This window comes from Flavobacterium sp. FG68, assembly GCF_057808895.1.
In genome coordinates, this window is record NZ_JBMDIY010000047.1 from 1 (window position 1) to 47,541 (window position 47,541).

Annotated in this window: 34 protein-coding genes; 28 read left to right on the forward strand and 6 right to left on the reverse strand. The window is 34.7% G+C overall.

All coding sequences use genetic code 11. The annotated features are described in order from the left end of the window. The first annotated feature begins 53 nt into the window (after positions 1-53). The 3 genes from ACODSB_RS22160 (at position 54) to ACODSB_RS22170 (ending at position 2,699) form a co-directional block, all read left to right on the forward strand. The gene (locus tag ACODSB_RS22160; RefSeq protein WP_488938622.1) at positions 54-794 is read left to right on the forward strand and encodes a rhamnogalacturonan acetylesterase; all 741 of its coding nucleotides are present in this window, start codon (positions 54-56) and stop codon (positions 792-794) included. Between the two features lie 40 nt (positions 795-834). Next, positions 835-2,130 carry a DUF4861 domain-containing protein gene (locus ACODSB_RS22165; RefSeq protein ID WP_488938623.1) on the forward strand — a complete coding sequence of 432 codons (1,296 nt, stop codon included), beginning with the start codon at positions 835-837 and terminating at the stop codon, positions 2,128-2,130. 392 nt (positions 2,131-2,522) lie between these two features. Continuing rightward, entirely contained in the window at positions 2,523-2,699 is a 177-nt protein-coding gene (locus ACODSB_RS22170) for a histone H1 (RefSeq protein ID WP_026729959.1), read from the forward strand. A 105-nt stretch (positions 2,700-2,804) separates the two neighbouring features. On the opposite strand, the gene ACODSB_RS22175 is transcribed toward ACODSB_RS22170, so the two are convergent. The 3 genes from ACODSB_RS22175 to ACODSB_RS22185 form a co-directional block, all read right to left on the reverse strand. Then, positions 2,805-4,118, reverse strand: a complete 1,314-nt coding sequence (locus ACODSB_RS22175) for a hypothetical protein (RefSeq protein ID WP_488938624.1) — start codon at positions 4,116-4,118, stop codon at positions 2,805-2,807. 68 nt (positions 4,119-4,186) lie between these two features. Then, positions 4,187-5,089 (reverse strand): hypothetical protein, encoded by a 903-nt coding sequence (locus ACODSB_RS22180; protein ID WP_488938625.1) that lies wholly within the window; start codon positions 5,087-5,089, stop codon positions 4,187-4,189. 105 nt (positions 5,090-5,194) lie between these two features. Beyond that, positions 5,195-6,100 carry a helix-turn-helix domain-containing protein gene (locus ACODSB_RS22185; protein ID WP_488938626.1) on the reverse strand — a complete coding sequence of 302 codons (906 nt, stop codon included), beginning with the start codon at positions 6,098-6,100 and terminating at the stop codon, positions 5,195-5,197. A 254-nt stretch (positions 6,101-6,354) separates the two neighbouring features. Between ACODSB_RS22185 and ACODSB_RS22190 the strand changes: the two genes are divergently transcribed. Then, on the forward strand, positions 6,355-7,413 hold the full coding sequence (locus ACODSB_RS22190; protein ID WP_488938627.1) for an NAD(P)-dependent alcohol dehydrogenase: 1,059 nt from the start codon (positions 6,355-6,357) through the stop codon (positions 7,411-7,413). A 149-nt stretch (positions 7,414-7,562) separates the two neighbouring features. On the opposite strand, the gene ACODSB_RS22195 is transcribed toward ACODSB_RS22190, so the two are convergent. Beyond that, positions 7,563-8,603, reverse strand: coding sequence for a GntR family transcriptional regulator (locus tag ACODSB_RS22195; protein WP_053471981.1), 1,041 nt, complete (start codon positions 8,601-8,603; stop codon positions 7,563-7,565). A gap of 383 nt (positions 8,604-8,986) precedes the next feature. Between ACODSB_RS22195 and rhaT the strand changes: the two genes are divergently transcribed. The 21 genes from rhaT to ACODSB_RS22300 all read left to right on the forward strand — a co-directional run bounded on the left by rhaT (position 8,987) and on the right by ACODSB_RS22300 (position 42,930). Further along, positions 8,987-10,036, forward strand: a complete 1,050-nt coding sequence (rhaT, locus tag ACODSB_RS22200) for an L-rhamnose/proton symporter RhaT (protein ID WP_180856702.1) — start codon at positions 8,987-8,989, stop codon at positions 10,034-10,036. 25 nt (positions 10,037-10,061) lie between these two features. Next, positions 10,062-12,203, forward strand: a complete 2,142-nt coding sequence (locus ACODSB_RS22205) for a bifunctional aldolase/short-chain dehydrogenase (protein WP_488938628.1) — start codon at positions 10,062-10,064, stop codon at positions 12,201-12,203. 376 nt (positions 12,204-12,579) lie between these two features. Further along, positions 12,580-13,854, forward strand: a complete 1,275-nt coding sequence (locus ACODSB_RS22210) for a sugar isomerase (protein ID WP_488938629.1) — start codon at positions 12,580-12,582, stop codon at positions 13,852-13,854. Between the two features lie 70 nt (positions 13,855-13,924). After that, positions 13,925-15,286: an FGGY-family carbohydrate kinase gene (locus ACODSB_RS22215; RefSeq protein WP_488938630.1), complete on the forward strand. Its 1,362-nt coding sequence runs from the start codon at positions 13,925-13,927 to the stop codon at positions 15,284-15,286. 148 nt (positions 15,287-15,434) lie between these two features. Next, positions 15,435-16,190, forward strand: coding sequence for a (Fe-S)-binding protein (locus tag ACODSB_RS22220; protein WP_488938631.1), 756 nt, complete (start codon positions 15,435-15,437; stop codon positions 16,188-16,190). A 178-nt stretch (positions 16,191-16,368) separates the two neighbouring features. Further along, positions 16,369-17,772: a lactate utilization protein B gene (locus tag ACODSB_RS22225; RefSeq protein WP_488938632.1), complete on the forward strand. Its 1,404-nt coding sequence runs from the start codon at positions 16,369-16,371 to the stop codon at positions 17,770-17,772. Further along, complete coding sequence (locus ACODSB_RS22230) at positions 17,762-18,349, forward strand: LutC/YkgG family protein (RefSeq protein WP_488938633.1); 588 nt, start codon at positions 17,762-17,764, stop codon at positions 18,347-18,349. The genes ACODSB_RS22225 and ACODSB_RS22230 overlap by 11 nt, the downstream gene beginning before the upstream one ends. Positions 18,350-18,491: 142 nt before the next feature. Further along, positions 18,492-18,953 carry a hypothetical protein gene (locus ACODSB_RS22235; RefSeq protein WP_488938634.1) on the forward strand — a complete coding sequence of 154 codons (462 nt, stop codon included), beginning with the start codon at positions 18,492-18,494 and terminating at the stop codon, positions 18,951-18,953. A 479-nt stretch (positions 18,954-19,432) separates the two neighbouring features. Then, positions 19,433-19,972, forward strand: a complete 540-nt coding sequence (locus tag ACODSB_RS22240) for a hypothetical protein (protein WP_488938635.1) — start codon at positions 19,433-19,435, stop codon at positions 19,970-19,972. A gap of 112 nt (positions 19,973-20,084) precedes the next feature. Next, the gene (locus ACODSB_RS22245; protein ID WP_488938636.1) at positions 20,085-20,984 is read left to right on the forward strand and encodes a carbohydrate kinase family protein; all 900 of its coding nucleotides are present in this window, start codon (positions 20,085-20,087) and stop codon (positions 20,982-20,984) included. Positions 20,985-21,298: 314 nt separating this feature from the next. Next, positions 21,299-25,339, forward strand: coding sequence for a two-component regulator propeller domain-containing protein (locus ACODSB_RS22250; protein ID WP_488938637.1), 4,041 nt, complete (start codon positions 21,299-21,301; stop codon positions 25,337-25,339). A gap of 694 nt (positions 25,340-26,033) precedes the next feature. Next, positions 26,034-27,431: a hypothetical protein gene (locus tag ACODSB_RS22255; RefSeq protein ID WP_053471970.1), complete on the forward strand. Its 1,398-nt coding sequence runs from the start codon at positions 26,034-26,036 to the stop codon at positions 27,429-27,431. Between the two features lie 45 nt (positions 27,432-27,476). Continuing rightward, positions 27,477-30,509 (forward strand): SusC/RagA family TonB-linked outer membrane protein, encoded by a 3,033-nt coding sequence (locus tag ACODSB_RS22260; RefSeq protein ID WP_488938638.1) that lies wholly within the window; start codon positions 27,477-27,479, stop codon positions 30,507-30,509. Positions 30,510-30,521: 12 nt separating this feature from the next. Next, positions 30,522-32,123: a RagB/SusD family nutrient uptake outer membrane protein gene (locus ACODSB_RS22265; RefSeq protein WP_488938639.1), complete on the forward strand. Its 1,602-nt coding sequence runs from the start codon at positions 30,522-30,524 to the stop codon at positions 32,121-32,123. Between the two features lies 1 nt (position 32,124). After that, on the forward strand, positions 32,125-33,762 hold the full coding sequence (locus tag ACODSB_RS22270) for a glycoside hydrolase (protein ID WP_488938640.1): 1,638 nt from the start codon (positions 32,125-32,127) through the stop codon (positions 33,760-33,762). 207 nt (positions 33,763-33,969) lie between these two features. Beyond that, complete coding sequence (locus tag ACODSB_RS22275; protein ID WP_488938641.1) at positions 33,970-35,556, forward strand: glycoside hydrolase; 1,587 nt, start codon at positions 33,970-33,972, stop codon at positions 35,554-35,556. A gap of 124 nt (positions 35,557-35,680) precedes the next feature. Next, positions 35,681-38,101 (forward strand): glycoside hydrolase family 2 TIM barrel-domain containing protein, encoded by a 2,421-nt coding sequence (locus ACODSB_RS22280; RefSeq protein ID WP_488938642.1) that lies wholly within the window; start codon positions 35,681-35,683, stop codon positions 38,099-38,101. 190 nt (positions 38,102-38,291) lie between these two features. After that, positions 38,292-39,659: a glycoside hydrolase family 27 protein gene (locus tag ACODSB_RS22285; RefSeq protein WP_488938643.1), complete on the forward strand. Its 1,368-nt coding sequence runs from the start codon at positions 38,292-38,294 to the stop codon at positions 39,657-39,659. After that, positions 39,659-41,590: a glycoside hydrolase family 43 protein gene (locus ACODSB_RS22290; protein WP_488938644.1), complete on the forward strand. Its 1,932-nt coding sequence runs from the start codon at positions 39,659-39,661 to the stop codon at positions 41,588-41,590. Before ACODSB_RS22285 ends, ACODSB_RS22290 begins: the two co-directional genes overlap by 1 nt. Before the next feature lie 315 nt (positions 41,591-41,905). Next, on the forward strand, positions 41,906-42,310 hold the full coding sequence (locus tag ACODSB_RS22295) for a hypothetical protein (RefSeq protein ID WP_053471963.1): 405 nt from the start codon (positions 41,906-41,908) through the stop codon (positions 42,308-42,310). A gap of 230 nt (positions 42,311-42,540) precedes the next feature. Further along, the gene (locus ACODSB_RS22300) at positions 42,541-42,930 is read left to right on the forward strand and encodes a helix-turn-helix transcriptional regulator (RefSeq protein WP_053471962.1); all 390 of its coding nucleotides are present in this window, start codon (positions 42,541-42,543) and stop codon (positions 42,928-42,930) included. A gap of 49 nt (positions 42,931-42,979) precedes the next feature. Here the strand turns inward: ACODSB_RS22300 and ACODSB_RS22305 are convergent, their stop codons facing one another. Next, positions 42,980-43,312 (reverse strand): YegP family protein, encoded by a 333-nt coding sequence (locus ACODSB_RS22305; RefSeq protein WP_056199036.1) that lies wholly within the window; start codon positions 43,310-43,312, stop codon positions 42,980-42,982. A gap of 169 nt (positions 43,313-43,481) precedes the next feature. On the opposite strand from ACODSB_RS22305, the gene ACODSB_RS22310 reads away from it, so the two are divergent. The 3 genes from ACODSB_RS22310 to ACODSB_RS22320 all read left to right on the forward strand — a co-directional run bounded on the left by ACODSB_RS22310 (position 43,482) and on the right by ACODSB_RS22320 (position 45,816). Further along, positions 43,482-43,967: a copper resistance protein NlpE gene (locus ACODSB_RS22310; RefSeq protein ID WP_488938645.1), complete on the forward strand. Its 486-nt coding sequence runs from the start codon at positions 43,482-43,484 to the stop codon at positions 43,965-43,967. 129 nt (positions 43,968-44,096) lie between these two features. Beyond that, entirely contained in the window at positions 44,097-45,233 is a 1,137-nt protein-coding gene (locus ACODSB_RS22315) for an XdhC family protein (protein ID WP_488938646.1), read from the forward strand. After that, the gene (locus ACODSB_RS22320) at positions 45,196-45,816 is read left to right on the forward strand and encodes a nucleotidyltransferase family protein (protein ID WP_488938647.1); all 621 of its coding nucleotides are present in this window, start codon (positions 45,196-45,198) and stop codon (positions 45,814-45,816) included. The genes ACODSB_RS22315 and ACODSB_RS22320 overlap by 38 nt, the downstream gene beginning before the upstream one ends. A gap of 152 nt (positions 45,817-45,968) precedes the next feature. Here ACODSB_RS22320 and ACODSB_RS22325 read toward each other — a convergent pair whose 3' ends face one another. After that, positions 45,969-47,120 (reverse strand): cysteine desulfurase family protein, encoded by a 1,152-nt coding sequence (locus ACODSB_RS22325; RefSeq protein WP_488938648.1) that lies wholly within the window; start codon positions 47,118-47,120, stop codon positions 45,969-45,971. Positions 47,121-47,541 lie beyond the last annotated feature (421 nt).

Here is a 47,541-nt window from a genome sequence, read left to right on the forward strand (position 1 = left end):
TAAAATCTAAAATCTAAAATCTAAAATCTAAAATCTAAAATCTAAAATCTAAAATGAAATACATCTTAATCTTATTACTAATCACATCAGCTTGTTTCGCACAAAAAACAGCAGTGTATTGTATTGGCGATTCGACAATGGCAAACAAAAAAGATCCGGAGCGTAATCCAGAGCATGGCTGGGCACAAGTTTTACAGCCTTTTTTTAAAGACGATATCGTTGTGGTTAACAAAGCTGTAAATGGCCGAAGCACAAAAAGTTTTATTAACGAAAAACGCTGGGATTCCATTTATAAAAAACTAAAGAAAGGCGATTATGTCTTTATACAATTTGGACATAACGATGAAAAAATAGAAGATTCTGCCCGTTACACTAACCCGCATACTGCGTATAGATATAACTTAATTCGTTTTGTAAAAGAAAGCAGGGAAAAAGGAGCAATCCCTATTTTGTTAACTTCAATTGCGAGACGTAACTTTAATGAAAAAAGAGTATTAGTTCCTACACACGGAGATTATCCTTTAGAAACCCGTTTAACGGCGCAGGAATATAAAGTCCCTTTTATTGATTTAGAATATTATACCGAAGTTTTAGAACAATCTTACGGGCCAGAAAAATCAAAAGAACTGCATTTGCATTTCAAAGCAGGTGAAAATGCCTATTATGATAAAGATAAAGCAGATGATACGCATCTTTCTTTATTAGGTGCCAAAACGATTGCACAAATAGTAGTAAATCAAATTAAAGTTTTAGATGATAAAACTTTAGAAAACCTTAAAAAAGGAATCAGATAAATTAATTTCAAATGCCTGAATGGGTTTAAAATAAAAAAAAATGAAAAGTACAATCAATCTTTGCACTTCGATTGCATTCTCTACACTAATTTTTGCGTCTTGTCAGGCGCAGCAAAAACTTTCTAAAGAAAATAGAATTGTTTTAAAAAACAATTCTGATATCGAATTATTTCAAAAAGCGATTGCTGTAAAAAGAAATCAGCTTACACTAAATAAAGATTTAGGAAGTTATCCGGTATTGCTTTTTAAGAATGATACAATTCCCGCACAGGTTAATGACTTAAACGGTGATGGAAAATGGGATGAACTTTTTTTTGTAACCGATTTTTCTCCAAATGAAGAAAAAACAATAGTGCTGAATTGGTCGCAGAAAGATCCTAAATATCCAATAAAAACAAGCGTTCGATTTGGAAAAAGAGAAGGAAAGAACCTTCCTGTTCATCCAGATACGCAGGAAGTTTTAATGGCAGACCAGGTTCATAAAAAATTAGGTTATCAAAAATACCAAACAGATGGACCAACCTGGGAGAATGATAAAGTAGGGTTCAGACATTATCTGGATGGAAGAAACTCAAAAGATGTCTTTGGGAAAAAATTGCCCGGAATAACGCCGGAAGATGTTGGAATTAACAGCAAAGGTGCTGTTGAAGACAATTATCATGTAATGTATGACTGGGGAAGAGATATTTTTCCTGTTGGAAATTCGGCTGGTTTAGGAGGATTTGCTTTATTGACTAATGATAATAAAATCAACAGACTGGGAATACTTGCAGCGGACACTTTAAATAATATTGAAAAAACAACTTTTAAAATCGTTAGTGAAGGTCCGGTAAATTCGGTTTTAAGTTATACGTATCAAAATTGGGAAGCTTCGGGAAATAAATATCAGGCACAGGAAACCACTTCAATCTGGCCGGGAATGTATGGTTATAAAAATACAGTTTCGCTGAATGGTTTAAAAGGAAACGAAATGCTGCTCGTAACGCTTTCTAATCTTAACAACCAAAACCCGCTGCAGGTAATTGAAGCTGGAGATTTTGTGTGTTTTATACAACATGATAAATTGACCTATGAACGTCAATGGATTTTAGGAACTGCTGTTATTATTCCCAAAAATGTTTACAAAGGATATATGGAAGCACCAAAAACAGGACAGCAGACAGATTCTTATTTAATAAAACTGAAAACAAAAAACAACGAGGAAATTAGTTATTATCCAATAGCGGGATGGGAATTAAGTGCAGATGGAAACTTTAAGGATTCTGTTTACTTCACCAATTATGTAACCAATTTAGCAAAGCAGCTTTCGGCTAAAATTAAGATAAGTATAAAATAAGTTTGATATTAACGTCATTTAAGATATATAATAACAAAATCATAATATTTGACTTGTATTTTGAAGTTCTGCCTTTAAATAGACAATCAATTGGGGAAAAATTCCACACATTCTCAGTGGCGAAATAAAAATTTAAGCGAAAATCTTATACTTTAAAACCATTTTATTTTTTTATAAACCTATTTTAAAACATGTCTAAATAAGTTCTTAAATTTTGTTTTGATAATAATTGTCTGATTAATAGTTTGTTGCGGAAAGATGATTTAGCAAAATGTGATTCGTAAATTTTAGGTTAATTTAAAGTACAAAAAACAATGATAATTTTAACAGCAAATATGTTGTAACTATCAATCAAACTTCTATTTTTGCGCCTTAATTTAATAATTATAAGCATGAAAGATCTATTAGTAAAAATCAACGCCGAAATTGACACATTCAAAGCAGAAGCTGAATCTTTAACTGAAAAAGGTATCAAAGCTGCAGGACCAAGAGCACGTAAAGCTACTTTAGAAATCGAAAAACTTTTAAAAGAGTTCAGAAAAGTTTCTATCGAAGAATCAAAAAAATAATACAACTAAAACCTCGTCAACCGACGAGGTTTTTTTTGCTTTAATATAGGTTTTAAAAACCTTGGTATCTCAGAATTTTAGCACCTTATTACCTCTAAAAAAAACTTACCATTGCCTTGGCCCAACAGCAATTAATTCTTTGGTTTTTAAATCATATATTTTAGTTTTATTACTGCATTGAAACTTAATTTGCAGTCGATTTTGTTCCATTAAATCAAACTGATACGTCCAACGATCTTTTTTGTCTTCTTTTAATTTTATGATTTCCTGACCTTCTTGATTGTACAAAGCATATACATCATGGGTATCTTCGTTTTTAACCGTAAAATAGTAAAAGTTTAATAATTTATTTTCCTTGAAAAAATTTCGTAGCTCCTCACTTGGCTGATAATAATAATGTATTGTCTGCATGGCTATTAGATTAAATTCGGCAGGCAGGATAATCTTTCCGCTTTGATCTATAATACCTATTATATCTCCTTTTTTTTGAGGTGAAAAGGCAAAAAGTTTGTCTACAATGTAATCATGAGCTGGGTGAATATTGGCATAATGTGCTACTCTATGTTTTACAGGCTCAAGAAAAGGATAAGCAAATGGCGAAACTGTTCCATCAAAATCAACAATTTGAATCCCTTTTTCAGTTTGCGAAAAATAATATTTGTCATAAGCCATTAGCACATTTTTGGCAGTATTAGGTTTTACGTTTAATGTACTGTCAATAACGGTATCATAATATGGATTGGGTTTTCCGGTTTCTGAATTGCTTTTCTGAGCCCAAATTTCATTTTTCTTTTTTACATATAAATAGCTTTGAAAATCTTTGTACAATTTTAATAGAATCTTTTTATCTGTATTGAGATCGAAATATCCAAATTGATTGTCGCTATTAAGATAAATCATATTTTTATCAAGATGTGTTATTACAGGATAACTACAAATTTCACTCGCTTTATTATCATCTAAACGAAGTAATTTGTCATCAAATTTTATAAGATTGGTCTGCTCGGGAATTGTTGGTTCACCTAAAAATTGTTTTTTAGTTATAAGGTAAAGCTGTTTATTATAGTGAAAAAGTGATTTTATACTTTCACCTTCATTAAAGGTATATATCAACTTGCCATTTACATTAAATAGAAAACTTTTGGAAGTCCATGTAATGGTATCTAGCGGAGAATATCCAATATAAAAAATCTGCTTTGATGTTGGCGGGTAAGTTTCACCAACCAAATACCGATCTATTGCCTCATAGTTTGGCGGAATAAGAACTTGTTTGGTAGAAGTAACCATTACACCGCTTTTAGTACTTTTCATAAATATAGAATAAGGCGTATCTGAAAAAGCGTAATATTTTAATTTTGCTTTGCAGGAATTAAAAAGGATACAAGACAGAATCAGCAATACATAAAGTATATTTTTCATAGACTTACTTTTATTATAATGATATAATAAATTGTAAAAAGGTTGGGATTGGTATGCTTTTTATTCGGTTATACTTCGTAAAAAACAGTAAGTTGTTTTAATCGGTTTTTTACCAGGTCATTTTTTAGAGGTTCGAAGTGAAATATTTCGGCATTATTTTTTTTAACTGTGATATAAAACGGCTGATTCATTTTTTGCGTTAGATGATAAATTGTTTCCAGTTCGGCAATATCTTCAAACCAGCTTGCCATTGCGTATAAAGAAGGGAAGGGCGTTTTTTGCAGCTTTGCGTATACTTCGGGAGCCATTTCTACAGGTAACGGACTTCCGCCTCTAAAACGAGTTTTTTCAAGTAAAGGATCGATAAACTTTTCCACAGGAATATTCATTTTGTACCAAATAGATTCCGTAAAAACCGTTGGTTCCATTAGAGTATCTTTCTCAAGAGGATGCGGCGTTAGTTTAAGGACAGCGTCAACAACATGCGTAGCTTCGTGAAGCAGGACATAAAGAAATGCATCCATTTCGCCGGCTTCGATACGGACTTCATAATCGGGATTTGTTGAACGATCATAGCAAATAAGCTCTTTTGCAGTAGCCCATTGAGAAATTGTTTCGTTGAGTATACCAGCCCGAAAAGTAATATTGAACATTTTTACACCATCTTGATTTTCAAGAGTGGATGTAAGAGCAGTATTAGGCATATTATCCATAAAACTGATACTATGCAAATTTGTTTTTAAGATTTTCTGATGCAGAGGCGGTAAAAAAGAGAATGCTTTTTCAACCTTTGCTCTTTCATTTTCAGTCAATTCGTGATTTACAGGATTCATTCCGGCATCGCGAAATTTTTTATAGACACTTTCAGGAGCATTTAAAACCCGTTTACTGGCATCTTGATTTGTGGTCTGACCAAATGTTTTAAGCGATAAAAATAAGCAGAGAATAGCCGTAAGGTAGTTTTGTATCATTGATGATGAAATAGAAGTTTTTGTTTTGGATGCAAAATAAGATCTGGAAATCTGATTTTCATACCTCAAAACTATTAAAAAGAAATGTGGTTTAAGCTGAAAAAATCAAATATTGCTTTCCCTGCGATAGGTTTTTGGAGTTAATTGCTGACTTCTTTTGAAAAAATTAATAAAATGAGGAAGATCATCAAAACCCAGACACCACGCAATCTCAGAGATATTCCAATCCGTATGCTGTAGGAGGCTTCTCGCTTCCTGCATAATCCTTTCGGCTATAAGTTGTGTTGTTGTTTTTCCTGTTACCTGCTTTAAAGCGTGATTGAGGTGATTGACATGTATGGATAATTGATGTGCAAATTCAGTTGGGTAACGAAATTCCATTCGCTGCATATGTGATTCGATAGGAAATTGTCTTTCCAGGAGTTCCATAAAAATAGAACTTATTCTTTGGGAACCATTTGAGTCATTATATCGCTGGTAGGCGGCCGGTTCCAATTTTAGTGCCGTAAGAATAAGCTGAAGCAGCATGGCTCGAAGTGAATCATATTTATAGCTGAATTCCAAAGTAATTTCGTGCAGCATCTGTTTGAAGATATTTTCAAACTGAACATATTGCTCTTCATTTAAATGAAAAAGCGGAACATTGCCAGGCTTGTAAACCGGATAATCTTTGATATTTACAAACTGATCAAAAAACTCATCGGTAAAAATGCAAAAATAAGAAGACTGCTCAGAATCGATATGTTCCCAGGAATAAGGAATATTAGGATTAGTGAATAATAAAGCACAATCAGACTCCATTGTTTTATCGGCATAATACAGCTTTGTTCTGCCTTTTAATAAACTTATTTTATAGAGAGATTTTCTGTTGAAAGGCTTGCAATTGAATTTATCATCTGTATTGTGTTTTATGTAAAGCACATTAAAATTTTTGATGTCTTTATCAAACAATCCGGGCATAAAAACCCTGCTGTCATTTTTGAGATCCTTATGTAAATCAATTTCCTTCATTTAATTCCAAAATTATTCTAATTGCTTTTTTAACAGCTACTTATAGCCTTAAAATTGCTTTATGTAAATATAGTACAAAGGTATAAAATCGAATACAAGTAAATTGGTAATATCAAATAGAAAGCTGTAAAAATCAAAGAAACGTTTGCTGTTTGATATATTTGATTTTTTCAGCTTTCTATTTGATAAACACATCTTTGATGATAGGTGCTGCCAATAACTTTGCAACGATTATAACACTAAACCTATAAACAATGATTGCAGTAAAAGGATATGCGGCACAAAGTGCAAATGAAACGCTGGCTCCATGGAATTTCGAGAGAAGGGAAGTTGGAGCGCATGACGTACAAATCGAAATTTTATATTGTGGAGTCTGCCACTCAGATCTTGCACAAATTAACAATGAATGGTTTCCGGGAATTTTCCCAATGGTTCCTGGCCACGAAATAGTAGGACGTATCACAAAAGTGGGAGATCACGTTAAAGGATTCAAAATAGGCGATCTTGCCGGAATTGGTACAATGGTTAATTCATGCGGAGAATGCGGCCATTGTAAAGACGGATTGGAACAATATTGCAGTGAAGGTGTTGTTCCTACTTATAACGGTCTTGACAAATTTGGAGACGGCAAACCAACATATGGAGGCTATTCTAACTCTATTGTAACCCATGAAAACTTTACGGTTCACATCCCGGAAACACTAGACTTAGCAGCAACAGCGCCTTTATTATGCGCAGGAATCACAACTTATTCGCCATTAAAACACTGGAAAATAGGTAAAGGACACAAAGTTGCTGTTCTTGGTTTGGGAGGTCTTGGACACATGGCTGTAAAATTTGCAGTTGCTCTGGGAGCTGAAGTTACTATTTTGAGTACTTCTCCACAAAAAGAAGTTGATGCAAAAAGATTGGGTGCACATCATTTTGTGGTAACGAAAGATGCGGCGCAAGTTGAAAAAGTAAAGAGTTCTTTCGACTTTATTGTAGATACAGTAGCAGCAGACCACGATTTTAATTTTTACCTGTCTTTACTTAATATTGATGGAGTTCATATTTGCGTAGGCGTTCCGGTAGAAGGAATTCATCTGGATGGAGCTTTAGGCGCTTTTTCATTATTAGGCGGACGTAAAAGTATTGTAGGATCTGCCTGCGGAGGAATAGCAGAAACTCAGGAAATGCTAAACTTTTGCGCCGAACATGATATTGTTGCAGACATCGAATTAATCGACATCAAAGACATTACGACAGCTTATGAAAGAATGCTGAAAAACGATGTAAAATACAGATTCGTAATCGACATGGCAACTTTATAAAAGCATCAAATAAACTATCTAATCATCTGCAATGAGAAATAAAAACCTTATTGCAGATTTTTTTGTTTTAATCCTCGGCAAAAAAAAACTTAGAATCTCAGAATCTAAAGAAAAAACTTAGAATCTTAGCATCTCAGAATCTCAGCATCTTAAATAGAATTTCTATCAATAAAATTAAAAGGAACTTTAAACTGCCCTTTTTCTTTATTCAAAATCATTCTGGCAGCAGTTTCTCCCATAATATTAAAATCGGTAGACATTACGGTTATGCCCAGTAATTCTTTTAAAGGCGTATCATTATAAGAGATTACGCCGATATCTTTCCCTAAAACATATTCCTCATCACGAATTTGTTTCATTAAATTCACCAGATCAGATTCTTCAATAGTAATAAATAAATCCCCTTTTTTAAGAATCATATCATCATATACTTCACTAAGAATCTCAAAGTTAATTTCGTGTTCCACACAAAATTTTCTAAAACCATGCAGAATTCTTCTCGGATACGGATAAACAGCTTTATCAGGATAAACTAAAATTAATCTTTTGTATTTGGTGATTTTTGTTAAACCTTCTTTCAGTGCATTGTAAATGTCATTTTCAAAATCCTGATAAATTTTAATGATTTCACCTTCATGGGAAAGTTTGATATTATCCATTAAAACCAATTTCTCTTCCGGAATTCTCTGAATCGCTTTGGCAACTTCATCCGTAAAACTCAAATGTTTTAATTCATCTGTTTTAAAATGCGTTGTAATAACATAATAATCATAAGCCCCTTCAAACTTATCCAGTAAATTTAAAAACAGCGTTTCGTCGCAATGGTAAATATGAAGATCAGTATGCGCATTCGCACCAAGAGTATCAATAAACGAGCTGTAGGTTTTCATTTTATAAGCGCTCAGTTTATTAAACAAGAACAAAATATTTACTTTCGATTCCAGTTTTGTTCGGGTAATATAATATCCTTTTCCTCTAATCGAAGAAATGATTTTTCTTTCCTTTAAAATATTGTATGCTTTTTCAACCGTATCGCGCGACATGTAAAACTCTTCACTGAAACTGTTTATAGAAGGAATTTTTTGGTTGATTTTTAAATTTCCGTTAGCAATATTCTGCAAAATCGAGTCAACAATTTGTTTGTATTTTGGAACCCTCGAATCTTCATCTATTTTAATTAATTTAATCATGCTGCTATTTTGCAATCTGTTTCAGGTTTTGGGGCATGAAACAATTTTTTTTAATTATAATTTTATAAAAAACAATCCTAAAAACTGCTTCATATATTGATTTTACTACTTTCCTTACAAACAATAACGATAAAATAAAAGTACTCTTTATTTTCAGGGTGTTATATCGACTAGAGAAAATAATAATTACGAAATCGATTGCTAAAGTAGCGTTTTTAAATTTATTTTTCCAATACAATTGCATTGATCTTTGCAATTAATGCGCACTTTTAACAAAAAATACACGAATCATAAAGGATAGTACAGGACAGTTTTCTTTTTTACATTATATTATTTTACAAAACGAAATTAACTATCGCAATTAACCACAAACAAATTATTAAATGGAATCATTATTAGGAATCATTTTTCATTCTATCGGAGGATTTTCTTCAGGTAGTTTTTATATGCCTTTTAAAAAAGTTAAAGATTGGGCTTGGGAAAGCTACTGGCTTGTAGGCGGATTTTTTTCCTGGTTAATTGTACCGCCAATTGCTGCCTATTTAACGATTCCAAATTTTACTGAAATTATTGTAACAGCGTCACCAGCCATCAAAACCTTTACTTTTTCAATGGGATTGATTTGGGGAATTGGCGGATTAACATACGGTCTTGGCGTTCGTTATTTAGGAATGTCACTTGGAAATTCGATCATTTTAGGGTTCTGTTCTGCATTTGGAGCTTTGGTTCCTTCTATATATTATGATTTATATCCAACAGAAGGTAAAATTTCGTTTAGCGAAATGCTGGCAAGTTCTGGCGGACGATTGGTTTTACTAGGCGTTGCAGTCTGTCTTTTAGGAATTGCAATTTCTGGAAAAGCCGGAATCCTAAAAGAAAAAGATTTTGCTGTTGGTCACGAAGATAAAGACAAAGATTTCAGTCTTGTAAAAGGTTTAATAATTGCGGTAATTTCTGGAATTTTAAGTTCTTTTTTTAACTACGGAATCGAAGCCGGAAAACCAATGGCAGAACAGGCAGTAATAAATGGCTGTAACCCATTGTTTCAAAATAATGTAACCTATATTGTTTTGCTTTGGGGAGGTTTAACCACCAATTTTATCTGGTGTATCTATTTAAATTTTAAAAATAAAACGATTGGAGATTATACCAATAAAGCAACTCCAATTACAAAAAATGTGCTTTTTTCAGCACTTGCCGGTACAATGTGGTTTTTGCAGTTTTTCTTTTACGGAATGGGCGAAAGCAAATTAGGAAACGGAGCAAGCTCATGGATTCTGCATATGGCAACCATTATTTTAACAGCAAATTTTTGGGGATTCTATTTGAAAGAGTGGCAGGGTGTTTCGCAAAAAACATTCAGGACTTTTATCTGGGGAATCGGATTGATAATGCTTTCGATCATTTTAGTCGGAATTGGGAATTCTTTGTAAATACTTGAAAAAATATATGATAACAATGTCAAATACAAATACAAAAAATATGAATTTTAAGCATGTGAGCTATCTTTGGGATGAAGCTAAAGCAGCAGCATTAGCAGGAGATGAAGTAGCGCTTTTCATTTATCGTTCGAACCTTTTAGGAGCCGATTTAAGATTGACTAACTATGGAGGAGGAAATACTTCTGTAAAAATTACAGACAATGATCCGTTAACAGGAGCAAGTTCAGAAGTTATGTGGATTAAAGGTTCTGGAGGAGATATTGGTACATTGACAAAATCTGGCTGTGCAGCATTGTATTTAGACAGATTACGTAATCTGGAAAATGTTTACAAAGGAATCGAGTTTGAAGATGAAATGGTAGAATTATTCAATCATTGTATTTTCGATCTGGCTTCAAAAGCACCATCTATCGATACGCCTTTACATGGTTTTTTACCATTCAAACATATTGATCACTTGCATCCTGATGCGGCAATTGCAATCGCTGCTGCAAAAGACGGAGCAAAAATCACCGAAGAATTATTTGACGGAGAAATTGGCTGGGTAGGCTGGCAGCGTCCGGGTTTTGACTTAGGGCTTCAATTAAGAAGCTGTTTAGAAGAAGCTGCTAAAAAAGGAAAAAAACTACGCGGGATCATGTTAGGTTCTCACGGTCTTTTTACCTGGGGAGATACTGCATACGAAAGTTATATCAATACGCTGGAAGTAATCGAGAAATGTGCCGAATATTTAGAAAATAACTACGGTAAAAAACGTCCGGTTTTTGGAGGTCAAAAAATCGAAAGCCTTCCAGAAGCAGACCGCAAATTAAAAGCAGCAAAAGTAGCCCCGATTTTAAGAGGTTTCTGTTCATCAGAGCGTCAAATGATTGGACATTATACAGATGATGCAAGAGTATTGGAATTCATTAACTCTAATGATTTATCAAAATTAGCTCCATTAGGAACATCTTGTCCGGATCACTTTTTAAGAACAAAAATTAGTCCGCTGGTTTTAACATTAGATCCAAACGAAGATTTATCAGATGTTGATGCGGTAAAAGCAAAATTAGCTCCTGCTTTTGAGGCTTACCGTGCGATGTACAAAGACTATTATAATGCCTGCAAGAAATCAAATTCTCCTGCAATGCGTGACCCAAATCCGGTGGTAATTTTATATCCTGGAGTAGGAATGTTCACTTTTGCAAAAGATAAAACGATGGCACGTTTGGCATCAGAATATTATATCAATGCAGTAAATGTAATGAAAGGCGCAGAAGCAGTTTCAGAATATACTTCATTACCGCATCAGGAAGCATTCGATATCGAATATTGGTTGTTAGAAGAAGCTAAATTACAGCGTATGCCAAAACCAAAAGCATTGTCTGGAAGAGTAGCTGTAATTACAGGTTCTGCGGGCGGAATTGGAAAAGCTATCGCTAAGAAATTTGCTCAGGAAGGTGCTTGTGTAGTAATCAACGATATCAACGAAGAACGTTTAGAAGGCGCAACAGCTGAATTTATTAAAGCTTTTGGTAAAGATGCAGTTTCAAGCACTTTATTAAATGTTACGGATGAAAAAAGCACAGAATTAGCTTTAGACCAAGCTTCTTTAGCTTTTGGAGGTGCTGATATTATTGTGAACAATGCAGGAATCAGTATTTCAAAATCTATTGCAGAACATACTCTTGAAGAGTGGGACAGATTATATGATATTTTGGTAAAAGGACAATTTATTGTTTCTAAAGCCGGAATCGAAGTAATGCGCAAACAAGGTTTTGGAGGGGATATTGTAAACATTGTTTCTAAAAATGCAGTAGTAGCCGGTCCAAATAATCCGGGTTACGGTTCTGCAAAAGCCGCTCAGGCGCATTTAACACGTTTAATGGCTGCCGAATTAGGAGCAGATAAAATTCGTGTAAACACAGTAAATCCTGATGCTGTAATCTCAGATTCAAACATTTGGTCTGGAGGATGGGCAGAAGGTCGTGCAAAAGCATACGGAATCACGGTAGAAGAATTACCGGCTTACTATGCAAAACGTACGTTATTGAATGAAATCATATTGCCGGATGATATCGCAAATGCTTGTTTTGCGTTTGTTGGAGGTTTCCTGAACAAATCGACAGGAAACGCTTTAAACGTAGACGGCGGCGTTGCAATGGGCTTTTATAGATAAAAAATATTTAAGTTTTTTTATAAGTTTGTTTAAGCAAAAGTGGTTTTTTGTGGTCTAGCGTTCGAATTCTTTCGAACGTTAGATTTTTTTAGACATCCCATTTTTATAAGCAGACCAATTACCATAAAATAGTAAAGTTAAACCAGAGTTTAGATTATATAAATTAATCAGCAGAAGTTTTTTAAACACATAGAAACATAGATTTTTTTTCTTGAGTAAAGATTAAAAAGATGACAAGTCATCACACAGAGCTATGTTTATTAATGCAAGTGAAACGCCTTTGAACGTAAAGAAAAACTATGTTTCTATGTGTTAGAAAAATAAACCCAAACGGATAAAATTCATATATTGTAACTCTATTAAAATATCAATAACTATGTTAATCGGATCAAACCACATCGAATCTCATAACGAGGGATTATTAAAAAAACACCAAAACAAACTTGTTTTTACAGCATCAGAAATTGATAATACAGAGTCGATTATTAAAAAACTAATCGATTTTCAAATCGCAATTCCATCTTGGTCTTTAGGAACAGGAGGAACAAGATTCGGACGTTTTGCAGGAGGCGGAGAACCACGTTCAATCGAAGAAAAAATTGAAGATGTTGGGTTGCTTCATAAATTAAACAATGCTTCAGGAGCCATTTCGCTTCATATTCCGTGGGATATTCCACAAGATTATAAAGCAATCAAAACATTAGCGTCACAGCACAATTTAAAGTTTGATGCCATGAACTCGAATACATTTCAGGATCAGGCAGATGCAGAACATACATACAAATACGGATCATTACAAAACGTAAATAAAGCCGTTCGTAAACAAGCTATTGCACACAATATTGAAGTTATTAAACACGGAATCGAATTAGGATCAGAATCATTAACCGTTTGGCTTGCTGATGGTTCTAACTTTCCGGGACAGTTAAACTTCCGTAAAGCATATCAAAACACTTTAGAAAGTTTAGAAGAAATCTACGATGCATTACCTTCAAACTGGAAATTATTTTTAGAATACAAATGTGCCGAACCTAACTTTTATTCTACAACAGTTGCAGATTGGGGACAATCCTATTCTTACGTAAAAAAATTAGGAGACAAAGCACAAACCTTAGTTGATTTAGGACATCATTTACCAAACGCTAATATCGAACAGATCGTTTCCTTATTATTAATGGAAAACAAACTGGGCGGATTCCACTTTAATGATTCAAAATACGGTGACGACGATTTAACTGCCGGAGCCTTAAAACCATATCAATTATTCTTGATCTTCAATGAATTAGTTGAAGGAATGGACGCAAGAGGAATGAACCACGCCAAAGATTTAGGCTGGATGATCGACGCATCGCACAACATCAAAGATCCGTTAGAAGATTTATTACAATCTGTTGAAGCCATTATGATTGCTTACGCACAAGCACTTTCCGTTGACAGAAAAGCATTAGAACAAGCACAGCAGGAAAATGATGTAGTAAAAGCACAGGAAATTCTTCAAAACGCTTTCCGTACAGACGTTCGCGCTCTTGTTGCTGAAGCCCGTTTACGTTCAGGAGCAGCTTTAAATCCAGTAGAATTATACAGAAGCCTTTCTGTTAGAAAAAATCTTATTGGAGAAAGAGGATTAAAAACATTGGCAACGGGATTATAATTATGAGTTTTGAATTATAAGTTAATATCTGTAATTCACAATTCACAACTCACAATTTACAATTAAAAAAATGAATGTAGTTGCAATTTTTGATATTGGTAAAACAAACAAAAAGGTATTTTTATTTGATGAAAATTATAGAATTGTTTGGGAGAAATCAGTCAATTTTGACGAAACTGTCGACGAAGATGGTTTTCCCTGCGAAGATATAGAAGTGCTTAAAAACTGGATTTTTGAGCGTTTATCAGAAATTAAAGCTTTAACCAATTATATTTTAAAAGCCATCAATTTTAGTACTTACGGTGCTAGTTTTGTCTACATTGATAAAGAAGGAAAAGTTTTAACTCCTCTGTATAACTATTTAAAAGATTATCCGGAGGATTTAAAAAACGACTTTTATAAAAAATACAAAGGAAAAGAAGCGTTTGCCGTAAAAACAGCTTCTCCCGTTTTGGGAAGCTTAAATTCAGGAATGCAGATTTACCGTTTAAAAGAAGAAAAACCGGACTTGTTTAAAAAGGTGCAATATTGTTTACACCTGCCGCAATTTCTGAGTTTTCTTTTAACCAATGAAGCTTACGCCGATATTACAAGCGTTGGGTGTCATACCAATCTTTGGAATTTCAAAAAAATGAAATACCATAAATGGTTAAAAAGTGAAGGTATTTCGGGTAAAATTCCGCCGTTTTATTACGGAAAAGATGTTGTCAAAACAAAAGACGGTTTAGCACTAGGCGCTGGACTTCACGATAGTTCATCGGCGATAATTCCGTATACCATAAACTTTACCGAACCTTTCGTTTTATTATCGACAGGAACCTGGAGTATTTCCTTGAATCCGTTCAATAATAAACCGTTGACTTTTGAAGAGTTACAGCACGATTGTTTGTGTTATTTACAATACACAGAAAAGCCTGTAAAAGCCGCAAGACTTTTTGCAGGAAACGAACATGAAGTACAAACCAAACGTTTAGCAGAACATTTTAACGTTCCGGTTGATACGTACAAAGACGTTTATTTTGATAAAAATGTTGTTTCAAATTTACGCGCATTAAACTTTCAAATCATTTATCCTAAAAAATATAATTTTGATATTCTGAAAGAATGTCCATTTCAAAAAAGAGATCTTTCAACATTCAAAAATTACGAAACGGCCTATCATCAATTAATGTTAGATTTGGTAGAACAGCAGGTTTTTTCAACTAACTTAGTCATTCATAACAGCCCTGTGAAAAAGATATTTGTAGACGGAGGTTTCAGTAAAAATTCCATTTATATGAATTTATTAGCCGAAGCTTTTCCGGATGTAGAAGTTTACGCTGCATCGATGGCGCAGGCGAGTGCTTTAGGAGCAGCATTGGCAATTCATCAAAACTGGAATCCTAAACCAATTCAAAATGATTTGATTGATTTGAAGTTTTATAAGCATTGAAATAATTAAAAATTGAGAATTAAAAATTAAAAAATAGATTTTTGTTTCTCGCAGATTTGGCAGATTATGCAGATAAAAAATGTGTAATATTTAAATAAAAATCTGTTTAATCTGCCAAATCTGCGGGCTAAAAATAAAATAATAAAAAATGAAAATCGGACTATTTATACCGTGTTATGTCGATCAGTTTTACCCAAAAGTAGGTATCGCGACATACGAACTTTTACAGAAATTAGGCTGTGAAGTTCATTTTCCGATGGGACAAACCTGCTGCGGACAGCCAATGGCAAACAGCGGTTATGCACATTTAACAAAGGGCTGTGACACTAATTTTATAGCCAATTTTACCGGATTCGATTATATTGTATGTCCTTCAGGAAGTTGTGTGCTGCATGTAAAAGACCATTTGCATGACGAAAAAAATGAAGAAGCTGCGACAAAAATTAGAAACACTGTTTTTGAATTAACAGAATTTATAACTGATATTTTAAAAATTGACCATATCGACGGAAGTTTTCCTTTTAAAGTCGGAATGCACGTAAGCTGCCACGGACAACGTGGATTACATCTTTCTCAAATGTCGGAATTGAATGCAACATTTTTCTCAAAACCAGAACAATTACTGCATAATATTAAAGGATTAGATTTAGTTGCTTTAACGAGAAAAGACGAATGCTGTGGTTTTGGCGGAACATTTTGTGTGACCGAAGAAGCCATTTCTGTAAAAATGGGACAAGACCGAATTAAAGATCACGAAAGCCATAATGTAGATTATATTACAGGCGGCGATATGTCATGTTTAATGCATTTAGACGGAATTTTGAAAAGACAGAAAAGCCGAATAAAAACCATTCATATTGCTGAAATATTAAATTCACTCGAAAACGAAGTAAATTTAAGATAAACATAAATTTCTTTTTCTACCATTAAGATATTAAGTTCATAAAGCTTGACTTAATGCTAAAACAGAGAAACTATTTAAAATTGAAGCTTAATTTTCTTTTATCCTTAAGCATTTAAGTTCATAAAGTTTGGCTTAATTAACTTAATACCTTAATGGTAAAACATTTAACTGACAAAAGATGTCTTCAGAAAAAATAATACAGCACAGCGAAGCCGCAGCAAAGTTCAACAAAGATGTAGAGCGTGTCAATTGGCATGACGAAACACTTTGGTTTGTTCGTGCAAAGCGTGATAAATCGGCATATCAAATTAAGGATTGGGAATTATTACGTGAAACGGCATCCCAAATAAAAGCCAATGTGCTTTCTAATATTCATGATTATTTAGTTGAATTTGAAGCCAATGCCCAAAGAAACGGAATCATTGTACACTGGGCAGCCGATGCAAAAGAACACAATGAAATCGTGCATTCGATCATGGCAAAACATGATGTAAAGCAAATGGTGAAATCAAAATCGATGCTTACTGAGGAATGCCATTTAAATGATTATTTAGCCGAAAAAGGAATAGAAGTTATCGATTCAGATTTAGGAGAATATATTGTACAACTTCGTAAAGAACCGCCAAGTCATATTGTTTTACCAGCCATTCATCTTAAAAAAGAAGACGTAAGTGAAACTTTCCATGAACATTTAGGAACAGAAAAAGGAAATTTTGATCCGCAATACTTAACTGAATCAGCGCGTCATAGTTTACGAAACACCTTCTTAACCCGAAAAGTAGCTTTAACCGGAGTTAATTTTGCCATTGCTGAAACTGGAGAATTTGTAGTCTGCACCAATGAAGGAAATGCCGATATGGGCGCGCATCTAGCCGATGTTCATATCGCGTGTATGGGATTTGAAAAACTGATCCCACAGCGTAAACATTTAGGTGTTTTCCTGAGATTATTGGCAAGAAGCGCAACAGGACAGCCTATAACCACTTTTTCAAGCCATTTCAAAAAACCAAGAGACGGAAAAGAACTTCACATAGTTATTGTCGATAACGGCAGAAGCAAACAATTAGGACGAGAAGATTTTAGAAATTCCCTAAAATGTATTCGCTGCGGTGCCTGTATGAATACTTGTCCCGTTTACAGACGAAGCGGCGGACATAGTTATCACAATGCGGTTGCGGGACCAATTGGTTCTATTTTGGCACCCAATTTAGACATGAGCAAAAATGCCGACCTGCCTTTTGCCAGTACACTTTGTGGTTCCTGTACCAACGTTTGCCCGGTAAAAATTGATATTCACGATCAATTGTACAAATGGCGTCAGGTTTTGGTAAAAGACGGTTATACACCAAAAGGTAAAACAATTGCAATGAAAACGATGGCAACGGTTTTAGCCAATCCAACAATTTTTAATATCGCAGGAAAATCAGGAAGATTTGTAATGAAAAATGTTCCGGCAATGGTCAATAATAAGTTGAATAAATGGTACGATCAGCGCGAAATGCCAGATGTTCCCGAGGAATCTTTTAGAGAATGGTACAAGAAAAATTCGAGAGAATCTAAAGCAAAAGACAATGAGCAGTAAAGCCGAAATTTTAAATAGAATAAAACTAAACCAACCCGATTTAGTGACAGATCTGCCGGATTTAAGTGTTTTAGGTTCAGAAGATTTTGATATACTGGAAACCTATAAAACAGTTTTAAAAGGTATTGGCGGAGATCCTGTTGAGGTTTCTAATTACAGTGAAATTATCAATTATATAAAATCACATTACAATCTGCAAAAGAGATTAATTACAACACTTCCAGAGCTTTCAGAAATCGCTTCATTAGACTGGAACAATGTTGATCCGCATTCGCTTCAGGATGTTGAATTAACGGTTGTAAAAGCACATTTTGGAGTTGCTGAAAACAGTGCACTTTGGGTAACCGATGATATTTTAGGACAGCGAATTGCTCCTTTTATTGCACAATATTTAGCAATAATTGTTCATAAAAATGATATTGTCCGCACGATGCAGCAAGCCTATGAAAGAATAGGGAATCAGGAATATGGTTTTGGAACTTTTATTGCCGGACCTTCAAAAACTGCTGATATTGAACAGTCGCTGGTTTTAGGTGCGCATGGTGCGCGTGGATTGATTGTGTTTTTATTGGATTAATATTTACAGCTTCATCATAAACTGTGTAAGTGTCTTTTGACTTTGCACAGTTTTTTTATTTAATAAATTAAAATTTTTATAAAAGCGTGGTAGAGTTTTACGTTATATTTGTTTAGTATCGTATTAGGTAAAAAGAATAATTATGAAGGCAATAGGACTTAAAATAATTGGTATAATTTCAGCAGTTGTTATCATCTTAGGCTTTTTATTTTTTTTATTTCTACTTTTTGAAGGATATCTTATAAGAAAAGATATTAAGTTAAATGGCAAAGTTACAGTCGGGAAATGTATGTCACACCGCAAATATAAAGGAGCTAAAATTGATTATTTGATTTACAATATTGAAGGAATACGATATAAAGGCGAAGGCGGTTCTTCAATAGGTTCTTCTGAGAGTGTTGGCAGATTCTACAAGATTCGTTATTCTGAAAAATTTAAAGGATCTATAGAAGCTGATTTTGATCAGGAAGTAACAGATACTACAGAAATCTTGAAAGCCGGCTTTACCAAAAGTGATATGTATGCTTTCGCTAATGATTCCATAGCTGCTCGCGAAGCATCACTTAAACAAGAAATTTTTGCAATACTCAATATCAAAGAATAAATATGTTTTTATTGTATTGAATGTGTAGTCCCTACGGGACAATTTTTCGTGTGTGATCGTGGAATGCTACCAATATTTAATCTCTCCGAGATATTTCATTGAAATAAATAACGTTACAGATTACTCCGTTAGGAGTTTTATATGGGTAGAAAAAATAATAACATTACCCGTTAAGCATACCCCGTTAGGGGTTTCATATCGGTAGAAAACAATAGCATTACGAGTTAAGCATAGCCCGTTAGGGGTTCAATATCGGTAAAGAATAAAACGACAGTAGAAATACTCCACTAGGAGTATATGGTCGGTAGAAAAAAATAAAATTTCAATACATAACAGATACTCCGTTAGGAGTATTTGATTCATTACAAAAAAATAATAATTATATAAAAAGAGGATTTTTAAATCCTCTTTTTTTTAATAGTAGATTTGCTAAAATAAAGTTTTAACCTAGAAAAAATCTTAATTAGTAATTTATAAATATGAAGAAAATTTTATTGATCGTTTTAATTGTTTCCTCTTTCATTAGCTGTAAAAACAACGATGCTGAAAAGATAGTTGAGAAAAAAACTACGATCATTTCAAATAAACCTCAAGAAAATATTCAAGATGATAAAAACAATTACAAGGAAAATAATGAAGATAAACTTCTGGATTCTATAAAGACAAAATTTTCAAAAGTTTACGAGTTTAAGGAATTAAATGATGATGAAATAACAACTCAATGGCTAGGAATTACATATTTAGAAAATAATTGTATTGATTTTTATCTTTATAGCGATACTTCTCCTTGTACAACAGAATATTATGGGAAAGCTTGTGCCATTAAAAATGATACAATAAATACTGTAGAGAAAAACAATGTTGATAAACTCATATTTATTAAGGAAGAAAAAGAATATAAGTTGTCTATAATTTTGGACAACAAAAAGAATCAGGCAATAATAGATTATATACGGAAAGATTCCCTTGAAACAGATTGTCTTCCAGTTGATGATACCGTTATGAAATTAATGAAGTAATAAAAAAGAGGATTTTTAAATCCTCTTTTTTATTATACAATAACTAATTCCTAGGTCAGTTTTAATTAAAAGTATAACTTTATATTTCAGGATTAACAAAAACAAATTAGGAATGAGTAACGAAAAAAAGCTTAAAGCGATTGCGTACGGAGAAGTGCTGTGGGATATTTTTACCAACGAAAAAAAGATAGGCGGCGCACCGTTGAATGTAGCTTTGAGAATGAAATCATTAGGCTGTGATGTTGCCATGATTAGCTGTGTAGGAAATGACGAAGACGGAAAAGCCATCATAGAAACCGTAAAAAAATTAGGACTCGAAACCGCTTCCATAATTACCTCAGAAGATTTCCCAACCGGATTAGTAAATGTAACTTTAGACAAAACCGGATCTGCAACTTACGAAATAAAATATCCATCGGCTTGGGATAAAATTATATTAAATAACGAAGCAAGAAAACTTACTAATGATGCTGATGTTTTAATTTACGGAAGTTTGGTCTGCAGAGATGAGGTTTCCAGAAAATCATTAGAAGAACTTTTACAAACAAATACTTATAAAGTTTTCGATGTCAATTTAAGAAAGCCACATTATACCTATGAAATCCTCGAGCAATTAATGAAATCAGCCAATTTTGTTAAGTTCAACGACGAGGAAATTTTAGAAATATCCTCAGCTTTAAATTTCCCACATACCGATTTAAAAGAGAATATGAATTTCATTTCTTCTTTGGCAGACGTAAAAGGAATATGCGTTACAAGAGGTAAACACGGAGCTTTACTATTATGGGAAGGCACTTTTTATGAAAATAATGGTTATCCAATTGTGGTTGCTGATACTGTTGGCGCCGGAGATTCTTTCTTAGCCACTTTAGTAACCTCTTTACTTACGGATAAAAAACCGCAGGAAGCTTTAGATTTGGCTTGCGCAATGGGCGCTTTGGTTGCTGGTTCGCCGGGTGCAAATCCGAAAATTTCTTTATCTGATATTGAGAATATAATGAAGGAGAAATAGAGTAATTTCACTTTTCTATTGTTTATCTTCAAAGTTTGTCATTCCGAGGAACGAGGAATCTTCGTTGCAAGATCGACAAAGATAGGATCGGAGCTACTCGTGAAGATTCCTCGTTCCTCGGAATGACAAAATTGCGAAAAGATGATGGTTTTATGTGAAAACATTTTATAGGTATAACTTTATTAAAAACAATCAACCGCTATAAAAATCCTATAAACAAAGGGCAAAATATAATTTTTATATTGTAATTTTTGTAAAATACTGTCAAATTAGCTTATAATTGTACTTTTTACAAGTATTTAAAAAATTACACTTTGAAGCATTTTGTTCTATATCTTCTACTAATAAGCTTTTCATTTTCAGGATATTCGCAAGATTATCCCGTTAAGTTTTTGGATATATCTGACGGATTATCAAATAATTCCGTAACTACGATATTTCAGGACAGCGAAGGTTTTATGTGGTTTGGAACTTACGATGGCTTAAACCGATACGACGGCTACAATTTCAAAGTTTTTAGAAACCGAATCAACGATCCAAAATCATTATTGTTCAATGCGATTTACAATATCGAAGGCGATTCTAAAAACAATATTTGGGTAGGAGGAAACAACGGAGTCTGTATTTACAATAAAACTTCTGCTACATTTCATTCTGTCGAATATACTTCTTCAAACAAAAAGAAAAAATCTTTAAAAGATATTGTACATCAGATGCGTTCCGTTTCTGATAAACTTTTTTTAATTGCTTCTCAAAATTTAGGATTAGTTGCTTTTGAAAATGGTTCGTTTGTGGGAAAACCAATTCCGCTTACCGTTTTAGGAAACCAAATCAACGTCAATAATTACGACGCCATAGCCATTCAGGAAAATAAGAACAAATCCGGAAGCTGGGTTTATATTCGAAATGTTGGACTTTGCAATTACACTTATAAATCACAAAAATTACAAGTTGTTTTTCCGCTTTCGATTGGCGTAAAAGCAATGAAATTATCTTTAGATGGAAATCTTTGGTTCGGAACAGACGAAGGACTTTTTCTGTTTAATACTAAAACCGGAACACTTTCAGATAATTATTTTTCAGGCAAATGCAGCGTAACCGATATTCTCTTAGATAAAAAAGGAGAAATCTGGGTTACAACAGACGGCTGTGGCATTTTTCAGGTTATTGGAAACAATAAAAAAGCCGTGCCTTATAATTCTATTAAAAACAATCAACTGGCAAAAAGCAATTCGGTTTGGAGTTTATACGAAGATAAATCAGGAAACAAATGGTTTGGTTCCCTTCGCGGCGGAATCAGTATGCTGAGCGATACTCCAAAATATTTTAAAAGCATTAGATACAATGGAAAAGATCCTGCCGAAAATTTTATTCTGTCTTTTTGCGAAGATGAAAAAAAGAATTTATGGGTTGGAACAGACGGTGCAGGTTTAAAATATTGGGACCGAAAAAACAATACTTATATAAACTACAACAAGGCGCTTTCAAGCAGTTTTATTACAGGAATAGTTCGCGATAACAATAATGATATCTGGCTTTCGACCTGGGCTGGCGGCGTAAACCGAATCAATAAACAAAATAATACCGTAACCAAATTCTCTTGTTACAATCCGCACACTAAACAAGTGGAGAAAAACATTTGGTTTGTTTACAAGGATTCTAAAGCAAATATTTGGGCAAGTGCGACTAATGAAGGCGCTTTGTATCTTTTTGACCGAACACAAAACAATTTTGTTCTTTTTGATAAAAATGTGACCAACCTGCAATCTATTATAGAAACAAGCGATGGAAAGCTTTGGGGAGGAAATTATACGTCTTTATTTTCCATAGAAAAAAACACCAAAAAGATTACCAAAACCACAATAGGAAATCCTGTTCGATGCATTCATGAAGATAAAGACAAAAATCTTTGGTTAGGAACGCAGGAAGGCGGTTTGCTTTTGTTTGATAGAAAAACAAATAAATTCAAAAGATTTACATCTGATGACGGACTTCCATCCAACACCATTTTAAGATTATTTGAAGATAAAGAAGGGAATCTCTGGATGAGTACCTATAATGGTATTTGCCGATTTGACAAAAAGAGAAAAACCTTCCGCAATTTCTCTGTAAACGACGGACTTCAAAGCAATCAGTTTAGTTTTAATGCCGGTCTTCAGTTATCGACAGGAGAATTTCTTTTTGGCGGTATAAACGGTTTCAATATCTTTTTTCCCGAAGCCATAAAAGGATTCAATCAAAAGAATAATGTTTTACTGACTGATTTTTATGTAAACAATCAGCCAATAGAAGAAAGCAAAGCAGAAATTACAACCGATTCCGAAAAAATAAAAGAAGTCGAACTGGCTTACGATCAAACCACTTTATCTTTAGAATTTGTTGCTTTAGATTATAATAATGCCGACAAAATAAATTATGCTTATTTTTTAGAAAACTGGGACGAACAATGGAATTATGTGGGTCAGGCCCGAAAAGCAAATTACTCCAGACTTCCCGAAGGAAAATATACTTTTAAAGTAAAAACAACCAATTTTAAAGGAGGCTGGAACAAAGAAGTCAGCCTTGTTTCTATACAAGTTCTGCCGCCTTGGTACAGAACCTGGTGGGCTTATTTATTGTATATTTTGAGTATTGCAGGACTTCTTTTCGTTTATCTGGATTATCATAAAAACAAAGAAAAGCTAAAATATAAAGTCAAAATTGCCGAACTGGAAAGCAAGAAAGAAAAGGAAATTGCCGAAAAGCAATCTTCGATGTTTACTTATATTTCGCATGAATTTAGAACGCCGCTTTCGCTGATTATAAATCCGTTGAAAAAAGCAGTTCAGAAAGAAGATGTTCAAAATGGTTCTTCGGGAAGTGATTTGGCAATTGCACACCGAAATGCCAGAAGACTTTTAAGTTTGGTAGATCAGCTTTTACTTTTTAGAAAAGCAGAAAATGATGCCGATTCATTACGTTTATCTCCAATAAATGTAAATAACCTTTGTAATGAAGTGTATCAATGTTTTGTAAATCAGGCAAAAGATAAAAACATCGATTATAATTTTACGATTCCGGATCATGAAATTGTGATTATTGGTGATTATGAAAAAATTGAGATTTCGTTATTCAACTTAATGTCTAATGCTTTTAAGTACACACCAATTGGCGGAGAAATAAATCTTATAGTAACAGAAAGTGAGGATGAGGTTTTTCTTGAAATTGCTGATAACGGCGACGGAATCGAGAAAAAAGATATTGAAGTTATTTTCGAAAAATTCAAACAAATCAATTCAAAAGTTTCAATTGGAACAGGCTTTGGAATCGGACTTTTTATTGTCAAATATTTTGTTGACAAACACAAAGGCAAAGTAAGCTGCGAAAGTGAAATTGGAAAAGGAAGTACTTTTAAACTGACTTTTCTGAAAGGAAACAGCCATTTTGAAAATGTCGAAATTACAAATGATGCTCCGCAAAGAAGCCAGTTATTTGATGAATTAATAATTGATGATGCCGAAGAAAACAATGCAGCCTCAAATACTATAGTTTCAGAAAGTGATTTCCAAAAAATCATGCTTACTGAAAAACGCACCGTTTTAATTATTGATGATAATGCCGAAATCAGAGCCTATCTGATAAAATTATTCTCAGAAAACTATGTCGTTTACAGTGCCGAAAATGGAGAAGAAGGTTTAAAACTGACCAAAAAACACATGCCGGATCTTGTAATCAGTGATATTACAATGGAAGAAATGGATGGTTTAGAATTATGCCGAAAAATAAAAGAAAGCAACGACTTGTCTCATATTCCGGTAATTCTGCTTACCGCTTCCAAAAATCCTGAAACTCATTTGCAGGGAATAAATGATGGTGCCGATGATTATATCACAAAACCATTTGATGATGATATACTTAAAGCGCGTGTGGAATCTTTACTGCGAAATAGAAGTAACCTGCGAACTTATTTCTTAGACAGCATTACACTTAAGGAAAACACCCAAAAAGTTCCGGTAGAATATCAGGAAATGCTAAAAAAATGTATTGACATTGTAGAAGCCAATATTCATAAAAGAGATTTTACCATCAAAAACTTCGCACTCGAAATGGGAATGAGCCACAGAACGCTTTATACCAAAATCAAAATCATTTCGGGACAGACTTTAAATGCTTTTATACGTTCAGTCCGTATTCGAAGAGCGGCGATGTTAATGCTCACCGAAGATATGAATATTACGCAGGCAAGTGCCGAAGTTGGGTTTGAAGATCCAAAATATTTCAGACAGCAGTTTGTAAAACTCTTTGGAATGACACCATCAGAATACATTAAAAAATACAAGAGTTCTTTCAACTCAGATCTCAATATTATCAAATAATAAGGTTTTTTGTCATTTCGACCGAAAGGAGAAATCGCACTCGTAACTCGACAAAGCATCTCTCCAATCTTTGTCGACAACCTTGTGTGATTGCTTCGTTCCTCGCAATGACAAACGGAATTCTTTAAAAAAACATGAAATTTAATAATTACATATTATGTAAAAATATGCTGATATTTTTTCGTAGTCCTTAAAATTTAACTCAAAATAATGGTTAATTGCAAATTTGACCTCCTTTTTTTTCCATTTTACCCCTGCTGGAAAGTTTGAATTAAACATTTCTTTGCAGTAATAGTAATGAAGTTAGTCATATTACTATATTATAATCATAAGTGTTTGTTTCGATAAGTTTTTATCAGTTTAAAAAATTGAGCCTTTTTTAAACATTAAGTAAGAGTTGGTTTTACAGTATAACTTATCATACCCGCAGCTCTTAAAAACTGCGGGTAAAATAACAAACAGCAAGATTCAATAAAGAAGAAAGAAAATAGAACAAAGAGGAAAGATCAAAAAGAAAAAAATATACTAACAATTAACCAAACTCACCAATATGAAAATAACCAGATAACCAATTGCAGTCTGTTTAGCCTCAGGAACAGACAAGACCAAACTTAAAAAATGACCTACAAGTTTAAACCAACTTACGTTTTTAGAAAACGACAAACTAACTAAACCTAACTTTAAAAATTAAGAAATGAAAAAAAATGTATTTTTATTTTTTCTTACCCTTTTTGCCATCTTTTTTACCGGATGTCAAAATAACGAATCAGGATTTCCAAGTTCTGATAATCCTACGGTAGTGGTATCAACAAAAGAAATTTATGGTGCACCAAGCAGAAAATTTGAAATCAAAGCCGCTCTGGCTGATGATTTAGGATTAAAAAGCGTAGAGATTCAAATTCCGGAATTATCGCTTGATAAAGTAATCTCATTTGCAACAGATCCTCTTTTAAAATCATACGATTTGAGTTACTTTTTTGAAGTTCCGGCAAACAGAGGAACTTCTGAAGCATTCAAAATAAAATTAATTATTACAGACGTTTCGGGAAATGTGGTAAATGAAGAAGCAAACCTGCGTTTAGACGGTGAATTTGCTGCTCCATCCATAACAATGGTTACGCCAAAAGAAGGTGCCGTTATCTTGTTATCTACAAGTAACCAAATGCCGGTAAATTTTGTAGTAAACGACGATTCTGGAATTGATTATGTTCAGGTGAAATGTGAAGCGCTTGGTATTGACGAAACTGTTACGTTAACAGGTTCGCCTCAATCGTATACTTTCAATAAAACGTATACACTGCCTGTAACTGCTGCAGATTATGTGTTGACCATTACAGCAAAAGACAAATTTGCGATTCCGAATACTGGAACTTTAAGCGTAAATATTGTAGCGACAAACGAATATCCAGCCCTTTATTTATGCGACCAGCCAAAAGGTACAAACCTAACAACAGATGCAGTTGGAGTTCCGATGTATTTCCACGAAAAAAGCGGACAGGATTTCGAATTCAAATACTACGCAGATAAAGACAATAAAGAAATTTATTTCTTAGGTCAGGAATCCGATTTTGCACCACATTGTTTTGGATTGAATACTTCTGGAGAATTAGTAGACGATGTTGCTTCAACGGCAATTATTCTTCCAACAAAAGGATATTATAGTATCAAAGTAAATCCAAATACTTTAAAATATACAGCCACAAAATATACACCTTCAAGCAAAGTCTGGGCAGATATCGCGAACGGATTATGGCATGATGATGAAGCTTTAAGAAGACCATTCGTGAGTGTTTGCGGCGGCGGAATTCAGGGTGCAGATTGGGATACATGGACGGCTTGGGTTCAAACAGGACTGCATTTAGCAAATAATCCAAACAACCCTTATCAATTAGTGGGAGAATATACTTTGACAGGACAAATGGAAGCAACTTTTACAGGTCAATGGTGGAGCCCTTCATGGAGATTAATTAAAAATGGTATTTGTACCATGTCGCCAGGAGAAAACGGAAATGCGAAATACCCAGCAGCGGCCGGAGTTTACAAAGTAGTTCTTGATACAGAGTTAGAGAGAGTTTTTATAACAAAGAAATAATTTGTTATCAGGCTTTTATAACATTAATAAATAAAACATCTAAATATGAAATTTAAATATATATGGTTTTTTATTGCCCTTTTGTGTACTGCTGTATCATTTGGACAAATAAAAATAAAAGGAACTGTTAAGGACAAAGCAAATGTACCAATTCCGGGAGTAAACGTAATTGTAAAAGGAACTTCAACATCTGCTGCGACTGATTTCGACGGAAATTATACAATCAATATTCCAAACAAAAATGCACAGATCGAGTTTTCATTTGTTGGATTTACTTCTCAAGTTGTATCAGCAGGTGATAAATCAGAAATCAATATTGTACTTCAGGAATCAAGCCAAGCCTTAGATGAAATTGTGGTTGTAGGTTATGCCGCTGTAAAAAAGAGCGATGTAACGAGTTCAATTTCTTCTATAAAAGGAAAAGAATTACAAACCATGACAGTAGGTAACGTAACCGAATCATTACAGGGAAAAGTTTCCGGAGTTCAGGTTACAGGTCAAGGCGGGCCGGGCGCACAGCCAAGAGTTTTAATTCGTGGAATTTCTACCGTAAACTTAAGTACAGATCCGCTTTATGTGGTGGACGGAATTCCAATGGGAACGAGCATCAACTTCTTAAGTAATAACGAAATTGAATCTATGGAAGTTTTAAAAGATGCTTCGGCAAGTGCTATTTATGGTTCTCGTGCATCAAACGGAGTTATCCTGATTACAACCAAAAAAGGAAAAGTTGGAAAAACAAGATTCAATTTTGATTTGAGTTCAGGTATGCAGATCATGAATAATCCCTATAATATGGCTGACGCCGAAGGTTATGCAACGATAATGAATAAGGCTTACAACAATTCAGGCTATTCCGATTATCTGCCAAATCCTTCTCAATACAAAGGAAAAACAACAGACTGGTGGAGAGCCGGAATTAAAACCGGAACTCCTGTAACGAATGCTTCTTTTGGAGTAAGCGGCGGTTCAGACAAACATACGTATGCTATAAGTTTGAATTACTATAACTCAGAGTCTATGTACGGAATAGGCGGATGGGAAAGAGTGACGATGAGAATTGCAAATGATTTTAAATTCTCTGATAAATTCTCAGCCGGAATCACTTTAAACCCTCGTTACGAAACTTGGGGCGCTCCGGGAAACTGGGCAGATTTTGATAAAATTGACCCAATTACGCCAATTTACAAACCTGCAGATCAGTTAACAGGATTAGAAAATGAATACAGTATTTATGCCCGTTCGCCATCATATATATGGAACCCGGTTGCAGCCGTAAACCGTTACGATGATTACACAGATCAGTACAATTTAAATACAAACGGATATTTACAATACGAACCAATAAAAGGGTTGGTAATTCGTACACAGGCTTCTGTTGAGGTTGGAGATAAAATTTGGAGCAAATTTACTCCAGATTTCGTAATCGATGCCGCACACGAAAAAGCAGAAATCAACACTATCGAAAGAAGAGCTACAAACAACGTAGACTGGACGTGGCAGAATACTGCAACATATACTAGAACATTTGCAGGAAAACACAATGCTTCTTTAATGATTGGTAACACAATGGAAGAATACAACGGAAACGATGTTTGGGGTTACGGAGAAGGCGTGCCAAATAACTCAGATTCTATGAGAGAGTTAAATGCCGCAACTAAAAACCGTAACAGCGGCGGAAACAGCTGGTCAAGTTCTATAATGTCTTATCTCTCACGTTTTTCTTATAACTACGATGGTAAATATTATTTCACAGGAACTTTTAGACGAGATGGTTCTTCAAAATTCATGGCCAATAACAAGTGGGCAAATTTCCCTTCGGCTTCTGTTTCATGGAGAATTTTAAACGAAGGATTTATGGAACCTACAAAAGACGTTTTAAGCGATTTAAGATTTAGAGCTGGATGGGGTAAAGTAGGAAATCAAAATTTACCAAGCGCTGTTTATCAGTCAAACATTGGTCAGGGATTTTATATAATCGACGGGCAGGTTGTCGATACTTCATTTCCTTCATCAATGGCAAATAAAGATATTAAATGGGAAACGGTAGAAGATGTGAGTTTTGGAATTGATTTCGGATTATGGAAAAATAAACTTTCAGGATCATTAGAATATTATCAAAAGAAAACACACGATATGTTATTCCTGAAACAGTTTCCAACCTACAGCGGATTCCCGGGATTTTCTACCATGTGGACAAATGTTGGTTCCATGCAGTCAAGCGGTATCGACTTATTGATTTCTTATAAAGATAAAAAAGGCGATTTCTCATACGGAGTAGACTTAACTTTTACAACCGTAAATGTCGAAATGCTGTCATTATCTTCTGAAGGAGAAAAATTATACGGAGCAAGCAACAGAACTTTAACTGTAAAAGGCGAAGAACCGGGATATTTCTACGGATATGTTGCAGATGGTTTATTCCAAAATCAAACCGAATTAAATTCTCATACAGACGAACACGGAACAAAATTACAACCGTATGCACAATTGGGAGATATTCGTTTTAAAGATGTAAACGGCGACGGAAAACTGGATGATAAAGACAGAACGAAAATTGGTTCTCCGTGGGCAGATTACAATGTAGGTTTGAATTTAAATTTTGGATACAAAAACTTTGATTTAGTAGCTAACTTTTATTCAAGTATTGGAAATGATATCGTAAACCAAAACATTTCAGATTTATACAACGGAGCAAGTTTAACAAACAAAGTAAACGGTTTAGATCAAATGGCCTGGCACGGTGAAGGAACTTCAAATTACATTCCGCGTTTATCAAAAGACGACAATAATGAGAACTACACAAAATTCTCCTCTCTGTATGTTGAAGACGGTTCTTTTGTACGTATGAAAAACCTTCAGTTAGGGTATTCATTCTACAACAAATTTGGTTTAGATAAATTGAGAATTTCGTTATCTGGACAAAATTTATGGACATGGACAAACTACTCTGGAGTTGATCCTGAAGTAGCCGGCGGAGATCCTAATACAGGAGACAGAGTAAAAGGATCAGGTTTTGGCGGATGGAATTATCCTGTACAGCCAACAATCCTGATGGGTCTTAATGTTGCATTTTAATAAAAAACGATCATGAAAAAAATACTAGTATCCATAATAGCTTTAGCTGCATTTACAGTTTCTTGTGACGATTTTATCGAAAAAGAAGAAAGAGGAACGCAGACTTTAGAAAACTATTTTCAAACTGCGCAGGAATGCGAAAACTATGCTAATGAATTAACACAGCGTTTGTTATTAGCAAAAGACTGGTGGACATTAACGGCCCCGAGAGTTACCAACGAAATGTCTACAGATGATGCCTGGATGGGTAACACAGGACAGGACAGCGGTGCGCACAGACCTTGTTCTCAATACATCATTACGCCGGATAATATGGGAGATATGAACAGTATTTATACCGCTCATTTTTACACCATTCAGTCAGCAAATATTGGTTTAGAGAAAATGGCAAACTCACCAATTTCTGATGCGCAGAGAAATCAATATATGGGCGAATCATTATTCGTTCGTGCTTATTGCTATTACGAATTGGTAAACCTTTTTGGCGGAGTTCCGTTATACACAAAATCTTTAGGAACAGGCGATTTAAATTTACAACGCAGTTCTGCTGCAGATGTTTATGCTCAAATTGAAGCCGATCTTAAAGAAGCTGCATCAAGATTAGAAAGTGCTTCCGTAAAAAGAGACGGAAGAATAAACAAATGGGCAGCATATGCATTATTAGCGCGTGTAACTTTATTTCAGGAAAAATGGGCCGATGCCAAATTATATTCCAACAAAGTAATTACAGAAGGGCCATTTCAATTAGAAGCTGATTTCTTAAATATCTGGAATGTAAACAATCATAACGGAGTTGAATCAATTTTGGAAGCGCAGTCATCATCTGTACAAGACAAAAGTTTAGGAGCCGCTTTACCAACTTTAGCCGGAGCAAGGGGCGAAGACAAGAAAAATTTCCCAAGCAATGATGCTCAGGATGTTTTGGACGGCTGGGGATGGTGTATGCCAACCAGCGATTTAGAAAACGCTTATTTATCTGAAAATGATGAAATTCGCCGTAAAAGCACCATTACAAAATGGGGAGAACCTGCTTATGGAGATGAGACTTTAAACCCAACACATAAATTCAGTTTAAACGATAATAAATCAGGACGTATCTGTCGTAAATATTATATTCCAATTGCCACACGTCGTGCATTAGATAAAAAAGATGGACACTTACCATTAAACATTCCGTTGATTCGTCTGGCAGAAATGTATTTGACAAGAGCAGAAGCCAATTACCATACAGGCGGCGACGCTTTGGCAGATATCAATATCATCAGAGCGCGTGTTCAGTTAACACCAAAAACAGGAATTTCTGGTCCAACGCTTTTAAAACAAATCTACAAAGAGCGTCGTTTAGAGTTAGCTTTTGAAGGATTACGTTTATTTGATATTCGTCGTGAAAAAGATCCAACAACAGGAAGACCGGTAATTGAATCTTTAATGGGGCCAAACGGAACTTTTGTTCAGTACAACCTGAATTCTACAGATCCGTATGAAACTACAAATACAAGAGAATCACAAGACAAAGGAATCAATTTTAATCCGGCTAAAAACTTATTGTGGCCAATACCACAACTAGAAATTGACTTAAGCGGCGGACTAATCACTCAAAATCCTGGTTATTAAGATGAAGTTTTTAAATAACAATAAAGTAAGTCTGCTGTGTGCAGGCTTGCTTTTCGCCAGCACTTTATTAGTAAGCTGTGATTCTGAAAACAACGGAGATTCAAATTCAGAATCTGGTACGAAAGAATTAAAGGTAAATCTGGATATGCCTTTGCAGACAATGGAAAGTTTTGGAGCTTCTGATGCTTGGCAGTGCAACTTTATCGGTAAAAACTGGCCTTCAGACAAAAGAAACAAAATTGCCGATTTATTGTTCAGCAAAGATTTTGATGCCGATGGAAACCCAAAAGGAATCGGATTATCATTATGGCGTTTCAATCTTGGAGCAGGAAGTTCAGAACAAGGCGATGCCAGCGATATTACAGACGAATGGAGACGTACAGAATGTTTTACAACAGATGGTGTAAGCTACAATATGAACAAACAAGCCGGACAGGTTTGGTTTATGAAAGCAGCCAGAGAACGTGGTGTCGAAAAATTATTGGCTTTCACCAATAGTGCTCCGGTTTACTTAACCCAAAACGGAAAAGCACACGCCACCATCAAAGAATTTTACAATTTAAAAGATGGAAAAATGCCAGATTTGGCTGATTTCTGGGCAAACGCTTTAGATAAATTAAAAACAGAACAAGGTTTAACAATCGATTATGTAAGTCCGTTCAACGAACCGCAATACGAGTGGGACGGAACAAATCAGGAAGGATCTCCGGCTACAAACGTTAACATTTACAGCTTTGTAAATGTTTTATCTCCAAAATTGCAATCAAAAGGAGTTGAAGCACAAATCGTAGTGGGCGAAGCAGGAGCTTATGAACCGTTGTATAAAACAGTTTCGGGCAAAGAAAGCAGATCCAACCAAGTCGATTATTTCTTTGGAGCCAATTCAGCTAAAAAAATCAGCGGATTAAGCAACGTAAAGAAAACCATTTCAGCACACAGTTACTGGCAGGCATGGCCTTTAAACGAAATGGTTTCATCAAGACAATTGGCTGCTTCTAGAATTCAGGGAGCAGGAAACATCAGTCTTTGGTCGTCTGAATACTGCGTTTTGGAAAGTCCGGGAACTTCAGAATTACCGGGCGGAGCAGGAGCAGGAAGAGATTTAGGAATGTCATTGGCACTTTGGACAGCAAGAATTATCAATACAGATATTGCAGTTGGCGGCGTTACGTCATGGCAATGGTGGACAGCCATTAGCCGAGGCGATTACAAAGACGGTTTAATTCACGTAGACGATGGCGCAAGCAACGGAGCAGGAAATTCAGATTATTGCAAAAACGATGGTTATATCAGAGATTCAAAAACACTTTGGGCGCTAGGAAACTTTTCATTCTTCGTAAAACCTGGAATGGTAAGAGTTCAAATTCCAAGTGTAGATAATGCCACTTCCGTGAATGATGTAATGGTAACCGCATACAAAGACGCAGCAAATAAAAAGCTGGTTGTTGTTGCCGTTAACATCAGCAAATCGGCGAAAGCCTATAAATTAAATCTTGCTGGAGGAGCTTTAACAGATAATAAATTAACGCCTTATACAACTTCTGAAACTTTGAGTTTGAAGAAAGGAACTGCTGTTGATGCGGAAGGATTTGAGATTCCGGCTAGAGCAGTTGTGACTTATGTAGGGACGTATAAATAAAGGTTCTAAGATACTAAGTTTCTAAGGAACTAAGGTTTTTGAAAAGTTGAGATAAGATTGGACATAACCACAATCTTGTCATTTCGAGGAACGAGAAATCTTCGCAAGAAGCTCGACAAAGATTGTCGCTTTTGATTGTGGAGCTTCTTGCGAAGATTCCTCCTCCGTCGGAATGACAAACATTGTGAAAAAATATAGAATTAAAAAATGAGAAAAATATATATCTCGCTTTTATTGATAACAAGTTCGCTGTCATTTGCACAGCGAACCGCTATCATCAGCACAGATAATGTTGTACAAACCATGGACGGTTTTGGAGGTTCTGATGCCTGGAGAACTCAGTTTGTGGGTAAAAATTGGCCGGATCAAAAAAAGAATGCCATCGCCGATTTACTTTTCAGCAAAGAAATTGATGCAGACGGAAATCCAAAAGGAATAGGGCTTTCCATCTGGAGGTTTAACCTTGGTGCCGGAAGTACAGAACAAGGCGAAAACAGTAAGGTTTCTGACGAATGGAGAAGAAGCGAATGTTTCCTAAATGCCGACGGAACTTACGATTTCTCCAAACAAGAAGGACAAAGATGGTTTCTGCAGGCAGCCAAAAAACGCGGTGTCGATAAATTCCTGATTTTTACAAACAGTCCGCCAGTTTCGATGACAAACAACGGATTATCTTTTGCATCCCAAAAGAATAAACTGAATCTAAAAGATGGAGCAATTCCAAAATTTGCCGATTTCTTAGTTCAAAGTATTCAGGGATTAGAGAAAAAAGAAGGAATCAAATTCGATTACATAAGCCCAATAAACGAACCGCAATGGGAATGGATGCCTAATAACGGCGATAAAAACAGTCAGGAAGGAACTCCGGCAACAAACGACGAAATTTATGCTTTGACCAAATCACTTTCTGAAAAACTCAAAGCCAATAAAATGAGTACAGAAATTGTAATTGCCGAAGCCGCCCAAATCAATTATTTATATGAAAATGTAAATGCCGAAAACAGAGATAATCAAATCGATTATTTCTTCGGAAAATCAAAAACGAATATTTCGAAACTCTCCAATGTAAAAAATGTGATTCTCGGACACAGTTATTTTACAACGTGGCCAGTTGAAAAACAAGTTTTAAGCCGAAAGCTAATCGCTGCCAATATCAAACAAAATCCGGGATTAAAATACTGGCAGTCTGAATATTGCATTTTAGAAAATCCGGGAGAAGCAGAAATTCCCGGAGGTTCAGGTGGAGGCAGAGATTTAGGAATGCAGACCGCTTTATTTGTAGCACGTTTAATTCACAATGATATTGCCGTTGCCAACGCCGCTTCATGGCAATGGTGGACATCAATTACCAGAGTTGATTACAAAGATGGTTTGATATACTTAGACGATGGAAAAAGCAACGGAGGAACTGAACCCAATTATGTTAGAAACGACGGAGAATTTCACGATTCAAAACTGCTTTGGGCTTTAGGAAATTATTCGCTTTTCGTTCGTCCCGGAATGCAGAGAATTGATGTTCCAAACCAAAACGAATTAGATGCAGCAAACGACGTAATGTTAACCGCTTATAAAGACGTTCAAAATAAAAAACTAATTGTAGTAGCAGTAAACTGTGGAAAATCTCCCCAAAAATACAAGTTCAATTTATCAAAAGGAACCCTAAAAAACAACGAATTCACACCATACATAACGTCTGAAAATTCAAACTTAAAAAGAACAGCAACTCAGAAAATAAATGATTTAGAAATACCCGCAAGGTCTGTAGTGACATTTGTGGGAGAACTTCAGTATTAGTTTTCAGTCGCAGTTTACAGTCTCAGTTTACGGTCACAGTGAGAAACTGAAAACTGAGACTGCGACTGAAAACTAAAAAAAACTCAGAACCTTAGCATCTCAGCACCTTAGCACCTTTAAAAAAATGTTTACAAAAAAAATCATATTACCCGTACTTCTCTTCTCGTGCATATCGGCATTCAGTCAGATATCATTTGGAGATTCACAGAAAATCAATGACAACTGGAAATTTAATCTTCAGGAAACTCCAGATGCAAAAAATACAAGTTTTGACGACAGCAAATGGCAGTCAGTAAACGTTCCGCATGACTGGAGCGTAAAAGGACAATTGAGCCCAACTTTGGCAAGCTGTACAGGATATTTGCCGGGAGGAATTGCCTGGTACAGAAAATCAGTAACTATTCCGCAGAGCAAAAGCGGCAAAAAAGTTTATTTATACTTTGAAGGCGTTTATAACAGAAGTGAAGTTTTCATCAACGGACATTCGTTAGGAAAACGTCCAAACGGATATATTTCTTTTGCTTATGATGCGACACAATATGTGAAATTTGGAGGAGAAAATACAATTTCTGTTCGAGTAGACCACAGTCAAAGTGCCGATTCAAGATGGTACACAGGCTCAGGAATTTACAGAGACGTTTATTTAGTATACGCAAATCCTGTTCATATTGGGCAATGGGGCGTATACGCTTATCCCGAAGTAAAAAACGGAACAGGAACTTTAAATGTTGAGGTTGATGTAGAAAACGGTTCAGCTTCAAAATCAAGTCTTACTATTGTAAACGAATTGATTTCAAAAGACGGAAAATCGGTTGCAAAATCTTCTTCAAAATTGGAGGTTGCAGCCAATCAAAACGGAAAAATTTCAACAAAATTAAGTGTAAAAAATCCTCAAATATGGGATTTAGAAAACCCGAATTTATATCAACTTAAAACAACCGTTTTAAAAGACGGAAAACAAATCGACCAAACGGTAACGAAAACTGGTTTTAGAACTTTTACATTCGATCCTAATAATGGTTTTGCCTTAAACGGAAAATGGATGAAAATGAAAGGCGTTTGTCTGCATCACGATGCCGGAGTTTTAGGTTCGGCAGTGCCTCGCGAAGTTTGGGAAACCAGATTAAAAACACTTAAAGAAATTGGTGTAAATGCAATCCGTACAAGTCATAATCCGCAAGCTCCGGTTTTTTATGAACTTTGTGATGAATTAGGAATTTTAGTTTTAAACGAAGCGTATGACGAATGGGAATTTCCAAAACGTAAATGGTTAGAAGGCTGGAATTACGGAACTCCGGGATTCGAAGGTTCGTTTGATATTTTTGCCGAATATGCAGAAAAAGATTTAGAAGATTTTGTTCGTCGCGACAGAAATCATTTATCGGTTTTTGGATGGAGTATTGGTAACGAAGTAGATTATCCAAACGATCCCTATTCGCATCCGGTTTTAGATAAAGGAAAAGACGGTTTTGGGCAGGCAGCTTACGGCGGTTACAAAAAAGATGCACCAGATGCTATGCGTCTTGGAGCGATTGCAAAACGTTTAGTTGCAGCCGTAAAAAAATACGATAAATCACGTCCAACAACTGCAGGATTAGCAGGAGTTGCGATGTCTAACGAAACAGAATATCCGGGCGCTTTAGACATTACAGGATACAATTATACAGAAAGCAAATACCAATCAGATCACGAAAAATATCCAAACAGAGTCATTTTCGGAAGTGAAAATGTTCATGATATGGAACCTTGGCTTGCCGTAAAAAACAACAAACATATTTTCGGACAGTTTTTATGGACAGGAATTGATTATTTAGGAGAATCAGGAAGATGGCCTTCAAGAGGATTTTACTCTGGATTAGTTGATTTTGCAGGCGTTATCAAACCAAGAGGATATTTCCGCCAGTCATTATGGTCAGATAAACCAATGGCATATATTGGAACTTATCCGCTAACAAATGAAAAAGACATTTCTAAAGATGCGTGGGCAATTTGGAATTATAAAGACGGAGAAAAAATTCGTGTAGTTTGTTATACCAATGCTGCAAAAGCACGTTTAGAATTAAACGGAAAAGTAGTTGGTGAAACCAAATTATACGACGAGAAAACCGGAATTATTTATTGGGATATTCCTTTTGTTTCAGGAAAATTAGAAGTAATTGGTTTAGATAAAAATGACAAAGAAGTAAGCAGATATGCTATTACAACAACACAGCAGCCAGTTGAATTAACAATTGCCGATAAAAATATCACGATTTCTAAAGACAAAGGCGTTGCCAAAATAATGGTTCAGGTAAAAGATCAAAACGGCTTGCCAGTAATGCTTTCAGATAATGAAGTAACTTGCACGATAAGCGGTCCGGGAACTTTATTAGGACTTGAAGCAGGAAACAACAGCGACATGACAGATTATACAGATAATGTGCAAAGAGTATTTCACGGTCATATTGCGGCTTATATTCAGGCAACAGGAGAAACTCAGCCAATTAAAGTAACCTTTACAAGTCAATGGTTAAAACCAGTTGAGGTTACGATTAATGTAAAATAGAAAAATTAAACACATAGGAACATAGATTTTTGAAAGCCTGAAAAAGGCGTTTGACTTGTTTTAATGCACATAGCTATGTGTTAGAAACTAGTTTCTTTTTATATTCTTTAAAAACATTGAAATCTATGTTTCTATGTGTTTAAAAAAATAATTCATTACATTTAAAATGTGTAATCTACATTTATTTAATATGAAAATAAAAAATAAAATATTGGCATTCGGATTGATTTTAATATCAATTTCTGCCAATTCACAAAACAAACCTTTCCAAAAAAACGAATTCAAACAATGGGCACAAACCCCGCCAATGGGATGGAACAGCTGGGATTGTTACGGACCAACCGTTGAAGAACACGAAGTAAAAGCCAACGCCGATTATATGGCAAAGAACCTAAAGAAATTTGGCTGGGAATATGTTGTGGTAGATATTCGATGGTTTGTAGAAAATGACAAAGCAGGAGGTTATAACCAAACAGATCCACGTTATGTAATCGATCAATACGGAAGATATTTACCGGCTATAAACCGTTTTCCATCAGCAAAAGACGGAAATGGTTTCAAACCTTTAGCCGATTATATCCATAAAAAAGGACTGAAATTCGGAATCCATATCATGCGTGGAATCCCGAAAAAAGCAGTTGAAGACAAACTACCAATAAAAGGTGCAAATGGAATTACGGCAGATCAAATTTACACCACAGCTTTACAATGCGAATGGTTAAAAGACAACTACACAATTGTAGCAGACAAACCGGGAGCGCAGGAATACTACAATTCTATTTTTGAATTGTACGCACAATGGGGTGTAGATTTCATTAAAATTGATGATTTATCAAGACCGTATCATGAGGGTGAAATCAACTTAATTAGAAATGCAATCGACAAATGCGGACGTAAAATTGTTTTAAGTACTTCGCCGGGAGAAACACCAATCGAAGCAGCACCGCACGTAACCACACACGCTAATATGTGGCGAATGGTTGATGATGTTTGGGACACTTGGCCGCACATCACACATTTAATGAACGTGGCGCAAAAATGGTATCCATACATTTCACCGGGAACATGGCCGGATTGCGATATGATTCCGTTGGGACGTATTTCAGTAAGGGGAGAACGCGGCGAAGACAGAATGACTCGTTTAACAAAAGATGAACAATATACGCTGATTACGTTTTTTAATATTTTTAAATCACCGTTGTTTTTTGGCGGAGATTTACCAAGTAACGATGCTTTTACTTTGTCATTATTAACGAATAAAAATGTCGTAAAAATGCATAACGAAAGCACAGCTGTAAAACAGCTTTTCCAGAAAGATGGTAAAATTGCAGTGACTTCAAAAAATGCAAAAGACGGCAGTATTTATCTGGCTTTATTTAATATTTCGGATACTGCTTCACAAAATATTTCGGTAAATCTTTCTGATCTCGGAATTTCAGGTTCGACTGAAATTTTAAATATGTGGACAAACGAAAAATCCAAAACAACATCAACAACAATTGCAGCCGACTTAAAACCGCACAGTTCAGTTTTATATCAATTAAAAAGTAAAAAATAATGAAGAAAGCACATTTTAGTCTTGTATTATTTTTATCGATTTTTAATTTTTTACAAGCCCAGAATACAAAAGGAATTCCGCCCGTAATTGCCGAGAAAGATTTAACAGCCTATTTGTTCGTTTATTTTACAGGAAATTCTGTTGAAGAAGAGGCAGTTCGCTTCGCCGTAAGTGCAGATGGTTATCATTATTATCATCTCAACAATAATAAACCCGTTTTAGACAGTAAAACAATAAGTTCAACTGGAGGAGTTCGTGATCCGCATATTTTAAGAGGCAACGACGGAAAAACTTTTTATATGGTTTTGACCGATATGACTTCTTCAAAAGGCTGGGACAGCAACCGTGCCATGGTTTTGCTAAAAAGTACAGATTTAGTAAACTGGAAAAGCAGCGTAGTAAATATTCAAACCGCTTTTTCAGGAAACGAAAACCTAAAACGAGTTTGGGCTCCGCAGACTATTTATGATGCTAAAGCCGGAAAATATTTAATTTACTTCAGTTTGCAATATGCAGGAGGGCCAGATAAAATTTATTACGCTTACGCGAATAAAGATTTCACAGCTCTGGAAAGCGCACCAAAATTATTATTTGTACCAAAATCAGAAAGAGCTTGCATTGACGGCGATATCATTGAAAAAGACGGCGTTTATCATCTTTTCTATAAAACCGAAACGGAAACGGCAGGAATAAAAGTCGCCACAACAACCGATTTAACTTCGGGAAAATGGACAGAAAATGATAATTATTTACAGCAGACAAAAGACGGAGTTGAAGGTTCGAGTGTTTTCAAACTCAACAATTCAGACGAATATATCCTGATGTATGATGTTTATACAAAAGGAAAATATCAGTTTACTAAAACCAAAGATTTAGAAAACTTTACTGTAATTGATAATGATATTTCGATGGATTTTAATCCGCGTCATGGAACGATTTTACCCATTACCCGTTCTGAATTAAAAAGAATTACAGACAAATGGGGAATGCCTGCAAAATATCCGAAATTAAATAATAACCCGGTTTTAGAAGGTTATTATGCCGATCCGGAAGTTCTGTACTCCAACAAAACAAAAAAATATTATATCTACCCAACAAGCGACGGATTTGACGGCTGGTCTGGAAATTATTTCAAGACTTTTTCTTCAGATAATTTAAAAGACTGGAAAGACGAAGGAATTATTCTCGATCTTAGAAAAGATGTAAGCTGGGCAAACCGAAATGCATGGGCGCCTTGTATTGTAGAGAAAAAAATAAAAGGCAAATACCAGTATTTCTATTATTTCACAGCAGCGCAAAAAATAGGCGTGGCAGTTTCAGATAATCCGAATGGACCTTTTAAAGACAGCAGAAAAGCATTAGTAAACACAAGACCCGAAGGTGTAAAAGGCGGTCAGGAAATTGATCCTGATGTTTTTACAGATCCTAAAACCGGAAAAAGTTATTTGTACTGGGGAAATGGATATATGGCTGTCGCCGAATTGAATCCCGATATGGTTTCTCTTAAAAAAGGAACAACGAAAGTAATTACAGTTGATGACACTTTTCGCGAAGGAACTTATATAATTTACAGAAAAGGAACGTATTATTTCCTTTGGAGCGAAGACGACACCAGAAGCCCAAATTATAAAGTGAGATACGGAACTTCAAAATCGCCTTTAGGACCAATTGAAATTCCGAAAAATAATATAGTGATTCAGGGAAAACCGGACGTTGGAATTCACGCAACCGGACATAATTCGGTTTTACAAATTCCAAATAAAGACGAATGGTATCTCGTTTACCATAGATTTTCTTATCCAACCGGAATTAAAATGGGAGACGCAGGAGGATTTCATCGTGAAGTCTGCATCGATAAATTAGAGTTTAATCCGGACGGAAGTATAAAAGAAGTAATTCCAACTCATGCCGGAGTCGACGGTTTAAAATAAATTTGTAACTTTATCCTTTCTAAAAAGCCATTCCTCACAAAGGAGTGGCTTTTTTTGTGCATTAGTTATATAAGTAAAACGCCATATTGAATTTTTAAATCATAAGGTAAAATTTATAATTAGATTTAATTACAACCTCTGGTTATATTCTATAAGCTGACTTGTAAGAAAAAAAAGCTGATTATGCGTAATATTGCGAAATGATGTGCTGTTTACCACTGCAGCATTTTCAAATGTATTCATTTAAGCCGAAAACAATTTTTTAGAAAACTTTCTCACCAGGTTTTCTTTAAAGAGATTTAATTATTTATCATTATGTTCATTTCCCTCACTCATGATCAGGTACAATTTCAGTACGGATCAAAACAATGGCAGTACAATTTTAATGAAATTGTAGAACTTGGACTGCTCAAAAAAAAGAAAACCTATCTTTTTGAAAACGGCGCTTTTACAGCCGTAACTGTTTTAGCCTATTACTGCATGATTTTCACCAATGTAATGGAGCTGTATTATTTAATTCCAACTTTATTGTGCTATTCTTTTTTGATTATTATGAGATTTAATAATAAATCAGAATTTGACTATTTTGTGATTGTAAAAGACATTTACAAAAAAGAAACTAAAGTAAAAATAAGCGCTTTAGACCGGCCAATAATTGGAAAACAAATCGACCAGTATTTAAATTTCGAATTCGAACGGATTTTAAAAACAACAAACTAATATAGCAATGAACCAACTATTAACGGAGATTTCCAGTTACGATCTGGCTTTTATAGTTATTGCTCTCGTATATGGTTTCATAATTATAATTAGAAAAAAATAAACAAATCCTGTTTCACCGACCTACAGAAACAGCATTTGTAATTACTTCAAAAAAATAAAGCTGCAATACCCCCTAAGTTCAGTTGCGGCTGTTTAAGTTACAAACGCCCTCCCTCCAAATCAAACTTATGGCAACTTCAATAAAAAACAAAATAAAAAGCATTAGAGAGTTAAAAAATTACACTCAGGAATATATGGCAGATCAACTTGGTGTCACTCAGGCAGGTTATAGTAAAATAGAAAAAGGAAGAACAATATTATCCTATGTTAAATTAGTAGAAATAGCACGGATTTTAGAAGTAAGTGTTGAAGATATTATAAGTTTTGACAGTCAGAGATATTTCAACAACTATAATACCGTAAAAGGAAACAGTAACAACGGAAGCATATTAATTAATTCCAGTAATGATGAAGCACTAAAAGAACTCTATGAAGATAAAATAAAACTTCTCGAAAAACTTTTAAACAAAACAGAAGAAGAACTGGACCGCTATAAAATGAAGTTTGGTCACATATAAACTAAAAACGAGGCTTTAGAGCCTCGTTTTTTTTAAATATTTTTTGGAATTATGCAGTCTGATCATCTGTATCTGCGTCAGGAGCGTTCTTTTTTACTGACTCGATTCCGTTTTCTCTCGCAGAAGTACTTTCATACATTTCACTTGCCCCAATATTTTGTCCGTTGCTTGCTTTTAGGTTAAAATAGGGTTTGCCATTACTAGACTCTTTTCTGTCATAACGATTATCGTCCTGAGAGTTTGTTTTAACAGATTCAATTCCGTTTAAGGCCGCTGCTTTTGTCGAATAACCTTCGCTGGTCAAAATGGTCTGGCCGTTACCAGCTTTTAAATTGAATTGAAATTCACCATTGGTTCTTTTAGTAATTACAAATTTTCCCATGTAGTTTTTTATTTAAGTTAACTAAAATATTTTGCTATTGATAAAAATACAAAACTTCATAATACAAATGCTATTGCAAGAAAAAATAATCATTTATAATTTGTTAAGTTAATTAGTTTTTTACATAGGAAAATTCGGTAAATTTGAAATAATATTAAAATTAAAGAATATGAAAAATGTATTTATTTTGCTAATAACTGCAATTCAGTTTTTATCTTGCAACAGCAAGAAAAATGAGGAAAAAACGAATACTTCAGTATCAGATTCAACAAGTACAAAGATCGAAAAGAGCACAGCCGAAAATGTTTTGGTTTACGAAGGACTATTGCCTTGTGCAGATTGCAGCGGTATTCAAACCGTTCTTAAAATTTATCAGGGAAACGGAACAATGGAAGGGCAAAAGTTTGAATTATCAAGTATTTATAAAGGAAAATCGCCTGAAAAAGAGTTTGTTGAAAAAGGAAATTTTAATACAGAACGAGGTTTAGAAAACGATCCCGACGGAACCATTTTTGTTTTGAATTGGGATAAACCCGCCGAAAAACAATCGTATTATGGTTATTTGAGTTCAGACACAAAAAAGATCTATATGCTGGACCGCGACAGAAAAATAATAAAATCAAAACTGAATTATTCTTTAGATCTAAAAAAATAAATCAAGCCGATTTTTATTCAGAATATTATAAACTTAAATAGCTTTACTGCCTTTAAGTTTATAATATTTTTTATTTTTAGAGAATGAAAGATCATCAACACAAATTTCTGTTGATGGGCATTTATTTTTATGAAAGAAATCAGCGAAATTCTTAAAGCATACACAGAAGCAAAATCGGCCGGAAAAAAAACAGCTCTCGCAACAGTCGTTAAAGTTGAAGGATCATCGTATCGCCAGCCGGGAGCCCGTATGCTTGTTACAGAAGATGGAGAGTTAACAGGTGCCATAAGCGGCGGTTGTCTGGAAGGCGATGCATTACGAAAAGCATTGCTGTCCATTCATCAAAAACAAAATAAACTTATTACTTATAATACGAATAATGAAGATGATATTGAAGTAGGTTTACAACTTGGCTGCAACGGAATTGTTCATATTCTTTTTGAATATATTGATGAAGAAGCATCAAAAAATCCCATACAACTTTTACAACAATTAGAATTAGAAAGAAAAGAAGCCGTAGTGGTGACTGTTTTCTCTCTAAAAAGAAATGCTATTCAGCCAGGAACAACACTTTTTTACAGAGAAGAAAATCAAATTCTGTCTCATAATGATGAGGTTCTAGATTTAATTTCAGATGTAAAAGAAGTCCTGAAAACCAAAACATCAATTGTAAAAATACTTCAGACAGAAAGCGAAAACGAAGCTTTAATAGAATATATAAATCCGCCAATTTCATTTGTAATTGCAGGAGCAGGAAACGATGTTCAGCCTTTGGTTAAAATGGCATCCATTTTAGGCTGGAAAATTACTGTTAGAGATGGACGCGCGACACATGCAATAGAAAAACGTTTTCCAAAAGCAGACAAAGTAAATGCAGTAAAACCAGAAGAATTTCTGGAAAATATTACCATAGATAATCAAACGTATTTCGTTTTGATGACGCACAATTACAAATACGATTTAGCAGTTTTAAAATTACTTTTAAAAACAGACTGCCAGTATATTGGAATCCTCGGTCCAAAAACAAAATTAAACCGAATGCTGGACGATCTTCAAAATGAAGGTATTAATGTATGCGAAGAACAATTAGAACGCATTTACAGTCCGGTTGGTTTAGATATTGGAGCAGAAACATCCGAAGAAATAGCCCTTTCAATTGTATCTGAAATTAAAGCTTTTTCGGCAGGAAAAACCGGAACTTCCTTAAAATATAAAGTAGGTAAAATTCATGACGAAATTCATTATGAAAGATCAATTTCAAAATAAAACAGCTATTATAATTTTGGCAGCAGGCAATTCTTCAAGATTAGGAAGACCAAAACAGCTATTAGCATATAAAGAATCAACACTTTTAAAAAATACGATTTCTGAAGCTCTAAAAGTGCCCAATTCATTTACAATAGTAGTAACTGGCGCCAATCATAATGAAGTTGAAAAAGAACTTAATACAACAGAAATAAACATTTGTTTTAATCCCGAATGGGAAAACGGAATGTCATCGTCAATTGTAAAAGGATTAAATGAATTATTGCTTTTAAATCCCGATTGCGAAGAATGTATTTTTGCCGTTTGCGATCAGCCTTTTGTCACCAATTTAGTTTTTGAAAATTTAATCAGCGAATATCACAAAACCAAAAAAGGAATTATTGCTTCGGCTTATTCCGAAACCTTAGGAACTCCGGTTTTATTCCATAAAAAATACTTTAATGAATTACTTGAATTGAGCGGTCAGGAAGGAGCAAAAAAAATCATTAAAAAGTATTTAGAAGATGCAGTTTCAGTTCCTTTTGTAAAAGGTAATATTGATATTGATACGGAAGAAGATTACAGCAAGTTAATTTCTGAGTAACTACATGTTTTAATCTAGCAAAGTTTTTTTGCCCGCAGATTTTACAGATTAAAACAGGTTTAAGCAGATTTATTTTTTCAATCTGAAATTATTTAATCTGCGCTTATCAGTATAAATCCGCAAAATCTGCGGGCAAAAAAAAACTTAGTGTCTTAGTGCCTTAGTGGCAAAACCAATTGCCGAGCCAAGCTCAAAACCCGCTCAACAGCAATATCAATTTCTTCCGAAGTAGTAAATCTTCCCAAACTAAACCGAATCGAACTCAAAGCCTCTTCATCAGATAATCCCATAGCTTTTAAAACATGCGAAGGTTCAGACGTAACCGCCGAACAAGAAGCCCCATTCGAAACCGAAATATTCCCCAAAGCCATAATAAGCTTTTCCGAATTCACACCTGGAAAACAAATATTTGAAGTATTATAAATTCGGTTTTGAATATTTCCATTTACAAAAGAACCTTCAAATTGTAGTAGATTCTTTTCTAGTTTATTACGTAATATTTCTATTCTGTTTTTATCTGTTTCTAATTCATTTACAGCTATTTCAGCAGCTTTACCTAAACCGATAATTCCGGGTACGTTAAGCGTTCCGCTGCGTAATTTTCGCTGATGTCCGCCACCAAAAATCTGAGGAAGTAATTTTAGTTTGGCTTTCGCCGAAATATACAAAGCACCAACACCTTTTGGTCCATAAAATTTATGTGCCGACAAAGTCAAAAGATTAATTCCAAGAGCTTTTACGTCAATTGAAATTCTTCCGACTGCCTGAGTTGCATCACACAAAAATAACACATTTTTACTTTTTAGAATCGCAGAAATTTCGCTGACATTTTTTTGTATGACACCTGTTTCATTATTAGAAAGCATTCCTATGAAAACCAGGGTTTTATCTGTAATAATTTCATTTAAAAGATTAAGATCTAAAATCCCTTCACGATTAACAGGTAAGTAACTGACTTCAAAGCCAATGCTTTCCATAAAACGACAAGTTTCAAGAACTGCTTTATGCTCAGTTTGAATAGTAACAATATGTTTTCGATCCTGATCAACCAAACCTTTTATCGCCAGATTTATAGCTTCTGTAGCACCCGAAGTAAAAATAATTTCATCAGCATCGGCATTAATCAAATCAGCAGTTTGCCAGGCAGCATTTTCGACAGCTTCGTTTACCGATAATCCTGCAATATGCTGACTTGTAGAATTGGCATAAAAATCAGTAAAATACGGAAGCATAGCTTTTAAAACCCGTTCATCAACACGGGTTGTAGCATTATTGTCGAGGTAAATATGTTGTTGATGTGGCATAATTAAAAGCTTAATCTTGTAAAAATACAATTTTCAATGTAAATAATAAATCTGTTTCTGTGTCTGGTTTTTTTTAACGCAAAGCGCGCAAAGTTTTTATCGCAAAGTGCGCAAAGTTTTTTTTAAGTTAATTATCTAGATAATTGCAAAGTTCGCAAAGCTTTATCAATTCCAGCTTTGCGAACTTTGTCTTCGCTTAACATAAAGTGAGATAAAAAATCTTTGCGCGCTTTGCGTTAAAAAACACCCGCCGAATATCAATTCCAGCTTTGCGAACTTTGCCTTCGCTCAACACAATGTGAGATAAAAAACCTTAGCGTTCTTTGCGTTAAAAAAAACACCCCAATATTCAAATCCCAGCTTTGCGAACTTTGCCTTCGCTCAACACAATGTGAGATAAAAAACCTTTGCGCACTTTGCG

Coding starts and splice junctions, on each gene's coding strand:
- ACODSB_RS22320 (WP_488938647.1), top strand. CDS start 45,196: ATGACGAAATTCATTATGAAAGATCAATTTCAAAATAAAACAGCTATT.
- ACODSB_RS22175 (WP_488938624.1), bottom strand. CDS start 4,118: ATGAAAAATATACTTTATGTATTGCTGATTCTGTCTTGTATCCTTTTT.
- ACODSB_RS22210 (WP_488938629.1), top strand. CDS start 12,580: ATGTTAATCGGATCAAACCACATCGAATCTCATAACGAGGGATTATTA.
- ACODSB_RS22310 (WP_488938645.1), top strand. CDS start 43,482: ATGAAAAATGTATTTATTTTGCTAATAACTGCAATTCAGTTTTTATCT.
- ACODSB_RS22280 (WP_488938642.1), top strand. CDS start 35,681: ATGTTTACAAAAAAAATCATATTACCCGTACTTCTCTTCTCGTGCATA.
- ACODSB_RS22270 (WP_488938640.1), top strand. CDS start 32,125: ATGAAGTTTTTAAATAACAATAAAGTAAGTCTGCTGTGTGCAGGCTTG.
- ACODSB_RS22290 (WP_488938644.1), top strand. CDS start 39,659: ATGAAGAAAGCACATTTTAGTCTTGTATTATTTTTATCGATTTTTAAT.
- ACODSB_RS22205 (WP_488938628.1), top strand. CDS start 10,062: ATGTCAAATACAAATACAAAAAATATGAATTTTAAGCATGTGAGCTAT.
- ACODSB_RS22305 (WP_056199036.1), bottom strand. CDS start 43,312: ATGGGAAAATTTGTAATTACTAAAAGAACCAATGGTGAATTTCAATTC.
- ACODSB_RS22315 (WP_488938646.1), top strand. CDS start 44,097: ATGAAAGAAATCAGCGAAATTCTTAAAGCATACACAGAAGCAAAATCG.
- ACODSB_RS22245 (WP_488938636.1), top strand. CDS start 20,085: ATGAGTAACGAAAAAAAGCTTAAAGCGATTGCGTACGGAGAAGTGCTG.
- ACODSB_RS22165 (WP_488938623.1), top strand. CDS start 835: ATGAAAAGTACAATCAATCTTTGCACTTCGATTGCATTCTCTACACTA.
- ACODSB_RS22180 (WP_488938625.1), bottom strand. CDS start 5,089: ATGATACAAAACTACCTTACGGCTATTCTCTGCTTATTTTTATCGCTT.
- ACODSB_RS22190 (WP_488938627.1), top strand. CDS start 6,355: ATGATTGCAGTAAAAGGATATGCGGCACAAAGTGCAAATGAAACGCTG.
- ACODSB_RS22285 (WP_488938643.1), top strand. CDS start 38,292: ATGAAAATAAAAAATAAAATATTGGCATTCGGATTGATTTTAATATCA.
- ACODSB_RS22185 (WP_488938626.1), bottom strand. CDS start 6,100: ATGAAGGAAATTGATTTACATAAGGATCTCAAAAATGACAGCAGGGTT.
- ACODSB_RS22235 (WP_488938634.1), top strand. CDS start 18,492: ATGAAGGCAATAGGACTTAAAATAATTGGTATAATTTCAGCAGTTGTT.
- ACODSB_RS22170 (WP_026729959.1), top strand. CDS start 2,523: ATGAAAGATCTATTAGTAAAAATCAACGCCGAAATTGACACATTCAAA.
- ACODSB_RS22220 (WP_488938631.1), top strand. CDS start 15,435: ATGAAAATCGGACTATTTATACCGTGTTATGTCGATCAGTTTTACCCA.
- ACODSB_RS22160 (WP_488938622.1), top strand. CDS start 54: ATGAAATACATCTTAATCTTATTACTAATCACATCAGCTTGTTTCGCA.
- ACODSB_RS22260 (WP_488938638.1), top strand. CDS start 27,477: ATGAAATTTAAATATATATGGTTTTTTATTGCCCTTTTGTGTACTGCT.
- ACODSB_RS22240 (WP_488938635.1), top strand. CDS start 19,433: ATGAAGAAAATTTTATTGATCGTTTTAATTGTTTCCTCTTTCATTAGC.
- ACODSB_RS22230 (WP_488938633.1), top strand. CDS start 17,762: ATGAGCAGTAAAGCCGAAATTTTAAATAGAATAAAACTAAACCAACCC.
- ACODSB_RS22295 (WP_053471963.1), top strand. CDS start 41,906: ATGTTCATTTCCCTCACTCATGATCAGGTACAATTTCAGTACGGATCA.
- ACODSB_RS22265 (WP_488938639.1), top strand. CDS start 30,522: ATGAAAAAAATACTAGTATCCATAATAGCTTTAGCTGCATTTACAGTT.
- ACODSB_RS22255 (WP_053471970.1), top strand. CDS start 26,034: ATGAAAAAAAATGTATTTTTATTTTTTCTTACCCTTTTTGCCATCTTT.
- ACODSB_RS22325 (WP_488938648.1), bottom strand. CDS start 47,120: ATGCCACATCAACAACATATTTACCTCGACAATAATGCTACAACCCGT.
- ACODSB_RS22195 (WP_053471981.1), bottom strand. CDS start 8,603: ATGATTAAATTAATTAAAATAGATGAAGATTCGAGGGTTCCAAAATAC.
- ACODSB_RS22275 (WP_488938641.1), top strand. CDS start 33,970: ATGAGAAAAATATATATCTCGCTTTTATTGATAACAAGTTCGCTGTCA.
- ACODSB_RS22225 (WP_488938632.1), top strand. CDS start 16,369: ATGTCTTCAGAAAAAATAATACAGCACAGCGAAGCCGCAGCAAAGTTC.
- rhaT (WP_180856702.1), top strand. CDS start 8,987: ATGGAATCATTATTAGGAATCATTTTTCATTCTATCGGAGGATTTTCT.
- ACODSB_RS22300 (WP_053471962.1), top strand. CDS start 42,541: ATGGCAACTTCAATAAAAAACAAAATAAAAAGCATTAGAGAGTTAAAA.
- ACODSB_RS22215 (WP_488938630.1), top strand. CDS start 13,925: ATGAATGTAGTTGCAATTTTTGATATTGGTAAAACAAACAAAAAGGTA.